The organism is Desemzia sp. C1 (genome assembly GCF_020882875.1).
Lineage (GTDB): Bacteria > Bacillota > Bacilli > Lactobacillales > Carnobacteriaceae > Desemzia > Desemzia incerta.
Window position 1 is genome coordinate 1 of the sequence record NZ_JAJIZP010000001.1, and the last position, 57,671, is coordinate 57,671.

The 57,671-nt window shown below is 35.8% G+C and carries 50 protein-coding genes and 4 pseudogenes (1 of these 54 running past the window's edge); 42 read left to right on the forward strand and 12 right to left on the reverse strand.

Annotation, left to right across the window (positions count from 1 at the left end; genetic code table 11):
* The 8 genes from LMF32_RS00005 to LMF32_RS00040 form a co-directional block, all read left to right on the forward strand.
* Positions 1 to 831, forward strand: an 831-nt coding sequence (locus LMF32_RS00005; RefSeq protein ID WP_230523387.1) for an ABC transporter ATP-binding protein, incomplete at its 5' end; no start/stop codon positions are given.
* 220 nt (positions 832 to 1,051) lie between these two features.
* Positions 1,052 to 2,068, forward strand: a complete 1,017-nt coding sequence (locus LMF32_RS00010; protein WP_230523388.1) for a DNA/RNA non-specific endonuclease — start codon at positions 1,052 to 1,054, stop codon at positions 2,066 to 2,068.
* 164 nt (positions 2,069 to 2,232) lie between these two features.
* Positions 2,233 to 4,074 (forward strand): N-6 DNA methylase, encoded by a 1,842-nt coding sequence (locus LMF32_RS00015; RefSeq protein ID WP_230523389.1) that lies wholly within the window; start codon positions 2,233 to 2,235, stop codon positions 4,072 to 4,074.
* Positions 4,075 to 4,093: 19 nt separating this feature from the next.
* Entirely contained in the window at positions 4,094 to 4,375 is a 282-nt protein-coding gene (locus LMF32_RS00020; RefSeq protein WP_230523390.1) for a hypothetical protein, read from the forward strand.
* Positions 4,376 to 4,393: 18 nt separating this feature from the next.
* The gene (locus tag LMF32_RS00025; protein WP_230523391.1) at positions 4,394 to 5,125 is read left to right on the forward strand and encodes a hypothetical protein; all 732 of its coding nucleotides are present in this window, start codon (positions 4,394 to 4,396) and stop codon (positions 5,123 to 5,125) included.
* A gap of 285 nt (positions 5,126 to 5,410) precedes the next feature.
* Complete coding sequence (locus tag LMF32_RS00030) at positions 5,411 to 6,958, forward strand: type I restriction-modification system subunit M (protein ID WP_230523392.1); 1,548 nt, start codon at positions 5,411 to 5,413, stop codon at positions 6,956 to 6,958.
* Positions 6,955 to 8,115 (forward strand): restriction endonuclease subunit S, encoded by a 1,161-nt coding sequence (locus LMF32_RS00035; protein WP_230523393.1) that lies wholly within the window; start codon positions 6,955 to 6,957, stop codon positions 8,113 to 8,115. Before LMF32_RS00030 ends, LMF32_RS00035 begins: the two co-directional genes overlap by 4 nt.
* A 2-nt stretch (positions 8,116 to 8,117) precedes the next feature.
* Positions 8,118 to 11,222 carry a type I restriction endonuclease subunit R gene (locus tag LMF32_RS00040; RefSeq protein WP_230523394.1) on the forward strand — a complete coding sequence of 1,035 codons (3,105 nt, stop codon included), beginning with the start codon at positions 8,118 to 8,120 and terminating at the stop codon, positions 11,220 to 11,222.
* 242 nt (positions 11,223 to 11,464) lie between these two features.
* On the opposite strand, the pseudogene LMF32_RS00045 reads toward LMF32_RS00040, so the two are convergent.
* The 5 genes and pseudogenes from LMF32_RS00045 to LMF32_RS00065 all read right to left on the reverse strand — a co-directional run.
* A pseudogene (locus LMF32_RS00045) lies at positions 11,465 to 11,938 on the reverse strand (recombinase family protein); the annotation flags it as partial.
* A 251-nt stretch (positions 11,939 to 12,189) separates the two neighbouring features.
* Positions 12,190 to 12,870, reverse strand: coding sequence for a hypothetical protein (locus LMF32_RS00050; protein WP_230523396.1), 681 nt, complete (start codon positions 12,868 to 12,870; stop codon positions 12,190 to 12,192).
* A gap of 54 nt (positions 12,871 to 12,924) precedes the next feature.
* Positions 12,925 to 13,641 carry a Fic family protein gene (locus LMF32_RS00055; protein WP_230523397.1) on the reverse strand — a complete coding sequence of 239 codons (717 nt, stop codon included), beginning with the start codon at positions 13,639 to 13,641 and terminating at the stop codon, positions 12,925 to 12,927.
* A gap of 129 nt (positions 13,642 to 13,770) precedes the next feature.
* Positions 13,771 to 14,154 carry a DUF5388 domain-containing protein gene (locus LMF32_RS00060; RefSeq protein ID WP_230523398.1) on the reverse strand — a complete coding sequence of 128 codons (384 nt, stop codon included), beginning with the start codon at positions 14,152 to 14,154 and terminating at the stop codon, positions 13,771 to 13,773.
* Position 14,155: 1 nt separating this feature from the next.
* Positions 14,156 to 14,971 carry an AAA family ATPase gene (locus LMF32_RS00065; RefSeq protein WP_230523399.1) on the reverse strand — a complete coding sequence of 272 codons (816 nt, stop codon included), beginning with the start codon at positions 14,969 to 14,971 and terminating at the stop codon, positions 14,156 to 14,158.
* Positions 14,972 to 16,276: 1,305 nt separating this feature from the next.
* On the opposite strand from LMF32_RS00065, the gene LMF32_RS00070 reads away from it, so the two are divergent.
* From LMF32_RS00070 to LMF32_RS00095, 6 genes are all read left to right on the forward strand, one after another.
* Positions 16,277 to 17,410 carry a replication initiator protein A gene (locus LMF32_RS00070; RefSeq protein WP_230523400.1) on the forward strand — a complete coding sequence of 378 codons (1,134 nt, stop codon included), beginning with the start codon at positions 16,277 to 16,279 and terminating at the stop codon, positions 17,408 to 17,410.
* Between the two features lie 111 nt (positions 17,411 to 17,521).
* Entirely contained in the window at positions 17,522 to 17,857 is a 336-nt protein-coding gene (locus LMF32_RS00075) for a DUF6075 family protein (RefSeq protein ID WP_230523401.1), read from the forward strand.
* 127 nt (positions 17,858 to 17,984) lie between these two features.
* On the forward strand, positions 17,985 to 18,191 hold the full coding sequence (locus LMF32_RS00080) for a hypothetical protein (protein WP_230523402.1): 207 nt from the start codon (positions 17,985 to 17,987) through the stop codon (positions 18,189 to 18,191).
* A gap of 22 nt (positions 18,192 to 18,213) precedes the next feature.
* Positions 18,214 to 18,489 carry a hypothetical protein gene (locus tag LMF32_RS00085; RefSeq protein ID WP_230523403.1) on the forward strand — a complete coding sequence of 92 codons (276 nt, stop codon included), beginning with the start codon at positions 18,214 to 18,216 and terminating at the stop codon, positions 18,487 to 18,489.
* Positions 18,470 to 19,984: a JAB domain-containing protein gene (locus LMF32_RS00090; protein WP_230523404.1), complete on the forward strand. Its 1,515-nt coding sequence runs from the start codon at positions 18,470 to 18,472 to the stop codon at positions 19,982 to 19,984. The genes LMF32_RS00085 and LMF32_RS00090 overlap by 20 nt, the downstream gene beginning before the upstream one ends.
* A 21-nt stretch (positions 19,985 to 20,005) precedes the next feature.
* Entirely contained in the window at positions 20,006 to 21,412 is a 1,407-nt protein-coding gene (locus LMF32_RS00095; protein ID WP_230523405.1) for an ArdC-like ssDNA-binding domain-containing protein, read from the forward strand.
* 35 nt (positions 21,413 to 21,447) lie between these two features.
* On the opposite strand, the gene LMF32_RS00100 is transcribed toward LMF32_RS00095, so the two are convergent.
* A complete protein-coding gene (locus tag LMF32_RS00100; protein WP_230523406.1) occupies positions 21,448 to 21,666 on the reverse strand; it encodes a hypothetical protein in 219 nt (72 codons plus the stop codon).
* Complete coding sequence (locus LMF32_RS00105) at positions 21,641 to 21,934, reverse strand: hypothetical protein (RefSeq protein WP_230523407.1); 294 nt, start codon at positions 21,932 to 21,934, stop codon at positions 21,641 to 21,643. The genes LMF32_RS00100 and LMF32_RS00105 overlap by 26 nt, the downstream gene beginning before the upstream one ends.
* 243 nt (positions 21,935 to 22,177) lie before the next feature.
* Between LMF32_RS00105 and mobQ the strand changes: the two genes are divergently transcribed.
* The 16 genes from mobQ (at position 22,178) to LMF32_RS00185 (ending at position 39,442) form a co-directional block, all read left to right on the forward strand.
* Complete coding sequence (gene mobQ / locus LMF32_RS00110; protein WP_230523408.1) at positions 22,178 to 24,178, forward strand: MobQ family relaxase; 2,001 nt, start codon at positions 22,178 to 22,180, stop codon at positions 24,176 to 24,178.
* Positions 24,179 to 24,198: 20 nt separating this feature from the next.
* Positions 24,199 to 24,831 carry a hypothetical protein gene (locus tag LMF32_RS00115; RefSeq protein WP_230523409.1) on the forward strand — a complete coding sequence of 211 codons (633 nt, stop codon included), beginning with the start codon at positions 24,199 to 24,201 and terminating at the stop codon, positions 24,829 to 24,831.
* 166 nt (positions 24,832 to 24,997) lie between these two features.
* A complete protein-coding gene (locus LMF32_RS00120) occupies positions 24,998 to 25,534 on the forward strand; it encodes a hypothetical protein (RefSeq protein WP_230523410.1) in 537 nt (178 codons plus the stop codon).
* 13 nt (positions 25,535 to 25,547) lie between these two features.
* On the forward strand, positions 25,548 to 25,838 hold the full coding sequence (locus tag LMF32_RS00125) for a CagC family type IV secretion system protein (RefSeq protein ID WP_230523411.1): 291 nt from the start codon (positions 25,548 to 25,550) through the stop codon (positions 25,836 to 25,838).
* 19 nt (positions 25,839 to 25,857) lie between these two features.
* Positions 25,858 to 26,214 (forward strand): PrgI family protein, encoded by a 357-nt coding sequence (locus LMF32_RS00130; protein ID WP_230523412.1) that lies wholly within the window; start codon positions 25,858 to 25,860, stop codon positions 26,212 to 26,214.
* A complete protein-coding gene (gene trsD, locus LMF32_RS00135) occupies positions 26,214 to 26,867 on the forward strand; it encodes a TrsD/TraD family conjugative transfer protein (RefSeq protein ID WP_230523413.1) in 654 nt (217 codons plus the stop codon). The genes LMF32_RS00130 and trsD overlap by 1 nt, the downstream gene beginning before the upstream one ends.
* 14 nt (positions 26,868 to 26,881) lie before the next feature.
* The gene (locus tag LMF32_RS13480; protein ID WP_230523414.1) at positions 26,882 to 28,861 is read left to right on the forward strand and encodes a DUF87 domain-containing protein; all 1,980 of its coding nucleotides are present in this window, start codon (positions 26,882 to 26,884) and stop codon (positions 28,859 to 28,861) included.
* Positions 28,862 to 28,879: 18 nt separating this feature from the next.
* On the forward strand, positions 28,880 to 30,265 hold the full coding sequence (locus tag LMF32_RS00145; RefSeq protein ID WP_230523415.1) for a hypothetical protein: 1,386 nt from the start codon (positions 28,880 to 28,882) through the stop codon (positions 30,263 to 30,265).
* An 18-nt stretch (positions 30,266 to 30,283) separates the two neighbouring features.
* On the forward strand, positions 30,284 to 31,333 hold the full coding sequence (locus tag LMF32_RS00150; RefSeq protein WP_230523416.1) for a lysozyme family protein: 1,050 nt from the start codon (positions 30,284 to 30,286) through the stop codon (positions 31,331 to 31,333).
* A gap of 57 nt (positions 31,334 to 31,390) precedes the next feature.
* Positions 31,391 to 31,921, forward strand: a complete 531-nt coding sequence (locus LMF32_RS00155; protein ID WP_230523417.1) for a hypothetical protein — start codon at positions 31,391 to 31,393, stop codon at positions 31,919 to 31,921.
* A 14-nt stretch (positions 31,922 to 31,935) separates the two neighbouring features.
* Positions 31,936 to 32,364: a hypothetical protein gene (locus tag LMF32_RS00160; RefSeq protein WP_230523418.1), complete on the forward strand. Its 429-nt coding sequence runs from the start codon at positions 31,936 to 31,938 to the stop codon at positions 32,362 to 32,364.
* A gap of 16 nt (positions 32,365 to 32,380) precedes the next feature.
* Positions 32,381 to 33,925, forward strand: a complete 1,545-nt coding sequence (locus tag LMF32_RS00165) for a VirD4-like conjugal transfer protein, CD1115 family (protein WP_230523419.1) — start codon at positions 32,381 to 32,383, stop codon at positions 33,923 to 33,925.
* A gap of 26 nt (positions 33,926 to 33,951) precedes the next feature.
* Positions 33,952 to 34,794, forward strand: coding sequence for a conjugal transfer protein TrbL family protein (locus tag LMF32_RS00170; protein ID WP_230523420.1), 843 nt, complete (start codon positions 33,952 to 33,954; stop codon positions 34,792 to 34,794).
* 22 nt (positions 34,795 to 34,816) lie between these two features.
* The gene (locus LMF32_RS00175; protein WP_230523421.1) at positions 34,817 to 35,188 is read left to right on the forward strand and encodes a hypothetical protein; all 372 of its coding nucleotides are present in this window, start codon (positions 34,817 to 34,819) and stop codon (positions 35,186 to 35,188) included.
* A 15-nt stretch (positions 35,189 to 35,203) separates the two neighbouring features.
* Positions 35,204 to 37,318, forward strand: coding sequence for a type IA DNA topoisomerase (locus tag LMF32_RS00180; protein WP_230523422.1), 2,115 nt, complete (start codon positions 35,204 to 35,206; stop codon positions 37,316 to 37,318).
* Positions 37,319 to 38,008: 690 nt separating this feature from the next.
* Positions 38,009 to 39,442, forward strand: coding sequence for a sensor domain-containing diguanylate cyclase (locus LMF32_RS00185; protein ID WP_230523423.1), 1,434 nt, complete (start codon positions 38,009 to 38,011; stop codon positions 39,440 to 39,442).
* Between the two features lie 206 nt (positions 39,443 to 39,648).
* Here LMF32_RS00185 and LMF32_RS00190 read toward each other — a convergent pair whose 3' ends face one another.
* Positions 39,649 to 40,923 carry a transposase gene (locus tag LMF32_RS00190; protein WP_230523424.1) on the reverse strand — a complete coding sequence of 425 codons (1,275 nt, stop codon included), beginning with the start codon at positions 40,921 to 40,923 and terminating at the stop codon, positions 39,649 to 39,651.
* A 901-nt stretch (positions 40,924 to 41,824) separates the two neighbouring features.
* Here LMF32_RS00190 and istA point away from each other — a divergent pair.
* The 5 genes and pseudogenes from istA to pta all read left to right on the forward strand — a co-directional run bounded on the left by istA (position 41,825) and on the right by pta (position 46,716).
* Positions 41,825 to 43,387: an IS21 family transposase gene (istA, locus tag LMF32_RS00195; RefSeq protein ID WP_230523425.1), complete on the forward strand. Its 1,563-nt coding sequence runs from the start codon at positions 41,825 to 41,827 to the stop codon at positions 43,385 to 43,387.
* Complete coding sequence (locus LMF32_RS00200; RefSeq protein WP_230523426.1) at positions 43,377 to 44,123, forward strand: ATP-binding protein; 747 nt, start codon at positions 43,377 to 43,379, stop codon at positions 44,121 to 44,123. The genes istA and LMF32_RS00200 overlap by 11 nt, the downstream gene beginning before the upstream one ends.
* A gap of 134 nt (positions 44,124 to 44,257) precedes the next feature.
* Positions 44,258 to 44,488: pseudogene (locus LMF32_RS00205) on the forward strand (topoisomerase C-terminal repeat-containing protein); the annotation flags it as partial.
* 651 nt (positions 44,489 to 45,139) lie between these two features.
* Positions 45,140 to 45,604 (forward strand): annotated as a pseudogene (locus tag LMF32_RS00210) (IS30 family transposase); the annotation flags it as partial.
* A 134-nt stretch (positions 45,605 to 45,738) separates the two neighbouring features.
* Positions 45,739 to 46,716, forward strand: coding sequence for a phosphate acetyltransferase (gene pta / locus LMF32_RS00215; RefSeq protein ID WP_230523428.1), 978 nt, complete (start codon positions 45,739 to 45,741; stop codon positions 46,714 to 46,716).
* Positions 46,717 to 46,953: 237 nt separating this feature from the next.
* On the opposite strand, the pseudogene LMF32_RS00220 reads toward pta, so the two are convergent.
* Positions 46,954 to 47,486 (reverse strand): annotated as a pseudogene (locus tag LMF32_RS00220) (recombinase family protein).
* Positions 47,487 to 47,883: 397 nt separating this feature from the next.
* Between LMF32_RS00220 and LMF32_RS00225 the strand changes: the two are divergent.
* Positions 47,884 to 48,306, forward strand: a complete 423-nt coding sequence (locus LMF32_RS00225; RefSeq protein WP_230523429.1) for a hypothetical protein — start codon at positions 47,884 to 47,886, stop codon at positions 48,304 to 48,306.
* Between the two features lie 301 nt (positions 48,307 to 48,607).
* Here LMF32_RS00225 and LMF32_RS00230 read toward each other — a convergent pair whose 3' ends face one another.
* Positions 48,608 to 49,786, reverse strand: coding sequence for an IS256 family transposase (locus tag LMF32_RS00230; protein WP_230523430.1), 1,179 nt, complete (start codon positions 49,784 to 49,786; stop codon positions 48,608 to 48,610).
* Between the two features lie 290 nt (positions 49,787 to 50,076).
* Here LMF32_RS00230 and LMF32_RS00235 point away from each other — a divergent pair, with 290 nt between their 5' ends.
* The 4 genes from LMF32_RS00235 to LMF32_RS00250 all read left to right on the forward strand — a co-directional run bounded on the left by LMF32_RS00235 (position 50,077) and on the right by LMF32_RS00250 (position 53,776).
* A complete protein-coding gene (locus LMF32_RS00235) occupies positions 50,077 to 50,625 on the forward strand; it encodes a hypothetical protein (protein WP_230523431.1) in 549 nt (182 codons plus the stop codon).
* Positions 50,626 to 51,108: 483 nt separating this feature from the next.
* Positions 51,109 to 52,503: an acetaldehyde dehydrogenase (acetylating) gene (locus LMF32_RS00240; RefSeq protein WP_230523432.1), complete on the forward strand. Its 1,395-nt coding sequence runs from the start codon at positions 51,109 to 51,111 to the stop codon at positions 52,501 to 52,503.
* A gap of 235 nt (positions 52,504 to 52,738) precedes the next feature.
* On the forward strand, positions 52,739 to 52,999 hold the full coding sequence (locus LMF32_RS00245; RefSeq protein WP_230523433.1) for a hypothetical protein: 261 nt from the start codon (positions 52,739 to 52,741) through the stop codon (positions 52,997 to 52,999).
* Between the two features lie 93 nt (positions 53,000 to 53,092).
* Positions 53,093 to 53,776: an IS6-like element IS1216 family transposase gene (locus tag LMF32_RS00250; RefSeq protein WP_230523434.1), complete on the forward strand. Its 684-nt coding sequence runs from the start codon at positions 53,093 to 53,095 to the stop codon at positions 53,774 to 53,776.
* Positions 53,777 to 53,982: 206 nt separating this feature from the next.
* On the opposite strand, the gene LMF32_RS00255 is transcribed toward LMF32_RS00250, so the two are convergent.
* Both LMF32_RS00255 and LMF32_RS00260 read right to left on the reverse strand, forming a co-directional pair.
* On the reverse strand, positions 53,983 to 55,365 hold the full coding sequence (locus LMF32_RS00255; RefSeq protein ID WP_230523435.1) for a sodium:alanine symporter family protein: 1,383 nt from the start codon (positions 55,363 to 55,365) through the stop codon (positions 53,983 to 53,985).
* Positions 55,366 to 55,871: 506 nt separating this feature from the next.
* Entirely contained in the window at positions 55,872 to 56,759 is an 888-nt protein-coding gene (locus tag LMF32_RS00260; RefSeq protein ID WP_230523436.1) for an IS3 family transposase, read from the reverse strand.
* A 355-nt stretch (positions 56,760 to 57,114) separates the two neighbouring features.
* On the opposite strand from LMF32_RS00260, the gene merR reads away from it, so the two are divergent.
* Together merR and merF are read left to right on the forward strand one after the other, a co-directional pair.
* Positions 57,115 to 57,516 carry an Hg(II)-responsive transcriptional regulator gene (gene merR, locus LMF32_RS00265; RefSeq protein ID WP_230523437.1) on the forward strand — a complete coding sequence of 134 codons (402 nt, stop codon included), beginning with the start codon at positions 57,115 to 57,117 and terminating at the stop codon, positions 57,514 to 57,516.
* 13 nt (positions 57,517 to 57,529) lie between these two features.
* On the forward strand, positions 57,530 to 57,671 hold the 5' portion of the coding sequence (gene merF, locus LMF32_RS00270; RefSeq protein ID WP_230523438.1) for a mercury resistance system transport protein MerF. It continues 80 nt past the right edge of the window; 142 of the gene's 222 nt are visible here — the first part of the coding sequence; its start codon is at positions 57,530 to 57,532; its stop codon lies beyond the right edge, outside the window.

Consider the following 57,671-nt stretch of genomic DNA (forward strand, 5'->3'; position numbering starts at 1 on the left):
GGGCGAATTTCGTTAGCGTCTTTTGTAGCTGTTCAATACTCCAGTAGTTGGATCATAAATAATTTTTTAGGATTATCGCAGTGTATAAACAAGTTAAACAGTATAGGAGAAATCAAGAAGACGATAATTAATACACTGGAATTCAAACAGCCAGATGATACCAATGTATTAAGGAACCAGAAGATTGATTCGGTTGTTTTTCAAAATGTTTCATTCAATTATGAGGACAAGAAAATTTTTGAGCATTTAGATTTAACATTAAATTCAAACGATAATGTACTTTTAGAAGGAGCTTCAGGTAGTGGTAAATCGACATTTTTAAAATTACTGACAAAAAAATTAACCCCAACTAATGGTGAAATTTTCATTAATGGCGAAGATATGAAAAGCATTAGCAAAAATGAATTATACAATTATGTGAGCTTAATTCCCCAAACGGTTGCTATATTTAATGACACACTGAGAAACAATATTACATTAGGAAAAGAAGTAAGCGAAGAAAAGTTAAGTGAAGCAATTAAAAAAGCAGGGTTAGAAGAATTAATACAGCAAGTAGGTTTAAATTATCTAATCGGAGAAGATGGAGAAAGATTATCAGGAGGACAATTGAAAAGAGTAGAAATTGCAAGAGCAATTCTGTTTGATAAACCAATACTCTTAATCGATGAAGGGAATGCCTCACTAGATAAACATAATGCTTTAGCCATAAACAAAACAGTGGCTAATTTAAATAAGTTAGTTATAGACGTCGAACATTATGTCCCGGAAGAGAGTATGAAAAATTACACTAGAAAATACTATTTAGAAAGTAGAAGAGTACAACCAAGTTGATATCAATTTGCAAAGAAGGGGACTACTAACTTTCTAAAAAATATATACAAAAAATGACAGTGTACATTTCAGTTCCTCCGTAAGGTATAATATTATATAGGCTATATTTTTTGTTTTATCCATCATACATAATGATAATCTGTATATCAGAAGCCAAGGAGTTAAAACAAAAAATTAGAAAACTTTAAAAATATTTTGAGATTTAAAAGGAGAGAACAAATTGATAAAAAGAGCATGGTTGTTACTAGTAGTAAGTAGTATCTTGCTAATTAGTGCCTGTACACCAACAGGAGAAGCAACAGAAGAGGTAATCGAATCAGAATCAGTCGAAATGATTGTTGAAACAGAATCAAAAGAAGAGGAATCGTCTAGTCCAGAATCAGAAGCCAGTGAAGAATCTGAATCAGAGTCGGCTGTTTCTTCAGAGAGTGCCGCAAGTACAGAATCTAAACCAGCTGAAGAAGACCAATCGACTATATCTCATGATGGTTACACGTTAATTGAAGTGGACGGTGGAGATTTATCTGGCTATCGTCAAGCGAACGTGGTCGTGGATATTGGGTTTGGTGATAGAGAATATTGGGCCTATACGAATGAATATGGTCAATTAGTTCGTGTAGTCGCAAATGAAATTGTTGTACAAGATGATTCGATTGAGCCAGTCAATTCAAATGGACGCTATTTTTCTGATGAAGCAAAAGTACCTGGTACAGAAGACTCAAACCTGGACGAAGGGCATATCATTGCTGATTCTTTAGGCGGTGTGGCCAATGCCTATAATATTACTCCGCAAGACAGTGTATTGAACCGTCATGGGGATCAAGCCTATATGGAACGCACGATTCAACAAGCAGGTGGCGCAACCAATTTCGAAGCGATTATTACTTATCCCAACACAACTACTCAAATTCCAAGTCGTTATAAATATACTTATACGGTTAACGGTAACCAAGTAGGGGACGAATTTGATAATATTAACCCAGATGAATACAATGAACAGCAAGGTTTAACGGGAGGAAGTAGTGAGTCTTCATCTTCTACTGAATCCTCCGCACCAGAATCTGCTGCACCGAGTACTTCTGCTGAGGGAGACGTATCAACAGTAGATGCCAACGGTAACGGTACTGTTACCATAGATGAGGCTAAATCAGCAGGGTATTCTATGCCGATTACAAGTGATCATTGGCTGTATCAATATATGAGAGATAATGATAACGATGGAATGGTTGGAGAATAGGTCTAAATAACGATAGAGAAAGACCAGATTAAAGTCTGGTCTTTTTTTACATTTAAATAAAATTCATGCGTTTACTATAAAATAGTATTGACAATACTATTTTATAGTGTTATTATTACTTTATTGAAAGAAAGAGACAAAAATACGAAATGAGGAAATTAATTATGGATAATCAATTATGGAATGCACTTGATAAATTACGTGGGAGTATTGATCAAGACAACTACATCATCTTAATTACTGCAACAACATTAGTGCAATATAATGATGAGACAAAAATACAGACACTATTACAGTCTTCGGATTTCAGTAGTAATAAATTTAAACAAGAGGTAAATATTACAACAAAAGATTTAGAGATTGAAATTCCTCGTATATTAGAAGAACTAAACATTATTCTAGAAAAAATAGAAATGAATGTACTGCAAGAGTTTTTATTTAGCGCTTTAGATTCATTTAAAACGATTACTCCAACAGAGTACTTTGAGGAATTTATTAAAATGTCTGAAATAAACTCAGGAAAAAGAGGGGGAGAAAATAGCACCCCTAACAATATAAATAAATTAGCTTTAAAGATATTGAATATTTCACGAGAAGAATCGTTTCTGGATCCTTCTTGTGGATATGGGAATGCTATTGTAACTCTTTTAGAAGATAACCCATCTCAAGAAATAGTTGGGCAAGAAATCATTCCATTAGTAAGTGAAATCATTAAAGTTAGAGCTATGTTATCTGGAGCTACAAATACAATTATTCAAACTGGAGACGTTCTGAAAGACCCAAAATATACTGATAACGGTTCTCTTAGAAGGTTTGACACTATTTATTCCGATGCACCTATGGGAATGAAAATAACTTCTTTTGAACCTTTTGAAGAAGATTCTTATAATCGTTTCATTTACGGTATTCCACCAAAATCAAGTGCTGATTGGGGATTTATTAGCAATGGAATTAGTTCATTAGCCGAGAAAGGAAGAGCTGCTTTTTTAACAAATACTGGTGCTTTGTTCAGAACTGGAACAGAGAAAAAAATCAGACAACGAGTTTTGGATTTTGACTTGGTAGAAGCTGTAATTTCATTAGCTCCTGGATTATTATCTTTTTCTACAATTCCAACAGTATTGTTGATTATCAATAAAAACAAACCAAAAATGCGAAAAAATAAAGTATTAATGATTAATGCGGAAGAAATAGTAACTGATGATAAGCAAAAATTTTTATCTGAGGATAATATTCAGTTTATTTATGACTTATACACTAATAATCAAGAAGTGGACCAAGTTAGTAGATTTGTTGATCTAAAAGATATTGAAGACAGTAACTTAATACCTTCAAAATATGTAATTAATAACGAGATAAATTTAGGTGATTTAGGGAGAGTACGTTTAAATTTTAAAAAAATCAATGAATTAAACACCGTAGAATTAGGTGAAATTAGTGAAATAAAAAGAGGGTTCAATCTTACAAGTAAAGATGAGTCAGAAGATGGAATGTATCGTGTTGTAAAAATATCTGATGTTCAAGAGGGAAAGATTGATTTTGAACATTTAGCTAGATGTAATGTAAAGAAAAATACGAAAGTCGAAAATTTCTTAATAAAAAAAGGCGATATTCTTATTTCCACACGTGGAATGACCACAAAGATAGCTGTTGTTTCTGAAGATGTAGAAAATGTAGTTTTATCACAGAACTTTAACTATATTCGACTTAATGATGCGTTTGATCCTATATGGATAAAAATGTTCTTAGAAAGTCCGGTAGGACAATTCCAGTTAGAATTAAACGCTGCAGGTTCTGTGGTCAAATTATTACAAACAGCTGATATTAAAGAGTTGAAAATTCCAGTGAAACCATTAGAGAAACAAAAAGAAATTATATCCTTTTATAAAAAAGAAGCGAAAAAAATTCAAAATGAAATAGAAAAGTTACAAATACAATTAAAAAACGAAAAGTTGAAGATGTTTAACTCTATGGGATTAGAAGAAACCTTTGAAATCCTAGAATAATAAAAAGGAGGACGAGATCATGTTAGAACAGAGTTATTGGAAAGTGGTGTTGCGTTATGGTCATGTAGGACAGAGAAAAGAGGTTTACGTGGCGAGATATTTAGCGTTCAATGAAGAGGTATCACTGCTAGACGTATGTGAATGTGCAAAAGAAATGCCGGGTGTAAAACATTCGAAACTAGTAAGCTTTGCTAAAAAGATTGATTACACAGAGTACCTAACTGGAAAAGAATCAGAGAAAGAAAATTTCTATTTGCAGAAATTAAAGACTTTCAATCAAATTTATGAAAATGTAGCATAATAAAAAAGGAGGTATTATATGTTAAATATGAGGAAAGTAAGTATTTTTCTACCTGATTCTTATAGAGAAGAATATATAGCTTTATATATAAAGTTAATTGAAAATTATAAAAAAATATCTACTCAGATTTTTTCTTCAGTAGATAAAACAACTGAAGAGTACAGCAAGATGCTAGAAAAAAAGGCTAATACTAACTATGACTTTGAGCTTGTAGATCCTGGAGATGTATTAGAAAGCATTTACCATGAAACAATTGAATTTTACGAAATGGAAAAGTTAATGGAGTATAATTTTAAATTAAGTTCTCTTGCCTCAGCATATCAAATGCTAGAGCAACAATTAAGAAAGTTTATGTATGAAGAAATTAATCATGATTTTAATAAAATTCAAAAAAATGATTTTCTTGATTTTGGAACTAATATGAGGGAAATTAAAAAACTTTATAAATTTGTTGGTTACGACTTGTCTTCGAACAAACATTGGAGTGATATTGAAGATTTGTATGATATCGTTAATACTTTCAAGCATGGTAGTGGACGCTCGTCGCAAAGACTTTATGAAAAGAATCCTGGTTTATTTTTGAAGTCAGAATTTAGTGGCAAAAGTTTAATTAACCTAGAACTAACATCAAATGCAACAATAGTTTTAGATATAAGTCATTTAGATGTTGAATACTATATAAACACAATAATTGATTTTTGGAAAGAATTTCCTGAGGAGACAAGTGCTGAACATCCAGTTGCGGGCTAAAAGGTTCTAGGTGGTAAGTTAGAAAAATGTTAAACTAACAGTAGTAATATCACTATTTGTACAAAAGAGAAAAAATGGAGGACTATATAATATAGCAAAATATATTACATGGTTCTATCGATACAAGTGATTACAAAATCTATATTTTTGGCTTATTATTTTTAAAATGAATTAACATTGTAATAGATTTTTCTTATGCAAAGCATCGTCTGAGTCGAATTAAATAGAAAAGAAAAAATTGCTCGGAGTTTCCGAGTGACTATTATCATAAATGGAGGTATTTAAATGTCAAGTGCAATACAACGAGCTAAATTACAATCACAAATATGGAAAATAGCTAATGATGTTCGAGGATCAGTAGATGGATGGGATTTTAAGCAATATGTTCTAGGGACGCTTTTTTATCGTTTTATTAGCGAAAACTTTTCTTCTTATATCGAGGGTGGTGACGATAGCGTCAATTATGCAGAACTTAATGATAACGTTATAACCAACGAAATCAAAGAAGATGCCATAAAAACAAAGGGTTATTTTATATATCCAAGTCAAATGTTTACTAAAATTGCTAAAACGGCTAATACAAATGAAAGTTTGAATACAGATTTAGCTGCAATATTTTCTGCTATTGAAAGCTCTGCTAATGGTTATCCCTCAGAGCTAGATATTAAGGGGTTATTCGCTGATTTTGACACGACAAGCAATCGATTAGGAAATACTGTAAAAGATAAAAATAGTCGTTTAGCTGCGGTTATTAAAGGGGTTGAAGGTCTCGATTTTGGTGAATTTGAAGAAAATCAGATAGATCTCTTTGGTGATGCTTATGAGTTTCTAATCTCTAATTATGCTGCCAATGCAGGTAAATCTGGTGGTGAGTTTTTTACACCACAGAGTGTTTCTAATCTGATTGCACAATTAGCGATCCACAAGCAGACAACGATTAATAAAATTTATGATCCTGCAGCAGGTTCAGGTTCCCTACTTTTACAAGCAAAAAAACAATTTGATGCTCATATTATAGAAGATGGTTTTTATGGACAGGAAATTAATCATACAACGTATAACCTTGCTCGTATGAATATGTTTTTACACAATATAAATTACGATAAGTTCCATATTGCTTTAGGTAATACACTCTTAGAACCTCATTTTGGTGATGAGAAACCTTTTGACGCCATTGTATCTAACCCACCATACTCCATAAAATGGATTGGAAATGACGATCCAACACTTATTAATGATGAACGTTTTGCTCCTGCAGGAGTATTAGCACCAAAATCTAAAGCAGATTTTGCCTTTGTTCTCCATGCTCTTAGTTATCTTTCAAGCAAAGGACGTGCAGCAATCGTTTGTTTCCCAGGAATTTTTTACCGTAATGGCGCAGAACAGAAAATCAGGAAATATCTAATCGATAATAATTTTGTTGAAACGATTATATCATTAGCTCCTAACTTATTTTATGGAACTACGATAGCTGTTAATATATTGGTACTCTCTAAACATAAAGGCGATAATAAAACACAGTTTATTGATGCAAGTGGGATAGATTTCTATAAAAAGGAAACAAATAATAATATACTTACAGATAAACATATTGCAAAAATTATAGAGATATTTGACAGAAAGGAAAATGTTGACTATGTTGCAAAATCTATTGATTATGATGCAATAGTTGAAAATGATTACAATCTTTCTGTAAGTTCATACGTAGAAGCTAATGACATAAGACAAATCATTGACATAAATGAACTAAATGCAGAAATAAAAAATACTGTGTTAAAGATAGATAAGCTCCGTGCTGAAATTGATGAGATTATTGAGGTGATTGGATCATGATGAAGCTTAACTTTATAGATGAACTTCTTGATGGCGTTGAAATTGTGTGGAAGAGATTGGGGGAGGTTACGACCATTAAAACTGGACAATCTGTAAGCAAACAGCTGATTTCAACCAATCCTGGTAAATATCCTGTAATTAACAGTGGGCGTGAACCTCTTGGTTTTATTAACAAGTGGAATACTGATAATGATCCAATTGGTATAACAACACGGGGAGCAGGAGTTGGGTCAATTACTTGGGCAGAAGGTAAGTATTTCCGTGGTAACCTGAATTACTCAGTTACGATTAATAGTAATCAAAAAATTAACGTCAGGTATCTATACCACTTATTGCTCGAAATGCAGGCAGACATAAAGGCGTTATGTACATTTGTAGGAATTCCGGCTTTAAATACAGGTAACTTAAAAGAACTTAAAATCCCAATACCCTGCCCAGAGAATCCAGAAAAATCTCTTGAAATCCAAGAAGAAATCGTCCGTAATTTGGACACTTTCGCAGAGCTTACCGCAGAGCTTACCGCAGAGCTTACCGCTCGTAAAAAGCAATATACTTATTATCGTGATCAGTTGTTGACGTTTGACGAGGATGAAGTTGAGTGGAAGGCATTGGGCGAAACGCTAGTTCGTACAAAAGGAACAAAAATTACAGCGGGACGAATGAAAGAAATAAATAAAATCAATGGACCGCTTAAAATTTTTGCGGGAGGAAAAACTATTGCATTTGTTGATTTTGAAGATATACCTGAAAAAGATATAAACCGTGAACCATCTATTGTAGTTAAGTCACGTGGTAATATAGAATTTGAATATTATGATAAAGCATTCTCGCACAAAAATGAAATGTGGTCTTATCATTCGAAAAACAGAAACATTAGTATTAAGTTTGTTTATTATTTTCTTAAAATTAATGAACTTTATTTTCAAAATATCGGAAATAGAATGCAGATGCCACAAATTGCAACACCTGATACTGATAAATTTAAAATTCCTATACCTCCACTCGAAGAACAAAAGCGCATTGTCTCAATCTTAGATAAATTTGAATCATTAACTTCTTCAATCACAGAGGGTTTACCTCGTGAAATAGAGTTGCGTCAAAAACAATACGAGTATTACCGTAATATGCTTCTTAGTTTTCCAAAAGAGGGGGTGTAAAAATGTCAGATTTCAAAACCATTGCAGAATCAAACAACTTTATCGTTCTAGATAAATATACCAAGATAGAACAACAAGTATCAAGCTACCAAACTGAAGCCGATTTAGAACGAGAACTGATTCAAGATTTGGTCAATCAAGGATATGATCATCTTACCGACTTAACCACTCCTGAAAAAATGCTTGCTAATGTTCGTGTGCAATTACAAAACCTTAATAATATTAAATTTTCAGAAGCGGAATGGGCTAGATTTTGTGTTCAATTTTTAGATAAACCAAGTGACAACAATATCGATAAGACCCGGAAAATTCATACAGACTATATTTATGATTTTGTCTTTGATGATGGTCATGTTCAAAATATTTATCTCGTGTATAAAGATGAAAAAAATATCGCAAAAAACAAAGTTCAAGTGATTTCACAGTTTGAACTAAAAGGGAATCAGGCTAACCGATATGATGTGACGATTTTAGTTAATGGGTTGCCTTTGGTACAAGTTGAATTAAAAAAACGTGGAATTGCTATTCGAGAAGCATTTAATCAAGTTCATCGATACAGTAAAGAGAGCTTTAATTCAGAGAACTCTTTATTTAAGTATTTACAGATTTTCGTGATATCTAATGGGACAGATAGCCGATATTTTGCTAATACGACTAAGCGAGATAAGAATAGTTTTGACTTTACTATGAACTGGGCTAAATCAGATAATACCTTGATTAAAGATTTAAAAGATTTCACAGCAACGTTTTTCCAGAAAAACACATTATTGAATGTATTATTCCACTATTCAGTTTTTGACTCCAGTGATACGTTACTTGTTATGCGACCTTATCAAATAGCAGCAACTGAAAGAATTTTATGGAAAATAAGAAGCTCATACCATGCTAAAAAATGGAAATCCGTCGAAAGTGGTGGATTCATTTGGCATACAACAGGTTCAGGCAAAACGCTAACAAGTTTTAAAGCAGCTCGTTTAGCTACCGAGCTGAATTTTATCGATAAAGTATTTTTTGTGGTCGATAGAAAAGACTTAGACTATCAAACGATGAAAGAGTATCAACGATTTTCTCCTGACAGTGTAAATGGGTCTGAAAATACTGCGGGATTGAAGCGCAACATAGACAAAGATGATAATAAAATTATTGTCACTACGATTCAAAAGCTAAATAATCTGATTAAAAGCGAAACAGATTTACCTATATACAATAAACAAGTAGTATTCATTTTTGACGAGGCTCACCGCTCACAGTTCGGTGAAGCGCAAAAGAATATTACAAAAAAGTTTAAACAATATTATCAATTTGGTTTTACTGGTACACCTATTTTTCCTGAAAATGCTTTAGGTTCTGATACAACTGCAACAGTATTTGGACGAGAACTACATTCTTATGTTATTACAGATGCCATTAGAGACGAAAAAGTCTTGAAATTTAAAGTAGATTATAATGATGTGCGTCCTAAATTTAAGTCGATTGAAATGGAACAAGATGAGAAAAAATTATCGGCAGCAGAAACAAAAGCAGCTTTATTACACCCTATAAGAATAAAAGAAGTATCACAATATATCCTGAATAATTTCAGATTTAAAACGCATCGGTCTCACGCTAATAGAAAAGGATTTAATGCAATGTTTGCTGTAAGCAGTGTTGATGCAGCAAAGCTATACTATGAAGCTTTGACTACTTTACAAAAAGACAGTGAAAGACCTTTGAAAATTGCGACAATATTTTCTTTTGCTGCTAATGAAGAGCAAAGTGCGATAGGTGAAATCCTTGATGAAACTTTTGAACCTTCTGCTATGGATAGCAGTGCAAAAGAATTTCTATCTCTAGCAATAAAGGATTACAACCATATATTTAAAACCAACCATGGGGTAGATAGTAAAGGGTTTCAGAATTATTATCGTGATCTTGCTAGTCGAGTAAGAAAACAAGAAATTGATCTTTTAATTGTAGTGGGGATGTTTTTAACTGGATTTGATGCACCAACACTGAATACTCTATTTGTCGATAAGAATCTTCGTTTCCACGGCTTAATGCAGGCTTTTTCAAGAACTAATCGGATTTATGATTCTACTAAAACATTTGGAAATATTGTTACTTTCAGAGATCTAGAACAAGCAACTATAGATGCAATCACTCTTTTTGGAGATAAGAATACTAAGAATGTGGTACTTGAAAAAAGCTACAAAGAGTATATGGAAGGGTTTACGGATATTGCCACTGGGGAAGCCTGTCGTGGGTATGTAGATGTAGTTAAGGAATTAGAATCTCGTTTCTCCAATATTGATGAGATTGTCACTGAAAAAGATAAAAAAGATTTCGCCAAACTATTTGGTGAATATTTACGAGTAGAAAACATCTTACAGAACTATGATGAGTTCTCTAATTTAAAAGGTCTACAAGAAGTAGATTTAAGTGATACAGAAGCAGTGGAGGAATTTAAATCGACTCATTATTTAAGTGACGAAGATATTTCTGATATGAAGGAAATTAACATACCTGAAGAAAGAATGATTCAAGATTATAGATCAACATATAACGATATTCGTGATTGGATTCGACGTGAAAAAGCAGGTAAAGAAAAAGAGGAATCACATATAGATTGGGATGATGTTGTTTTTGAAGTTGATCTTTTAAAGTCCCAAGAGATAAATTTGGACTATATTCTAGAACTAATCTTCGAGAAAAATAAAAAAGTAACAGATAAAGGATTACTGGTTGAAGAGGTTCGTCGTTTAATTCGTTCTAGTGTTGGGAACCGTTCGAAAGAAAGTTTAGTAGTCGACTTTATCAACGAAACAGATCTAGATAAGATTCAAGATAAAGTTAATATTATAGATTCCTTCTTCTCATTTGCTCAATCAGAACAAAAACGTGAAGCAGAGGAATTAATTGATGCTGAAGAACTTAACGAAGATGCTGCGAAGAGATATTTACTTTCATCTTTAAAAAGAGAATATGCTAGTGAAAATGGGACAGAGTTGAATGAAATTCTACCTAAAATGAGTCCTCTGAATCCTAAGTATTTAAAGAAGAAGCAAAGTGTTTTTCAGAAGATTGCTTCATTTGTAGAGAAGTATAAAGGGGTAGGAGGAAAGTTATAATAAAGGTTTTATTGAGATCTGGTTCCTTTTTGAAGCTACTGAATAAATAAAGGATTAATCGACTTGGTTAGAATCTATTTCTTTTGGTAGAGCGTCTTTTCTTAGCAAACCAGCAAAATCAAAAGCAGGAGAAACTTTAAAAAAATATCAAGATAAAAAGCATTAAGTCACTTACAATCATATTTGTTAATTAAAAATAAATATTTCAAGTTAAGAAACTGAAGGATAATACCTCAATAGCTCTAATCTTCAGTTTCTTTTAATTTGTACTTAATGTCAGATGAAAATTGTTTGGAATCTCTTTCTTTTATCTTCCTGTATAATGATCCTTGAGTAATACTAGTAATACGAATAATGTCTTTGATGGAATATTGACCTGAATCATATAAGCTTAAAGCATCTTTTACTTTTTGTTTATCTAATATAAGTCTGCCAAGTTTTACACCACGTGCTTTAGCAGAAGCTAATCCTTCATTTACACGCTGTACTGTCAAATATCGCTCTAATTGAGCAATCACTGCCATCATCTGATACATGGCCTGGTCAGTTGGAGTAGAAGTATCTATGTTTTCTTTCAACGATACAATTTCTACTTCTTGTTCTTTTAGCTCTTCAACAGTAGAGAGGATATCTAGCGTTTTCCTACCTAAGTGACTAATAGATTCAATAATAACAGTATCCCCAGGTCGGACACTATTAAACAAGTTATCTAATCCTGCGCATTTCTTTTGCGTACTGGTAAATTTTACTTAATTTCATGTACTAGTACTAATATAAGTAAACTTTAATTAAAGTAATAATAGGGAGATGATAGTAACTATAGTAAAATATTTTATATAGTATTTGTTAATGTTGTATAGCACTAATACATCAGAGGGTACTTCATTCTTTAATCGCATTAAAGAATGAAGTACCCTGCCGATTACTGATGAAAAATCGCCTCAAGAAATATTTTAGGGATTAGAGCTTACATAACTGGAATATTTGGACGTCCAATTTCACAAAAAAGGTTTCCAATATAAGACATTTCCAAGTAAGATTCTTGCCGAGTATATTCACTGCCAACAGTAACTGTGTAGGGCATCCTATTAATAAATCCCAGTCCTGCTAATCGTTCAATACGGTATAACTCCTGGGATGAGGTGTCTTTAATTTGACCGCTGTGAATTTTTAGAAGCATTTCCATATCAGACAAATAGGATCGGCTCAAAGTATCTGTTAACTCTTGGAATTCCGTATAACTTAATTGTTCATTAATATAAGCCACTACAAACTTTGCTAAGATGGTTGACTTTTCAAGATCTATCGTCGATTCTAAAATCAACATAATCCGGTCAACTTCTTTTTGAGATTTTTTATCACCATTTTTAATACGCTCAACAAACTTTTCTTTTTTTTCATTTATTATAGTTCCATTGTTTAATTCGTGCATGAACTGTAAAGTTTGACGAATAAGATTACGATTTTTAAGCATAATTCCAGTCTTACCTATCGCCATAATTGTACTAACAATTGGTATGTCTTTAATGATTTCAGATTCAAAAAGGGTATCAAATGAAGCTTCAAGCATGTCAACGCTCACATCTTTTGTACTATCATTTAAAATCGTTTCTGAAAAACTTTGTACTAACTTATTATCTGCCTCCATAAACTACCTCCATGAGCACTAAAACCTATGCGAAAGTATACTTTCGCATAGGTTTTAGTCGTACTTAATTTGTTCCTGATCCATATTCTGAAAGGCATGCATTCTTTTTTTCTCTCTGTCCAATCTTTTTTTTGCAAATTGAAAGCCTTCTACATCTTGGTTGGCCAGAAATTCAACATACTGTGCTTTGGTTTCTTTTTCAATGATGAGTGGTGGGAATCCTTCTTTTAACAATGAATACATTATTATCATCCGCCCAGTGCGTCCATTTCCGTCGGAGAACGGATGAATTCGTTCAAATTGGATATGTGTATCCAGAATGGCTAAAAGTTTATCCTCGTTCGTTTTAGCTGTTTCTAATCGGTATTGAAGATTATCGACTAGCTGTGTCACCAGTACAGGAGTCTCTTCTGGAGAAGCCGTTTGAAACTCCGCCCCAATTATCATGTTCTCACTCTTTTTAAACTGTCCTTTATCGTACTGCAAGCGATCCGTTAAATCAGCATAAATTTCTTTAATGATGCTGACAGATAGTGAATCTTCATTGATTAAAAGACTGGCCATTCTTCCAAATGCTTGCTTGTGGTTCTCAATTTCATAAAATTCTCTAACCGTCGCCCTTGAACTGGTCGGTAAAGTACCATTCACGATGATGGAGACTGTTGCAGGTAAAGAAATCGTATTGCCTTCTATTCCTGCTGAATGATGAGCTAAACGAACAAGAATATCATCGAGGTATTCCTGCGTGAATTTCTCTAAAAAGTGTTTCATGTGTTCTCCTTCTCCATTCCTTAATACTAATCTGTAGACCTATTTAAGATGCCTTTGCCCAAAGGCCCCCCCCTAAGTGTTAAAGTGGTATAATGGTAAAATGGTAAAATGTTATGTAACATCATAACATTATTTTTTGGCTTTCTTCTGGTGTCTTTTGACGTCTTTATCTTCATATATTTGAACTAAATCCATAAAACGTTTTGTGTCACTATCGTTTAAATTATCAACGTATAAATTGACAAAAGTCTCTACCATTTCTTTTTGACTATCTGAATGCCCCATTGTAATCAGGGCCGCTATTTTATTGCGGATATGATTATCGACGCGGATATTTACGGGTTCCGTTATAAAACTGGATACAATGGCTTTTTCTTTTGAGGAAGGTTCTTTATCATAATTAGTTTTATCAATATCAACACGACTCACTTGGTTATTTATCTCAATCTTTGGTCCACGGGTCAATGTTTTTTTGTTTTTATTTTTTATTTGATCATGATTTAATAGCGCCATTCTACACCCCTACTTTCTCTAAACGACTCAAAATTTCGGTAGATACGTTGGTAAATATCTCATGAACTCTCCGATCATGAATGTCTTTGGGACTATCCGTAACGCCTTCCATGTCCATTCGCTTAATTCGTTCCATAATGGATATTTTATTTTCAAAAACATTATCAGGTCCAAAGCTTTCCAAGGCGGCTTTAAGAATTTCTTTGTCCACACGTGCACCTTTTTTACTCAATACTGGTAAAATGCCTAGTATGTCTACGGAAGAGTGAAATTCATTAATCAAAGTCTCTTGTAAGTAAGTTATAAACACCTCTGCACCCGATAATGATCGCTCTTGTGTTTGTAAAACAACTATAATTTGGTCACAAGCATAGAAAGCCGTATCATTTAACAAACTTAGAGTAGGTGGCACATCTATAAAGATGAAGTCGTAATTTGATTTTAAAGGCTCAATTAGCTTTTTAAAAAATGATACGCGATCTAATTCATTGTTGAAATTTCTTTCCAGATATCTAGCATACATAGAAAAATCAACCGCATTTGGAATCAAAGTAAGGTTTTCTGTAATTTCTATCGTTACTTCATTTAAAGGAATCTGATCATTAATAGCTCCCATTAATGACTTATCAATGGTAATAATATCGCTATCTGCTGATTTTGTTTTTAAAAGTAAAGATGTCAGGTTTGCTTGAGCGTCAAAATCGATAATAAGTACTTTATGTCCCGATTTAGCTAGATTGTATCCTACGAGTGCTGTAGTGGAAGTTTTCCCTACTCCCCCTTTAAAGTTTGCAAAACTCATTACAGTTGCTGTCATATGTTAACTCCCCCTAAATGTTATTTACCACTATCATACCTGAACTCCTAAAAAAAGTATACTGAAACTCCCCCAAAGTGTGACAAAACATTAACTTTTCTTTATAAACGTACTAAAACTCCCCCGAAGTGTTGAAGTGTTAGAATGGTGAAATGTTCAAATGTTAAAGTGTTATAATGGTAAAATGGTGAAATGTTCAAATGGTAAGATGTTAAAGTGTTATTTTAATAACGTAAAAATATTGTTATATCAACAAACTATTAATACTCCCCCTAAGTGTTAAAGTGGTAAAGTGTTACAATGGTAAAGTGTTATAATGTCAGAATGTTCAAATGGTAAATACCATCTTAACATCCTAACACAACTTTTTTTTTTTGACGAAAATCGTTTACAAACCTTTGTTTAATCGATATCTTTAGTACATGAAAAAAATTGAATACAAAAAAAGCCCCGTAGACGCCAATCTACGAGACACACAAAACTTATCCGGTTATATGTGTCTATTATACCAGCCTCTTTTTGAGTTGGCAATAATGGGACTTTTTTAACACTGTAGGGGACAAGCTGCAGCCATGAAAAACTGGGACTAAGGGGACCGGTTTCTCTTTAGCCGCCTCAATAACTAAAGATAGGGGATCACAGGTATCACTGTATGCATGCCTGCCCTGAATGGCGACTACGGCCGATTGAACGGTGGGGGTGGTAATCCTGGGCCGAAAAAGCCCGGTAACCTAAAACAATGCTCTTAGGGAGGATTTTAAGAGGGTTTTAGGTGTGTTAACAGCACCAACGCATACAGATGTGATAGTGGCTCCAATCGTCTCGCCGACGTTAGCATTTTACAATACATATAGACAATACACACATGTTGTATCCTAGATCGTCATATATTTATTTTTATATGGCCAGTCTAGGGTACAACTATGCTCAACACCAAAACATCAGCACCTCTGTTAGCAAAACGACAATCAATAAGCAAGCATTTTATACTAATTACGTGTGCTTATTTTTGAATGACAATAAAAAAACAAAAAAAGTGAAATCTACTAATCTTTGTGTTAAAGTATCTATAATAAAGTTACAGAAACTTGTAAATACGAAAAATAAAAAAACCTGACTATTGGCGTAGTCAGGAAGAAGTAATAATAAACTGTTTGGATATATGGTTTTCTTTCTAGTTGGCGCTAAAAAGATTTTGTTAATCATATATTACTATTTTACAACCCTTTTTTGTAGTTGTAAAGTACTTAACTTCTTCCTGATTCTCTACGCTGATGTGTTAGGAATAGAGAAGGAGTTTTTATTATGTTTGAAAACAAAAAACACAACATTATGGAAAGAGCCAAATATACTTATTTTCAGCTTCCAAAGCTGCTTATGTATGGAGAAAAATATCAAAAAAAAATTAAGCCAGTTGATAAGCTAGCTTACGCTGTTTTGTTCGATCGGCTGAATGTTAGTGTTGAAAATGGTTGGGTTGACGATAATGGAGATATTTATTTTGTCTATCGAAACGAAAGTTTAATGGACGTATTAAATGTTTCAAAAGCAACTGTGGTCGCAATCAAAAAAAGACTAACAGAAGCAGGATTACTACTTGAAGAAACAACAGGACGAGCAAATCGTTTGTATTTACTTGAACCTGTTGCTGCAAGCAAAGAAGAAGCAAAATATGTCATTCAAAAAGATAAGGACGATATTGAAGATCAGTCTAAAATGACCGAAGAAGAAAAACGTAAAATTTCTGAGTCTATGAAAAAACGAAAAGGCAACAAAGAGGGAGAAGAACAAGACGAAGTTCAAAAATTAAACGCCGACTTCGAAACGCCGGTAAATCAAGGTTCTTCTGAATCCGAAAACAAGACGAAGTCTAAAAATTATACTTCTGAAGTCAAAAAATTAAACCCTAGTAATAATAATCTAGTAACTAGTAAAGATAATAAAGATAATAAAGAATCGTATGCTGAACAAAATGAAAGACTAGAAAATTCTGTTAGTGCATATAAAGGCCATTATGAGGTTGAAAAAGAACTAATCGACCATTTCATTGAAGAACATGATATTATCGGTAACTATGGCGAATGGATTGTTTCTAACTTCAAAAAATTTAGTCGTGGAGAGTTTGATACTTTCAGAGTGTTTTACGAGAAACTTTACTATGCACACCAAAGCGCAGAAAAAGAATCTGGTATTCACTTTGCTTTAGATTCTTACTTTACGAATAGATCTGATGCATTCAAGTTGGAATTAAGCAAAACATTTTGGCGAATTATTCAACTAGATCGGCAAGGTAAAATCAAAAAAGATGTGAATAACCTTTTATTTTCGAGTTTCAAAAATGATTTCCTTTCGTTTGCTGAAAATATAAAGTATGAACAAGAACACCGAGATGAACCAGCTGTTCCAATAATTGATTTTCTTGAAGAAAATGAAGGATAAATCACTTTTTAGGCACTTCTAAGTGAGTTTGAGCAAAACAGTGAATAAAAACCCTCACTTCTTTATTCAAACGTCTCAAATGAAAAAATAAGAAGAAAGAAGGAATGTCTGATGAAAGACCATGAACAGCGTTACCTTGAATTACTTGCAAAAGACGGAACAGATCCAACAGACACCTATCGAAAAGCTTTATTTTACTTGTTTTCGGGTAATTTAGAGATTTACAGCAAGATTGACTCTCTTTACGATTTTAAAAATCGGTCAATCGAGTTCGATTCTTTTGAAAAAACTGATTTTAGCAATAGTATGAAACATATGATTGAGTTGGGGTTTAACCTGTATAACGGGTATCCTTCCGCAGACCCAGCAACTTTATTTAGCGGTTTGGATGACCAGAACTCAAAACTTTGTTTGGAAGCTATTCAAGTCCGCTTTGATTTAGTTTAGCTTCTTTTCTCGAAAACAGCCTCTGTAATCAATCTTTAGTATTCTTCAGGGTCTTTACTTCTCAAAGGAAAAAAGTTGCTTAGGAAGGAAAATAGAGCCGTTTATGGCTGAAAGGAAGGGTGTAGGAATGGAGATTGCGTTGCTATTAGAAATAACTGATTTTCAGCAAGCGGTGGTATACAGTCCGCAAACCAAAAAAGACTATTCGGTTGAACTAACTGCCGATCAAGCAGAACTGTATCAAGCAATGCTAGAAAGTTTAGAAAATGACGAAGATGTGTATGTGCATTTTGATAAGGAAAACATGCAGCTAACCTACCTTGACAGTGAATAACCGCCAAAGAGAGGGGAGAACAATGAACTATTCTTATCCAGAAGAGACAAACATTGAGAAAAATCAACTTGATCGTAAACTCTCAAAAAAAGAGCTTATTTCCAAGGTGTTACAACTTGCTGAAGTAGAGAATGAAAAAAAAATACAAGAGCTCGTTGAGAGTGAAGTCAGCGTAGTGGAATTATTTATCAGACCGTCAACATTTGGTTTAACTCAGCGACAAAGTGAAACAATCAAAGAAATGAAGTTTTTGATTGATTGGGAAGGAGAACAAACGTATGAAGTCGATAGACAATAGACCTTTCCAATACGAACAAGATCAAGAGCGTTTTGTTGAGTTAATCAAGAAATACACCGGTATCCCAAAGAAGACTCTCACTGATTATTTGAAAGAACACAACATACAAGATATGTACGAACACCCCGATACGTTAAATGTCAGTGAAGAACGAAAGGGAAAACTGCAAGAAATCGCTGAAATAAGGCGTTTATATCAAAATTTAAGAGATAATAACAGAGAATATAAGCTGAACAACGATACCAAAGTGCGTGACTATTTCACTAATTACTACAGCGAAAAAAGAGACAGAGAATATGTCGCTGTAGCATTTTTGAATAACCAATTAAACGTTATCAAAACAGAAATCTTATCAGAAGGTACCGTTGACAGTGCCATGATTAGTCCCAGAGAAGTAGCAAAAAAAGCGTTAATCTATGACGCAAAAGCTGCCGTCATGTCACATAATCATCCTGGCGGATCGAGTGAGCCTTCTATTGCGGATATCGAAATGACTAAAAAAACACAAGAAGCATTAGAGCTGTTTGATATTCACTTGGTAGACCACATTATTGTGGCAGGAGAAGGCAAACATACTAGTATAAAAGGTTTGGGGTATGTATCCGAACCTGTTTCTTCGTACAGTCAGAACCTTCATGAGGTATCAACTAGCCTTGATTTTCAGGGACAAGACGACAAAACAAGTAGTTCATATGAGAACTACTTGAAAGATGTACTGAAAAAAATTGGGCATGAGACAACTATTTCTAATAAAAGTGAATTGCTACATGCGCACAATTTATTGGCAGAGTCTTATATAGACATGATGTATGACGAAGAACAAGGCTTCGACAAAATAGAGAGAATAGATTTAGAAAGAAAAAGTTTGTTGACTCAGCATGTAGAAAACGGAAGCGCTTCTTTGTTTTCGAATGGGATTAGTGAAGTCATTGTTTCGCCCAGTGCCAAAAAAGAGGGAATGTATCAACTGACCTATTTTGACAAATACGGCGCTTCTATGGACAGCTTGCGAAGTACAAAAGAGGAATGTGTACGAGAGCTTCAGTCAAATAATTTAGTGCCCTTAAGAAAAGATTTTGCTGAATTTGTGAGAGAGATCAATCAAAATGAATCCGTAGCGAAAACCCTAAATTTCCTGACTGATAAAAATGGAGTCAATCATTTCCATAAACTAGAAATTGAACCCTTGAGGTTAGTAAATATTGAAAATGTACGCCAGAAAAATCATTTTTCTGACTATAACATTCAGTTGGAAGATAAGAGCCAAAATCGTTATAACTACACTATTAGTTCCCCTAAGAAGCGACACGATTTACTAGAAGATTGGTCTAAAGAAATGAATGGATACGAATGGTTAAGCGAAGATATTAAATCAGAAGCAGTCAGAAGAAAACCTGATTTAACGATTCAAAACCCTATTCCGCAGCTGTCAGCAGAAGCGAAGCCACTTGCTGAATTTATGAAACAAGAAAAAACAGTCACGCAACGTTTGTAATAACGTAAAGGAGTGAATGGTTTGGCAAAATGGAAAAAAAGCAGAGCAGATAAAAAGAAACAAATAGACGAACTCACAAACAAAATGAACGAAGCAATCAAAGGCTATCAAAAAAGCCCAGAAGAAGAATTAAAGTTGCTGAACTATCTAAAGCAATTTAGGAAATATTCCGTCCGAAATGCAGCTTTAATTCAGACGCAGTATAATGGTGCAGTCGGTGTCGGTTCTTATAAACAATTTCAAGAAAAAGGGTATCAAGTCCAAAAAGGCGAGAAAGCGATTCGGATATTAGCTCCTCGTTTTCAAGATGTGTTTAGAGATAAAAACAATGTAGAAAAATTTGTTACTAAAGCGAATACGGAAGAAAAGAAGCAGATTGATAACGGAAAAATTAAAGTAAAAAATAAGTTAGTGGGCTATATAAATGTTTCGGTATTTGATATAACGCAAACAGATTGTCCGGAAGAAGATTATCCAAAACTTTACCCTAACCGTCCAGAGAATTTTAAGTTTGCAGGAAAAGAAGAAGAATTTAAGTCATTCAATCGTGCCGTCCATGACTATGCAAAAGAAAAAAATATTCCTGTTAAGCATGGGAAAACGCACAGTGCAGCTAAAGGGTATTATGTGCCTTCTGATCACTATATTTTATTAAGAGATGACTTATCAAAAACAGAAGAAACGAAAGTTTTGCTACATGAATTAGCTCATGCGCAAATGCACAATGAACAAAGAATGAAAGAAAAAAACATGAGCTTAGCTGATACGAGTATTTTAGAATACCAAGCAGAAATGACCGCTTATGTAGTGAGCTCAACTTTTGAATTAGATACAGAAGACTATAGTAAAAAATACCTAGCAAGCTGGACGAAAAAAGACGTAGAAAACGAAGAATATTTACAGTCATTAGAAGAGGTAAAAGACGTTTCTGGAAAAATGATTGAGAGTATCACAAGAAGATACAATTCATTGCAACAAGAACAGGAACAAAACCTTAAAGAGGATAATAAACTACTTACTGATAGAGAGATTGCTAACCGCTTGAAATTTTTCACTGATAAATATGGAAAAAACCATTATGATGAGTTGAAAGATACACAGTTAAAATGCACAAAAATTTCTTCCAAAAATCAATCAGATGGAAAATATCAGATTCACACCGTTAGACTAGAAACAGAAGATAATCAAATCTTTACTCAAAGAGTTCATACCCCAAAAATTGACACAACAGAAATCAAAAAATGGGAAAAAGGAATGACTGGTAAAGAATGGTTAGACCGTAACTTTTTGAGAGACGTTTTGATTAAACACCCAGACTTAAAAGAAAGAAACGTGAATGGGATTTACTTAAATAATGAGGAATACGAAGACAAGCTTCGAGATATCAGTGAAGGTACAAAACATAAAGAAAAAACTCAATCAATGTAAACAAAAAACGATCATAAGTAATCCAAATAGATTACTTATGATCGTTTTATTTTTTCTAAAAGTTCTTTTAGAAATATTTCAGTTTCTTCAACTGTTAATTCTTCAATATTAAAATACTTTTCAAGCAAAGCACCTTTACGAATGAGTCTTCTTGTTCGGTCTTTTCTTTGCTGTTCTTTTTCTCTTTTTATTTGCAAATCTAATTTGTTTTTTTCAGCAATTAACTTCTTAACATTGTGTTGTGTCATTGTCATTTTCTTGTCCTGAGACTACTGGTTCTGGATCTGAACTAATATCTGTTTCGTTTTTCTCTATATCATTAGAAAAAGGGTTGGAATTTAATTCACTGACAATTAACTCAACTACGGATTTAATTTCTTTTTTTGTGCTTAATAATTCATAATCAAGGTCAAGTCGTTTAACTAATTCTTCTCCTAATCCTTTATGTGCTTCTTCTTTTTCTTTCTCAATTTGTTCTTCTAGTTTCCTCAATTTATCCTGTAATTTATCTATTTTCGCCAAACTAAACACCCCTTTATTATTTAATCAACCGTACCATAACGGGAAAAAATTGTAAATAAAATAGACCTATGGTAAAATGTGAGTACAGTAAAGGGCGCACTTATACACGATTAAAAAATCGTGTTTGTGCGTAACCAAACGCCATTGAAATAGCATTTGGTTTATGTGAAATTTTGCGGTGCAAAATTAAGAACTCGCTTCGCTCGTGCAGAAAACATTACATAGAAAAGGAGGTTTCATTCCATGGCTATATATCATTTTAGTTGTACGACAATATCAAGAGGAAAAGGGCAATCAGCAATCGCTAGTGCTGCTTATAGAAGTGGTGAAAGATTATATAGCGAAAGATATGGAGAAACCAAATTCTATGCGCGAGAAACACAACCTGAAACTTTTATTTTAAAACCAGATCATGCACCCGAATGGTGCTTAAATCGTGAGTATTTATGGAATGGAGTAGAAGAAGTAGAGAAAGCAAATAATTCTCAATTAGCTAGAGAAATAAATATTGCTTTGCCTATTGAATTGTCAAAAGAAGAACAACTTGCATTAACAAAAGAATATGTTCAAAAAAACTTTGTTGATGAAGGTATGGTTGCAGACGTTTTTATTCATAGAGATAATGAAAACAACCCTCATTTTCATGTTATGCTAACTATGCGTCCTTTTGATAAAAATGGAAATTGGAGATCTAAAAGTAAAAGAATTATTCTTAAAGATGAAGAAGGCAATACATTATATTATCCTAGTGGAGATAAGAAAAGTAGAAAACAAAGAACGACTGATTGGGATAGCAAAGATAAACTAAACCTTTGGAGAAAAAACTGGGCTGATATAACAAATAAATACTTAGAGAGAAATGGTTTTTCAGAGCGTATTTCTGAAAAAAGTCATGCTGAGTTAGGTATTGAAAAAGAACCTACCATTCACGAAGGTTATGTTGCTAGACAAATGGAAAAAGAAGGAAAAATTTCTGACCGTTGCCAACAAAATAGAGAGAGAACAAAGCGTAACTATGATAAACAAAGTGAGCGGAAAGAGTATGTAGAGAAAGAAGCGAAAAAATCTATTTCTTCTGGTTTAGCACCGAAAGAAAAACAACAACTTAAATCTGTTGCAAAAAACCTAAAAATTTATGTGAGCTATGATAATTTAATGGACAAACAACGCATGGTTAATAACTGGGAACGAGCAGTCAACGTGAACTCTCAAATTCAGCCAGATCAGAATTTTAACGACACATTCAATAAGATAAAAGAAGCAAGAGAAAGTATCTCTATGGGTAAAGATATTTTAGAGAAACAATTTACCCGCATTTATGAAAAATACTATCCAGAATTGAACGAAAAATATACTTATTCTACTTATTACAAAATGGCGATAGCGGAAGAAACGTTGAAACAAGATAGGGTTCTATCTGCACAAGAAATTGGTCAAGTTCTAAGTGAAGCTCAAGAGAACGAATTGAATTATATGCTGACGACGATTATGAAAAACCCATATGTTCAGCCAGTTCATGAATACCAGAAAAAACTATTCCATGTGACAAATGAGCTAAATGGATTTTTAGACGAAAGAGGAATAACAAAAGAGCTAATTTCTCAATTAAGCGTAGATGACCAAAAGGTCTATCGCCAGCTTTATAATACCCAAAATATTCAAGTTCGTTCGTTAGAGATCCTTGAGAAGTATTTTGATAATACGATTTGTTCCTATTTCCCTAATGCGAATACAACAGAATTAAGTATCAAGCAAAAAGAAGCGTTGTCGCAGACAATTGATTATTATGGAAATAGAATGTCTTATGAAAAACTTGTTGATTTAGCGAACGAAAAAGCAGTCAATAAATACTCTACAACAGAGCAAAAAATCGGTTTATCTTTCATTTATAAACTAGAAACAAACTCTTTTACAGAAGAAGAGTGGAATAAAATAGAAAAGGATTATGAGTTAAAAGAGATTTATGACACTATTTCTGACCCGAAAATGAGAGGATACTTCTTGAATGAAGTAAAAGAAAATGGTTTAGACGTTCCGCAGGAGTATATGACTCAATCTAACGGTTTCTTGATGAGTTTCCTTGCAAACAATCTCAATGTATTCAATAATTTAATTAATGCGAATGAGCAAAATAAACGCAGAGAGTTAGAAGATTTGAGAAATAAACGGAAATTAAAAAAACAGAATAGCAGAAAGCAAAAGTCGAAAAAGAGCAAACAGAAAGAACAAACGACAAATATCTAAGCTAAAGGTAGTGATATAATGTGAAGATTCAAAAAACGTTGCAATTACGTATGACAAAGGAGAATTACAAGCGCTTAGAAAGACAAGCAAATTTTATAGGAACCACTCGCAATAACATTATTCTTTTAAAACTATACATTCACCGATATGTTCGTTTGAAAGAGGATGAAATTTCTATAGCTCTTCAGGAGATTAAAAAAAATGAAGAAACAGATACAGATATAATTATTTCTGATTTTCCAGAATTTCACCAAAGAATTTTCAAAGATAAATCTTTGTATTTATATTCTATTAACGAATATGCTTCAGCTTTATTCCATGTTGTTTTTCCAAAAGAACATAACTATTGGAAAGAATCTGATGAAAAATCCGATAAAATGAACCGTGTGTATAATATTGAAGAGGATATTCTAAATCGTTTTGTTGATTTTTCTAAAGAAACAAAAATATCTCAAAAAACCTTATTAAACTATGCGTTTATGAGAGATTTACATGAACAAACGACATACAATATTTCTGCTGATAAAGGTAGCCGAAAGCGTAAAGGTTTAGAATTTACGATTCCCAGCATTCAAAAATTGGATGAAATTGATTGTCGTGAACGGGAGCATAAAATAAACCAGTTGTTAGCTGTTATTCCTACCGAAATATAGTTTATAAAAGTGTGTATAACACGAAGTTAAAAGCTTGAGGTTTCTAGCTTTTTTCTTTATACTTAAATACAAGTAAATACCAATAACATTATTAAAACTTGTAATCACTAAATAAGTATTTTCTTGTTGTCTTATCTATAATGTAAAACAAGAAAGGGGTGGAAACATGATAGAAAGGTTTCAAAGAAATATTAAAGTAAAACTTTCGAAAGGAGATGACGTAGAAAAGAAAAACAAAAAACGGCATGAAGCAATCAACCAACACTATGATGATTTGAAAATTAAAAAAGATGATTTTCTTACTCATATTAAAAGTAATAATCTGCATAAAGGAAAAGACGAAGTTCTTAACCACATTAATCAAATAGATTTTTCGAATGCAAATCCACGGAATCACACGTTTATGAATGAGTTATCTTTTGCAGGAGAAAGTATCGCAGAAGGCTTTTTGGAAGTATTCAATATACAACAAAATAAAGCGATTAGACGCTACAAAAAGCAATTGCAAGTGATTGAAAGAGAAGACGAAAACGGAGAGAAAAAATATTTTATCGGTACATTTCAAAGCGATAAGTTGAAACGACTCACTCCATATAAAGATGATAAAGAGGAATTGGCTCAACAGCTTAAAAAACAGCAAGACCAACATAGAGAACAAAAGCAAGAACAAACAATAGCTTTACAAAGAGAAGAAGAAAAATAAAGGAGAATGAGCGATGAATTTTCTACAAAATAATTTCCAAACTTTATATTTAGGTGCAGCTGCAGGAGATATTCAAGGAAGAATTTCCGGAGCATTAACAACAGTTCAATCCGTATTGACAGGTATTGTCGTTTTAGTTGGGATCGTTGTTGGTTTATGGATTGTGATTAAACGTATGCCGAGTGCCGATGATCCACAGGAAAAGAATGAAGTATATAAAGCCATTGGACGAGTTTTAGGGCTGGTTGCCATTTCAGCCGCTCTTGTATGGGTAGTTCCATGGGTTTATAGCTTGTTCCAGTAAGTCGGAGAAGGGTGGTACTATGAACGACAAAAAAGAGAAGCAATTTATTTTTCCGGAAAATATATCAAGTGATTATGGTGTGTTTCTGGGGTTGTCCTTAAAAGAACTTGCCGTATATGTGCTTCCGGTTTTCGTTGTTTGTTTGATTTTTTTATTTCTTCCGCCTCATAGTCTTAAATGGGTATTCATTAAATTAGCCATTTCGATTTTTCTTTTGACGATTCTTTTAGCTGTTTTGACTTCTAAACCAGTGAAAAACAGAAATAATATCCGATTAACTGATTACCTAAAAATGAAATCAAGCTATAACAAGCGACAGCATAGATTTTTTATCGTTAAAAGAAAAGATATACATGGGAAAGGAGGTATGTTCTGATGTTTGGTTTTGGGAAAAAGAAGAAAGATACACAAAAAGAGAACAAATTAGAATTTACCTTTAAGCCTAGACCGATCAATAAAGGAAAAGAAACCATTGACGATATGTCCTTGATAAAGTCCATTTATCAAGGCTATATCGTCACCAAAACAGGGTATTTAGTCGCCATTATCGAAACCACAGGTATTAACTTAGAGTTGCTAAGTGAAGAAGAACAGACCTATACATTTGAAGCCTACAATACCTTTCTGATGAATACATTGGGCGACAGTTCCAAAGAAAAACAACAATACCTAGATATAACTATGCCAGTCAATTTTGATGATTACATTTTAGCGTATAAAAAACGGTATTTAGAGGAAAACAATCCTGCAAGAAAGCAGTTGATTGCTTCATACATTGATTACTTTAATAACAAAGTCTACCGCAATGAAATGAGTACGAAACGCCATTTATTGGTTATACGAGAGAAAATAACCGATAAATCGTTAACCTCTTTAGACAAAAAAGTGAGTGATTTAGACGAGAAAGTAAATCATTATATCAATCGTTTGGAAGACGCATTTGAGCAACATGATTTACAAGCTAAAAAACTATATGGAGATGAAATTATAGCTGTCTTAAAAAATCTCTTTAACTACAACGGAAAATAAAAGGATGTGATCGTGTGTTTGATTTCCTTACAAGAGAAAACGAAGAAACAAAAGAAGTCGTAGAAAATGGAATAGAAGAACTTGAACTCGAAGAAACGGAAGAAGTCCAAAACCTAGATGATTTTTTAGATGATACGAGCGTACATGCCATTTATCCATTCAGTTGGGAAGAATACCCAGACCACATAGAGAGTGGAAGCAACTATATCCGAGTATTAACGATCGTGGACTATCCAAAAGTAAAAAGTGGCAATTGGTTATCTGAATTGAAGCGGAAAAAAGGAAACATAACAATCATTCAAAACTTCGAGAGCAGCAATTCTCATGAAATGGTGAATTACTACAACCGAGCCATTAAGAACAAAGAAGCCGAAAAGATTGATACTTATGACCCACTGAAGAAAAAGCGGATTGAACAAGCGATTCAGACCGCTAACATGCAATTAAACAAGTATTTGAATAGTGAAGTGACCTATCTCTATCAATGCATGTATGTCTTCTTGCAGGCGGACAGTTTGGAAGAATTGGAAGCATTGACCGACAGTGTGACAAATACACTAACCAAACTCCAATTGAAGCCTATGAACCCTATCAAAGCTCAATATCATGCCTTTTGGAGTGCCATTCCAATCGGAGAAAATTTGTTGCGTGACTACACTTACCAACAATCGAATACCGAAGTCGCCAGTAGCACCTTCCCATTTGATGATGGAGAAGTCTTAGACTTATCGCCAAGAAGTGATATTGAAGGTATCAACAAAGATACCGATAGCTTGATTGCTATTGATTACAGCGATAAGCGAAACGTTCTGAACCAAAATATGGTTGTTATCGGAACAAGTGGGGTAGGGAAAACCACTTACATGAAACAAAAACTCTTGCGGTATATCGCTAAAGGCGTGAAAGTATTTATCATTGATCCAGAAGATGAATATTCCGATATTGTCGAACAATTTGGCGGAGAGGTAGTGCATTTAAGCAGTAACTCAAGTACAAGAATCAACCCATTAGAAATTTATTCGGAAGAACTCGATACCAACCAAGCTATCACAATGGAAATTCTAGTCAAAGATAAAATTCAACGTGTGAAAGGCTTCTTCCAAGTATTGAAGCCCGATTTAACCCAAGTTGAAAAAAGTATTTTAGACAGAGTACTGAGAGACTGTTACCGAAATAGCGGTATTTTGAAGTATGACAGCATAAAAAATATCAGCCATGACGAATGGCCGATACTAGGTGATGTATACCAACAAATTGAACGAATGAAAGAAAGTGAAGAAGATAACGAACGATTCCAGATTATTCGAGATTTTTACTACATTCTTGATAGTTATGTAAATGGTTCAAATACCTTGTTCAATGGTACAACCAATATTAACATTACAACTGATTTATTGTCATTTGATTTGAAATCCCTTCAAAATGAAGCCGATATTCAAGGAGCTGCTTATCTGAATACGTTCAGCTTTTTGTGGGATGAAATCACTAAAAATCGAACAGAAAACATTAAATTATTTGTAGATGAATTTCATTTCTTGACCCAAAACCCAGACGCTTCCACCTTTTTCTACCAAGCATATAAGCGTTTTAGAAAATACAATGCCGGAGCAATCGCAGGTACACAACAAATTCAAGATGTGTTGGACGGAACAATGGATAACGGAAGGAACGTAGGGGAAGCCATTATCGGAAACAGTTACACGAAACTTTTCTTCGGGCTAGACAATGCAGGGCTAAACGACATAGAAGAAAAATTGCATATGCCGTTTTCAGCGAAAGAACGACGGTTGCTTTCGCACAAAAAGCAAGGGGAAGCCTTGATTATCAACGGATCGAAACGAGCGTTTATGAACGTCACGTTAACGCCAGAAGAATTGCGTCTAATTGACCCAGAGCAGTACAAGCAGAAGTATTCGGACGAAGAACCAAATTACGAAGACTGCATTAAAATGACCCCCATTGAAGAAGAAGAAGCGTTGACTTTCCAATTTTAGCGAAGGAGTTGAAACGAATTGGAAAACAAAAAACAGTTCCGCGTCTATAATTTCGAGTTTGGAACCATTAAAGAAACCAATGACACGGTTAAATTTGAAATGGACAGCCACCAATTCACGCATGACAAAATCGCAGAAATAAGCGAATTCCAGCTAAGCGATCGTGAGGAATTTCTTCCTCTAGTCGATGTCAAAGAATCCGATACACAAGTGATGTTGCAGTTTGATAAAAGCGCCAAATTAACCAATTTAACGAAAATAAAAAATGAAGCCTATCCAGTTAAAATTTCTATCGCACAAGAAATTTTAGAAGAAGACATTTTAGGCAAATACAGTGACTATTATGTATCGCTAAACCCAGCAACAATGTATTACCACCCTATGCAGACCGTCCGCTATACCTATCTGGCGAACCGGTTCATGCCAAAAGACCAATACAGCAATTTAGAACGGTACAAAGCGTGTGTAGTGAGTGTATTGAGTGGCCTTAGTTATGAAAAATGCTTGCTTTCGCCAGAAGAAGTCAAGCAAGAAGGAAACGAGCTGATCAAAGAGATTTACGCACAATCTACTCGAACCGACTTGCTTCGCTTCATTAAGGACAGTGAAGACTATATCACGTATGACTATATCTCCAATACCAAAGAGCGAGAACAGAAAAACAGACATAAATATCTCGCCATTATTGCTACATTGGGCATTGTAGCCGTTGGGGGAATCGTCCTCACACAAGTCCATGCTTCCAGCAATCAACTGGCACTCGCTGAAAGTTACGAAGAGCAGCTAGCGGAAAAAGATACATTAATCGAAGCAAATGAAGCTTTTGCTAATGGAAATTACGAAGAAGCGATTGAGTTATACAAGCAAATTGATTACGACCTCACAGGCGTGGCCAATGAGTTAGCCGAACAAGGAGAATACCAGTTAGCCATTAATACCGAAGAAAGCTCACTGGAAACGGTGATTCAACAAGCGTATGAAAATGACAATGTACAAGCCATTTCGGAATTGAACGGAGACACCTTATCAGAAGGAGCACAAGGAAAATTAACGGATGAAAAAACCATTATTTCCGAGGATCAATCGGGAATGGAAAACGTATTGAACTTTTTGACTGACGAGAATACAGCCGAACGGTTGGCATTGAAGTATATTGCATTAGGCAATGTCGAAAAAGCCAAGCAAGTACAAGAAAAATACCCAGAAAATGAAGTAATTGCTAAAGCGGTTGCCAATGGAGAAGCAGATAAAAAACAGAAAGACCTTCAAAAAGAAATTGACGAATTAAACAAAGAAAAAGACGACCTGAACGAAGACGATGATAAAGACAGAATCGACGAAATTAATAATCAAATTGACGAATTGAACAAACAAAAAAATGAATTAAGCAACAACGGAGAGTAGAGAAAGGAGTTTGATTTCATGAAAAAACTCTCTTTCTTCTCACGTTTTGGAAAGTGGATAGCGATAGGAATTGTGCTTCTCTTACTCTTTTTCTTGATTATCGTCACACTACTGTTCCAACGTGAAGGACAACGTCAAAGCAATTTAGGTTCTTATGGTGCAGGAGAAGTTCCAGAAGCCGTATTGCAGTGGCAACCCTATATTGAACAAGAACTCGCCAAATATGGACGAACAGACGATATACATGTCTTATTAGCCATTACGACACAAGAAAGTGGCGGTACAGCTTCCTTTGATATCATGCAAGCAAGTGAAAGTTTAGGGTTGCCACCGAATACGATTCAAGACCCTCTCTTTAGTATTGAAGTAGGTGTGCGGTACTTTGATGAAGTTATGACACAAGCCGAAAATGCAAGGGTGGATGTCGATACCGCTATTCAAGCCTATAACATGGGGAATGGGTATATTAATTTTGTGGCACAAAATGGTGGAAAACACTCGGTTGACCTTGCACAACAGTTTTCCAACAAAATGAAAGCACAACTTGGTTGGGGAGTCTATGGAGACCCGAACTATGTCGCCCATGTAAAACGCTACTTAGGAGAATCAGTAGGAAATCTCGGAAAAGATACTGCTTTCGGTCAACTACAAAACCCTTATCTGGGGCAAGAAGATAAATATGTCGTTACTTCGGAACTCGGTTGGCGTTGGGGAAAATTACATGCGGGAATTGATTTAGCTCCACTTGGTGCAGCTAATTTGCCGATTGGTTCAGCAGGAGAAGGGACAGTTGAATATACAGGGTACAGCCAAACAGGAGGATTCATGGTAAGAATACGACATGATGAATACGTTTCTGCTAATGGCAATACTCTCTACACTCAATATTTGCACCTTGCACAACCGCCAAGCGTGAATATTGGCGACCTCGTAGATAAAGGGCAAATTATTGGGTTAACAGGAACAACTGGAAGTTCTACAACGGGAGTTCACTTGCATTTTGAAGTACTTGACGGCAAAGACAATCCAGTTAACCCTCGTAACTTTGTAGATTTTTCTCCACATTAATTGTTCAAGGTATAAGATCATACTGACCTTTTACCTTGAAAGAAAGGAAGTGACACTATGAGTAAGAACACTGGTTTAATTGGTTTGTCAATCCTGCTATTGTTAAGCGTTGTTTCGATAATTGGTTTGTATTCTGAAAATTCCGAATTAAAAGAAGAAATCACTGCACTAACTATCGAACAAGAAAGCGAATATCAAGAAGTTCAAGATGTATCAAACTTAGAAGATAAAGCCCAATTTATCCAAACAGCGTTTAATAATATTTTGAATTACACAACTGAAACTTACAATGAACGTTTAAGCAAAACAGAAAATTATTTTACAGTAGAAAGTCATGAATTGTTAAGTGGTGTAGGGAATAATTTAGAACCTAGTATTGGTATTCAAAGCTCTACTTCAAATGAACAAGTTTATCAGAGTTTACAAGGAGATAATCGGTTTATCTATGTAGCAGAAATAAGCTACCAAGTAGAAGATAACGAACCGGTTGTGATCGAGTATCTTTATCAATTCAATCTTCTTGAAAGAAACAATGAATACCGAATTGATAGCGTTGAAATTATACCGAAACAACCAACCATTTATTAAAAGGAGAATAGTGAATGAATGATACAGCTAAAAGCCTATTAAAAAAGTTCATATGGATAGTGATTACATTTCTCTTTTTGGAAGCTATCTTACTGATGGCACTGGAAGCACTGTTTATCTTATCCGAATATAAGTTAGACATTACAGGCGATATAGTTATCCAAGAAATTACCGCTATGTTCCAAAACTTGCCTAACGTCATTCAAACCTATTGGCAGGAGAAAAACCCCTTCTTTATTTTAGGTACAGGTGCGATTTTGATTTATTCTTTTGTTTTACATAAAGGTAAATCGAAAAAAGAAGGTTGGGACACAGAAGAAAAAAATGCGTATCATGGTTCAGCTCGTTGGGGTACAGCTACTGATATTTTTGATAAGAAAAATTTCCAGAAGCAATCTAAAAGAGATATTCAATCAGAATTTATGAAGTCTATCAAACAATAGAAAGGAGTTTATTTGTATGACAGGCACGATTTTAGGACGAATTGGAAAAGAGTATATCATTCAACCAACAGATAGTAAGCCAAACCGAAATATCATGGTAGTAGGTGGACCTGGTAGTTACAAAACCCAAGGCTTTGTGATTACAAACGTATTGAATGAAACAGAAAATAGCATAGTCGTCACTGATCCAAAAGGAGAAGTTTACGAACACACAGCTGATTTCAAGAAACGCCAAGGCTATGACGTTCATGTTATCAATTTTGCGAAAATGAAACATTCAGACCGCTACAACCCGATTGATTATGTCACTTCTGATGTAGAAGCGACCAATGTAGCAACAAAAATTGTCGATAGCTCGAATAAAGACGGCAAAAAAGATGTGTGGTATTACTCTCAACGCTCTTTGCTCTCTGCTTTGATACTATACGCCAAACTTGAACTACACCCGACCAAACGCAATATGAGCGGTATTGTGGAGTTTCTACAAACTCATGGAGAAGCAGATAATGATGACGAAGAAAGTGAACTAGACAAAGCCTTTTTAAGCCTAGATATTCAACACCCTGCAAGAAAATTGTATGAGTTAGGTTATAAAAAATCTCGTGGTGATATGAAAGGTTCCATTATTGTTTCTCTCTTAACGACAATTTCTGATTATATCAATGAAACAGTTGGAAATTTTACAGGGTTTAGCGATTTTCATTTACAAGATGTGGGAAGAAAAAAGACCATGCTATATGTCGTTATTCCAGTCATGGATACTAGTTGGGAAGGGTTAACCAATATCTTCTTTTCTCAATTGTTCGACCAGCTGTATGAATTGGCTTCTAACCACCATTCAAAACTACCTGTACCAGTCAGTTTTATATTAGATGAATTTGTAAACTTAGGAAAATTCACGAATTATGAAGAATTTTTAGCCACTTGTCGAGGGTATGGAATTGGAGTATCGACAATCATTCAAACACTCACACAGTTGCAAGACCGATATAACAAAGAAAAAGCTGAATCGATTTTAGGTAACTGCTCCATTCAAATTTGTATGAATGCTGCTAACAATACCACTGCAAAATATTTTTCTGATTTACTTGGAAAAGCCACTGTAAAAGTGGAAACAAGCAACCGTTCAAACAGTAGAAATGCCAAGCAAGAGGGAAGCAGTACAAGCACTTCTGATAATGAAAGTTATTCAGGGCGTGACCTTATGACCGCAGGAGAAGTTAAAAGTATGCCAGATTATACGGAATTGATTATCTTTGCGAATAAGCCACCTATTAAAGCAAAAAAAGCTTATCAATTCGAATTGTTCCCAGATCCCTTTGAAATGTTGAGTCAAAACAAATATGTCAACCGTCCAAACCCTCAGCAAATCGAACGTTTAGAAGAAGAAATCAAAGAATTTGAAGAAAATGAAGAACAAAGACAACAGGAAATGGAAAAAAGACAAAACGAATTAGAGGAAATGAAAAACAAAGCTAAAGAAGAAGCACATGATGACGCAGTAAGTGCCTTTTTAGAAGATTTTCAAGATGATGGGTTAACCGAAGCGGTAGATGAATAGCGATTTCTTAGAAAGGAAATGAGGATATGCCAAGTTTTGACAATCTAGGAACTAAAATATTGGAAATGATAAGAGATTGGTTGATTGAACTTGTCGAGATTTTCATTAGCTTTTTGCAAAACATTTTATTTAATTATGAAGGTCTCGGTGGCATAGCTCTACAAGCCTATGATTTATTTGTATGGTTTGGTGGATTGTTGCTTGTCAGCGTAGCATTAGGAAAGGTTATCAACCAGCTAGTCGGAGAAGCAGAAGGCAGTCAAGAAGCTAACATTTGGCATACAGTAGTTGGTTCATTCAAAGCAGGTATATTGCTTGTTCTCATGCCTTTTACTGTATCAGTTGTTATGAATGGCATAATCGAACCTTTTACAGACTATTTTGTAGGTTTGATGGGAGATGAAATGATAGTTAGCATTGAATCATTAGTAGAGTCAGAAAATTTTGTAGATGTATTTGGTGGAGTCATGGGGCAGTTACTTATTTGGCTTTTTGTTATGATTGTTGTGGCTTTCTTTATCTTCAAAATATTTATTGAACAAGCTCAGTTATTAATGGACGAAATACTCTCCCCGTTAGTTGCTATTTCGGTAGTATCAGAAAGCTTCAGTTTTATTGATAACTGGTGGAGAGATATTATCAGTCATACTGTTACAATTATAGTGCTAACCTTATCTATGGCGTTGTTTGTTGAAGCACTTACTATGGAAGCTGATACTATTTGGACGAAATTGCCTGCATTGATCGGTACAGGGGCATTAGTCATTACTGGACCAAGTTTAGTAAGAAGTATTTGGTTCTCAAGTGGAGTTGGACGAACAGGGCAAAGCGTGGCACGTTCTGCTATGCATTTAGTGGCACGTAGATAAAAACAAAAAGGAGTAATTTATTATGAAGAAAATAATCGTTCTTTTCTTTACTATATTTAGTTTCTTTATCCTATCGGGTTGCAGTAGTTTTGGAAATTCTGTTCATGAAGAGTTACAATCAACTAATTGGAATGTGGTATCTACAAAAGGAGACGCTTATAGTGCTGATTTTGGAGAAAGCACAGTCACTTTTGACCTTGCAGGCTTTCCTTTTGGATATTCGTACTCATTGAACGAGGAAGAATCTAAGATTGTGTTTCAGTCTTCCGAAGAGGACGTAAATATTGAATACAATATTGAAAAAGAAAATGATGAATTTGTTTTAACAGCAACAACAGAGGAATCAAGAGAAGAAAACGGAAATTTAACCCTAACTCCTATTGAACAACAATAGAAAGATGTGATGAATATGAACAAAACAGTCATTTTAGCTGAAAAACCAAGTCAGGCTTCTGCATATGCAGAAGCCTTTGACAAATCGGCACGAAAAGATGGGTACTATACAGTGCAGGGGAACGGCTACCAAAATGCCGTAATCACTTATGGTTTCGGTCACTTGGTAGAGTTGTATGAACCAAATGAATACAAGGACGAATGGAAAAAGTGGCAAATAGATATATTGCCGATTTTACCGGAAAAATATCAATTCAAAGTATCAAAAGATAAAGTCAAACAATACAAAATTGTCAAAAAACATTTAGATGAAGCTGATACAATCGTTATTGGGACAGATAGTGATCGAGAAGGCGAAGCAATCGCTCGTTTGGTTATTAACCTTTCGGGAAACAGCCGTAAAAATATTAAACGACTCTGGATCAATTCCCTTGAAATCAGTGAAATCAAAAAAGGATTTCAAAACCTGAAAGACGGGCAGGAGTTTTATTCCACTTACAAAGAAGCAGAAACCAGACAAATTGCTGATTGGCTGGTAGGAATCAATCTAACCCGTCTTTACACTCTTTATATGCAGAAAAACGGCATGAGAGGTGTGTTTAGCGTTGGACGAGTCCAAACTCCGACTTTATTCTTGATTTACCAACGCAACGAAGAAATTAAACATTTCGTCAGCAAGCCGTTTTATGAATTGTATGCCAATTTCAAACACCCAAACGGCACGTACAGGGGGAAATACAAAGAACGGTTTGATACACTAGAAAATCTTGAAGGCTTCAAACAAACCAACCAATTAGAGCAGGCAGAAAAAGCCAAAATAACGAATGTCAAAGTAGAAGAAAAAAGGCAGTATGCCCCAAAACTCTTTAGCTTATCTGATTTACAATCTTTAGCGAACAAACGCTTTAAGTATAGTGCAGACAAAACTCTTTCTATCGCTCAAAAACTATATGAAAGAAAGGTGCTTTCTTACCCAAGGAGTGACACTAATTATATCGGTACACCAGAGCTTGACTATCTAAAAAGCAATCTCAATCGGTATCTCGAACTAGCAGAAGCAACGATTGACGAACCGCAGCTAAGTGAAAATAAACGGTATGTAGATGGAAGCAAAGTACAAGAACACTATGCGATTATTCCAACCAAGACGTTACCGAAGCTCAATGATCTAACGAAAGACGAAAAAAGTATTTACCTTCTTGTGTTATATCGAACCCTAGCAATCTTTGGAAAGCCCTATATCTATGACGAAACCACGATTAATACAGCTATCAACCAAGTGCTTTTTCAATCAAAAGGAAAAACAGAAAAAGAGCGTGGATGGAAACGACTGTACAAGCAAGAAGAGAAAGACAAGGACGACCAGTTTTTACCAGAAGTAACCGTTAATGAATTAGTGGCTTTCGCCCTTGAAACAAAGGAAGGGAAAACTCAACCACCGAACTACTATACAGAAGGTACATTGCTAACCGCTATGAAACATGTTGGACGGACAATGGACGATATGGATAGCAAAGACATTCTCAAAGAAACTGAAGGAATCGGAACCGAAGCCACCAGAGCCAGTATTATTGAAACCTTGAAGAAGCAGGACTATATTACTATCAGTAAAAGTAAGATTTATGTGACTGAAAAAGGCGAATTATTGTGTCGCATGATTGCAGATGATGAAATTGCCAATGCAGGCATGACCGCCCAATGGGAACGCTACTTGAAAAAGATACGAAGCAAACAAGGTACACAAGAAGCCTTTTTAGGCAGTATCGAGCGGTTTCTGCAACACCTCATTGAAAAAATACCGCAAAACTTCCAAGATAAAAAAGAGAATATTGCAGATGTAGCCAGTCATATTGAACATGAAAAAGTGATTGGCACTTGTCCGAAATGCAAAAAAAGTGTGATAGACAAAGGGAAATTTTATGGTTGTTCGGGGTACACAGAAGGTTGCAAATTTACGTTACCTAAAAGATGGAGTCAAAAAGCACTTACAAAGAAAAACGTACGAGATTTATTAAGTAAAAAAGAAACCAGTTTGATTAAAGGATTCAAAAGCAAAAAAGGAAGCAATTTCTCAGCAAAATTAAAGCTAACTAACGAAATGAAATTAACTTTTGAGTTTCCAGATAAATAAAAACACAAAATTCAAACCTTGCCCCTTTTGGAAAAAAGGGGCAAACCCCCAAAATCGCCTCAGTCACCCAGTTGTAAGAGTCTAAAACTTGAGTTAAGTGCTTAAAGCGTAAAGAATGAGTATTATGAATAATTCAGGTATAATACTTTTAAACAGGATGAATATTCATAATTATTTAATCAAATATCCAGACATTTTCCCAGTCCCTTGCTGATTCAGTTGCCATAATAAACTGATCATGTGCTTTATTACTTAAGGAGAACTACCATGCCTATTCAGAAAAAGAATGTTTACGTATTAATTTTTATTTTTGCATTTACGCTGTTCTACTATCTATGGCTTTTCCTTTTTCAAGACGATTCTTACCTACTTACCTGGGGTGGGAATACCCTGTCTCTGATTGGATCAGCTGTCCCATCCATCTGGCTTTATCAGGCCTATAAAACTGCCGAGAAGCCAGACAAGCCATTCTGGTTCCTGATCACTTTAGGAACATTCAGTTATTTCCTGGCTGAATGTTCCTGGATACTTTACGAGAGTGTCCTTAGAATCGAAGTCCCTTACCCAGGAATCCCTGATCTCTTTTATATACTTAATGTCTTGTTCTACCTTAGTGCCTTCGGATTCAAACTATACAAGTAAAAGACAAAACTTGTTCTGACCCGCTACATTTTCGATATTCTTTTCATTATGATTGTTTACGCCACCCTCAGCTGGTATTTTTTATTAAACCCGATCGTTTTAGCAGGAGATGTTTCTCTTCTAGCCGTAGTTGTATCGCTTGCCTATCCAATCGGTGATCTGGCGCTGGCTTTCTGCCTGCTTATGGTGATTTTCTCAAGTAAACAACTCTTTTCGAATGACTCGCTTCTATTTTTCGGTGCCGGTCTATTTACTTATATTGTCGCAGATACTGCTTTCGTCTATCTAGTCAGCACTGAAACTTACGACTCCGGATCCTGGACTGATCCACTCTTTATCTTAGGCGTCCTGCTTGTCGGCTTTACCGGACTGCTTCAGAAAAATCAGTCATCGATCCAGCTGAGGAAGAAAGCTGTCATTCGAACGAAACCTATGCTGTTCGCTATCCTCTTTCCTTTCTTCGGACTGACTTCGCTGTATCTGTTTATGATATATACAAGCATCGGGGCTAATGTCTTTACTATCGGTGTAGGGGTGTCCATTCTGCTTGTCATAGTCAGGGAGTTTCTCCTCCTTTCAGAGAATAGACGCACACTTCAAAAATATTTAAAGAACGCTGATGAGCTTCAATCCAGTCAGGAACGTTACCGGTCATTGTTCGAGCATCATCCTGACGCAGCCTTTTCATTCACACTTGACGGTACAGTCCTGAGTGTCAATGAAAAAGGTGCTGAAATTCTCGGCAAAACAAAGGAAGAACTGATCGGACACTCACTGATTGACACTATACATGCCGATTATCAGGAAACGGTCAAAGGACATTTTAATAACGCTAAAAAAGGCATCTTCAAGCATTATGAGCTTCCTTTCAGCAATCTAGGCAATGAGTTTTATTACCTGGGTGTGACTCATGTGCCGATCAAGGTAGATGGAGAAGTTATTGGCGTCTACGCCATTGCGCGAGACATTACGGAGAACAAGATCAATCAGGAGCAGATCCAGTATATGGCCTTCCATGATCATCTGACTCACCTGGCCAATCGCATCCGTTTCGAAGAAGTTCTTCAGAAATCTATAGAGGATGCTAAGATGCACGATAAGAAGTTTGCGCTTCTCTTTATGGATCTGAATAATTTCAAAGACGTCAATGATGACTATGGTCATGCATTTGGAGATAAGCTGCTGGCTCAGGTAGCCAGACGCATTGCTTCGATGGTCAAGAAGGATGACTGTGCTGCACGACTAGGCGGGGATGAGTTCACTATACTGATTGATGATCTCGATAGCTATGATGACGCCATGAGATGGGCCAGTCAGCTCCTGAACAAGCTGAACAAACCTTACCTCATTGATGGAGAAGAAATCGTCTGCACGCCGAGTGTCGGCTTTGCCTACTACCCTAAAGATGGTGACTCTGTAGAGAACCTTCTAAATAAGGCCGACGCAGCCATGTACAAGAATAAACGCCATTCCAAAGTGTAAAGAACAGTTATAAAAGAATCAATTACGCTGTTCGCTTTTTTTGTAGAATTGAAAGAGAAAAAACAAAGCCGATGGCTTTTTCAGTCGCAAATATGCAGAATATGGGCCTCTTAATACCGATCAGTATGTGTGGGCATAAGCAGGATTCTGTTTTTTTCATACGAAGGCATGACAAAGAAACGTACGGATATTCTATTTTTTAGAGGTTACGCTACCCAAGCATTCAAATGACCCAACTCATTTTTTTGGATATTCCGTTTAGCGAATGCCAACATGACCAGAAAAGCCATGGTTACGAAAAGGTTCATTTTCTTTTCACCCCGTATAGTATGTTGCTCAAACAAGAAATCACGATCAAGACGCCCATTCACCCGTTCAATCGCAGTCCGCTTCTTGTACAGCCGCTTGAATTTGTGGCTATTACGCGCTACTTTATTGAAAACACGCCGATTATCCTCCCGTTTGATTCTGAAAATACGGGAATCCTGGTGTTGCGGTTTGAATCCGTAACGAAGGGAATCAGTCGCACTATCATAGCCTTTGTAAACCAACGCCACTTCCTGTCCTCTTTCATCGACATAGAAAACTTTCCCGTTATAAGTATAGGTCAAATCGGTATCACAGTATTGTTTAGTAGGTCCCTCTTTTTTCCACTGGTTCTTAATATCGATAATCGGAATAATGTCTCTCGATTCAATTTCATCCAGCAGGGGGCCTCCGTCATACCCTCTGTCTGCAAGAAGATAGTTGCAGCTTTTCAATTGAGCATCCGGCAATGCCTTTATTAGTCTTTTCGCGACCGTAGGCTCGCCTTCCGAAGCCTTTGTAAGTTCATAGCCAATCGGCAGTTCATAAGTGGCATCGATGATCAAATGCAATCGATAGCCGAACCACTTCTTCTTGTTCGTCACTTTCTCTCCTGAAGGTGTAGTAGTGGTGTATTGTTTGATGGTAAAGTTCGCCTCAGTGTCCCTTCTGCCGTCTTCTTGTTTATTCTGATTGGGCCCTTTCGCGTAGGAGGGAATGATTTTCCCATCTAGAGCGAGGATTTCGCCAAACCCATCTAGGGAGACGTACATCTCGTCCACTAGCTCGTGGAACATAACATCCAGCAAACCTTGGTGCTGCAACAGTTTCTTTACGAAACGGGAGAAAGCGGCTTCCGTGGGAGCCAACTGATAACGATAAGACCCTTTTTTCGTACGGATGATCCGAGTTTGGAATCCGCATACCTCCCGGAGTTGGCTGTTGCGCTTCAGTTCCCGGATCAAAGCTGCAACTGTGGGGTGTTGGAACACGAAACTGGCAAGGAAAGCCCGCCACATGGTGAACACAGGATAATCATTCCGCCCCTTCCCACGTTCTTCTTCCAAAAGGGCGATGAGTTTCTCGTCCGGCAATGCATTCAGCACGTCATTTAATTTCTCTAAATCCCCGAGCTGGTTATTTTCAAAAATGGATAATTGTGTTATTCTGTTCATAGAAAAAGCGACCTCCTTAATATTTTGTAGTGACTATATTTTACTGCTATTTCAGCAGTATGGGGCGCTTTTTCTTTTTTTTTTTTACATTAGTCGCAAAATCCATAAAACAATAGATCGCCAAGGTGAAAGTGCTGTAACAGCAGGCTTTCACCTTGGCGATTTTTATTTTGCTACATCCGCTATCCTTAGAGCCCCAAGGGCTCCAGAACAGCGTAATTGATTCTAAAATAAAATAAAGGTCCTCAATCGGGTAGCCTACGGCTACCGCAATTTCCTTAACTATAAAAACCGAATCATTCTCCACTTTAACCTAAAGCCAGCAAAAGCTAGCACAAATCAAAAGAAAAAAGTGAATACCAAGGCAGCATAAGCCCAGTGGTATTCACTCTCATATTTATTGATTATTATTCTTAACCAACGTTAGTTGACGTAGAACCAGTTAACCAAGGCCGGTTTTATAACCCCTTTCATTAAAATGAAAAACCAGGTAAGTTAGAAATTGTATCTAACTTACCTGGTTTTTTTGTATATCAAGATTCATCTTTTTAGCTTAAAGTTAAGACCTAGTCATTTACGCTCTGGTCTTCAATAGTGCTACGTTCAATTGGCGCCCACGAATGTAGTTTTGCATGATAAGTGAATACCAAATATAATCGTACCCACAATAAGTAAGGTCTGTCCGAAATGTAGTCATAGTATTGTGATTATTTCGCACTTTGGAGTCCGTGAATATCCATTTCGAGTCCAGTCTTTCGCAAATCGAATCCTCCATGTTTTTGAATCAAATTCACGATTCAAGACCACCAATTCGCAGCTCAAGTCCACTTATTAGTCCCTTTTGTGTATAGTAACTTTAGAAGTCAATGACTTCTAAAATACATGAAGGAGGCTATTTTTAATGGCTAGAAAAATCCCAGTAAAATTAGTGATTCAATATCGAGAACAAGGTTTTTCTCGAAATATGATTGCTAAGACACAAAAAGTAGGTCGTAGCTCAGTCAGTGACGTCTTCAAACGGGCAGATGAACTCAATCTCTCATATGAAGATATCAAAGCATTATCTGATAATGAAGCGTATCGTCTGTTCTTTCCCGAACGCTATCAGTCAGAAGTGCTCTATACACTGCCTGAATACGATAAAGTGCATAAAGAGCTTCAGGGTGTGGGTGTGACCCTTAAGCTTTTATGGCAAGAATATGTGGACGAGTGTAAGGATACCGGCGGTATCGCCGTTGGATACACAAAATTTTGTGAAGATTATCAAAAGTACATCGATCAGTACCGCTTAACGAATCATTTAACCCACAAGCCTGCTGTGTCTATTCAAGTCGATTGGAGCGGGTCAACCATGCAACTGTTAGATCCGTCTACCGGAGAATTAAGGACTGTTTATCTATTTGTAGGGACGCTTCCCTATAGTCAATACACTTACGTTGAACCCACTTTAGATATGAAAAGTAATACCTGGCTTCACTGTCACATGAATATGTTCACCTTTTTTGGTGGGACAACCGTCAGGTTGATTTGTGATAACTTAAAGACCGGTGTCATTAGTCACCCAAAAGAAGGAGACATTGTATTAAACGAGCAATATGAAGCTTTAGCGAACCATTATGTAATGGCTATCATGCCTGCTCAAGTACGAAAACCGAAACAAAAAGCAGCTGTTGAGGGGGCAGTGGGTAAAATTGCAACTGCCGTTATTGCTTCATTGAGGAACGAACTCTTTACTTCTATGGGTGAATTAAAGCTGGCTGTCCGTGAAAAATTGATGGTCTTTAATGAGACCCCTTTTCAAAAACGCGAAGGAAGCAGACAGCTTATTTTTGCTGAAACCGAACAGGATAAATTGCGTCCTTTGCCGGCTGTCCCATATGAAATTGCAGAATGGATTTATGGGAGAAAAGTAAAATTAGATTGCCATATTTCTTACCAAAAGAATCATTACTCTTGCCCTTATCAATACGTTAAAAAGAAAGTAGATTTAAAAGTAACCAATAACTTCCTTGAGATTTATTACCAAAATGAACGCATTGCGACTCATAAACGATTTCCTCAATACAAAGAATATGCTTTCTCTACTTCCCCAGAACATCTTCCAGAACAGTTTAACCAACTTGAATGGAATGACCAACGTCTATTAAATTGGGCGCTTCAGATTGGCCCGTTCACGCATAAAGTTATTCAACGGATCTTTGAAAATTTACTACTAAAAGAACAAGGGTATCAATCTTCCTTATCCATACTTAATTTGTCAAAGAAACATTCGACTGCTGCTTTAGAGAAGGCTTGTCAGATTGCTTTGGAAAAGATACATTCTCCAAGATATCGTCAACTAAACGCCATATTAACTAACCCTACTAATAATGAAACCTTGGAAAAAGCTGAAAATGCTTATACAGAATCCATAGGATTCGTTAGAGGGGCAGACTACTACGGAGGAAATCAGAATGATAAATAACGAATCAATCCGAAAATTAAGACAAATGGACTTAAGTGAACTAGTAGATCATTTAGAAATGCAAGAAATAGATAATGACACACGGTACCTATCATTTGATGAACGACTTCAGCTTAGTATCGATCATCTTTATCAAGAAAAGTACAATACCCGAGTGAAGGGATTGATTAAACGGTCGAAATTCCGTATTCAAGATGCTCATTTTTCTTCTGTCTATTATGAAAAGCGAGATATTGATCGTCCTACACTTCAAGAACTGGCAACCTGTAGTTTTATTAATCACCGTAGAAATGTTATTTTTCAAGGCTTTACTGGCTCAGGAAAAACCTTTTTAGCTTGTGCTTTAGGTCGGGAAGCCTGTAAGAAAGAGATCCGGACACGTTACATTCGGTTACCTGATTTACTAATAGAGCGAGATGAAGCAACGCTTAAATCGAAAGGTGTAACGAATCTCATCACAAAATTCTCCAATTATGGTCTGCTCATTATTGATGAATGGTTACTTGACGACGTATCGGAAGAAGATTTAAAATTCCTTTTTGAAATTATCGAGCGTCGCTACGACTCCGGTTCCACTATCTATTGCACGCAATTTCGTAAAGCAGATTGGCATAAAAGTTTAGGTGGAGGCGTCCATGCGGACGCCATCATGGACAGAATTGTGCATAATGCTGTCTGGTTCGATACCGGCCAACTGAACATGAGAGAACAACTCGCTAAAACGAATATGACCTGAACAATATTAAATCAGCCACGCTTTTAAATGAGCGTGGCTATTTTCCGGACTCCTTACACGAAAAGGCGGACTCGAATTGGATATCTAAAGACTCGACCATCCGTAAATGGGGACTTGAAAGCACGGAATAATCAATTGTAGATAAAGGCAAATTTTACGGTTGTTCGGGCTATAAAGAAGGTTGTAAGTTTACCCTTCCAAAAAAGTGGAGTTCAAAAACAATACCAAAATCTAACATCAAACAATTAATTGAAAAAGGCGAAACCACAGAAACCAAAGGTTTTAAGAGTAAAAAAGGCAATAAATTTAATGCTAAATTAAAATTAGATAATGATAAACTGCAATTTGTATTTAATAGTAAATAAGTAATATATGTAAAAGGCAGTAATTCATAAAGCAGAACTGTAAGCCTTTTACATATATTACTACGGAACAAACGCTGTTGTAACAAGCATTTAGAGCCGATTTCAAGCAAAGACACAAGGCATTGTACGTTTCCTTTACTGTAAACGCTCATGAGAAAAGGCACTTTCACTTCCCCGCTTTTGAAGTAACTCAATCTTCCTTTGGTTTCTCACGTTTTCTGTATCGGTGTGTCTGTCGCAGTACGATTATAGCATATTCCGTCTTAATGTCAGTCAAGGGTAAATGGCACGAGCGAAGATCACACTCGCCCTTGACAGACCGACTACATATGTAAGGGCATAACCACGACAAACACACCAAACTATACAGAAAAAGTTCGATAACAACCAAATAACTGGAAGATCCTAGTCATTCAAAAGAAGTGAAAAGCTTCAAGATTAAAGAAGCCGACACCACTTCCCAAAACTTCCAGAAAAAGTTGTTAAAGAAAAAATAAAAAAAGAAAGAAAAGAAAGGTTAAGCCTCGACAGAAAGTGCCTTTCGGGAAAGATATTACACATCGTCCTAAAGAAGCCGAAGAACGACTAGAGACAGGTCATTGGGAGATGGACACTGTAGAGTCATGAAAGAAGTTAGGCACTGCCTGCCTCCTTACCCTAGTTGAACGAAAACATAGATTAACACTTATCTTTAAATTGAGAGCTCAGACTCAAAAAGAAGTGCACAGAGTATTGGATAATTTAGAGAAACAGCTAGGAACCGAAGATTTTTCAAATACATTTAAAACAATTACTGTGGACAATGGGACAGAATTTCTAGATTCAGAAACATTAGAAAAATCCATTAAAGAGAGTTCTAAGCCGCGAACAAATATTTACTATTGTCATCCATATGCTTCTTATGAAAGAGGAAGTAACGAACAGATGCACACATTGATTCGTCGATTCATTCCGAAAGGAAGTGCCATCAGTGAATATTCGAAGGAACGTGTATACGAAATTCAAAACTGGATAAATAACTATCCTAGAAGAATACTAAAAGCAAATACTTCGATGCAGTTGTTAACTAGAGAATATATTCCAAGTGTTCAACAGATTTTTCAAGAATCTGCCTAAAAATGTTGTACAGGAAAAAGACTCTCACTTTAAGTTGCATTTAACAGGGTAAATTCAAAAGTTAAAAAACGTTTCAATCTCGCGGTATTATTGGTATTATAAGAGTATAAATATAAAATTATGGAGGGTTTTTAATGAGTTTAGCAGAAAGATTAATCAATAATATAAAAGGGGAAAATATCCGTATTGTTTTCCCAGAGGCAACGGATCCACGAGTTTTAGGAGCAGTTGTTCGCCTAAAACGTGAAGAGTTATTAGAACCAGTACTAGTTGGTAACCCTGATGAAATTTATAAAGTAGCTGAAGATCAAGGTTTTAACTTAACGGATATTGAGATTTTTGACCCAGAAAACTACGACAAGTTTGATGAAATGGTTGCATCTTTTGTTGACCGTCGTAACGGTAAAGCAACTGAAGAACAAGCTCGTGAAGTTCTAAAAGGTGGTAACTACTTTGGAACCATGCTAGTTTACATGGATATTGCCGATGGCTTAATTAGTGGTGCGGTTCACTCAACCAGTGATACAGTTCGTCCAGCACTGCAAATCGTTAAGACTCGTCCTGGTACGTCATTAACATCCGGTGCGTTCTTAATGTTACGAAAAAATGACCAGTTTATTTTCTCTGACTGTGCGATTAATCCAAATCCAAATGCAGAACAACTAGCTGAAATTGCAATTGAAAGTGCTCGTACAGCTAAAATGTTCGGTATCGATCCAAAGGTTGCTTTACTAAGCTTCTCTACAAAAGGATCTGCTTCAGGAGATATGGTTTCTAAAGTTGTAGATGCAACGAAGATTGCGAAAGAACAAGCACCAGACTTAGCACTAGATGGTGAATTACAATTTGACGCGGCATTCACTCCGGATGTAGCGATGAAGAAAGCACCAGAATCTGATGTTGCTGGAAATGCAAACGTATTTGTATTCCCAGAATTACAGTCTGGAAACATTGGATACAAAATTGCTCAACGTCTAGGTGGATTCGAAGCTATTGGACCAATCTTACAAGGTTTAGCGAAGCCAATTGCTGACTTATCCCGTGGTTGTACAGAAGAAGATGTTTACAAACTATCGATTATCACGGCCAACCAATTTCTATTACAAGAATAATAAACGATAATAATAACAGCCCATCTTTCGGGCTGTTTTTTATTTTTCGATTATTGTAAAGTCGTCGAACCTTTCTGTTAAAGTCTCTATAATAGGAACTGATATTACAGGAAAAGAGCGTGTATAGATGAAACAACAAGAAACCTATAGAATGGGCGGGATTAATGGGGCCGCCCTCAAATGGTTAGCCATCATCACGATGACGATTGATCATGTAGGTGTCGGACTTATTGGCCCTTATAATCGACTGAGTGGGGTTAAAGTCCGCAGGACTGGAGCTTTCGCTCCGCAGTATTCAGCTGTGATTTCCGTATAGGTATGGTCTCTTTTCAAGGCTAATGCGTGGTCTAATTGTGCCTTTTTATATTTGGGTGGTCTACCGTCTTTTAACGTACCATTTTGACGAGCTAAGGCTTTGCCTTCTTGTGTACGTTCCACAATTAGATCACGCTCAAAATCAGCAAAGGCACTAAATACCGTATAGATTAATTTTCCTGTCAGTGTATTTTCAATGCGTCCAAGATTTAAGATATGTACAGTGACTTCTCTATCAAATAAGTCTTTAATAATCTTTAAGGCTTCCTGCGTACTTCTAGCTAATCTATCCAGTTTGGTAACGACAAGTATATCCTCTGCTTTCAACTTGCTTAATAATTTTAAAAATTGAGGACGTTGGTTATCACAACCTGATAATTTTCTGCTTCTAAGGCATTAATTTGTGATTGTAAATCCTGCTTGGCGGTACTTACTCGAGCATAGCCATATTTCATTTGTTACCCTCTTTTCTTCTCAAAATCAGCCCCTATTATGACACTTACTTATGATACCGTCAAAAGCCAGTATTTTCAACTATTCCAAAATAGTATCAAATGTTTTGAGTTATGACCATAATTATTAAAATAAATTTGAGGATTAACAAAAGATAAGACACATACTTGTACTTTTAACGGTACAATATAATTAATAGTAAAGTATCAGCGTCAAGTAGAATTGAACAGTTAATACCAAGTAACTTTTAGAGGGAGCTATTATGAAAAAGTACTTATTTTTAATATCTTGCATGATTCTTTTAACGGCTTGTTCAACAGGTGTAGCAACTGATATATTGAAGGCGCATCTTCAATATCTGAAAATGTTCCCACAAAAAGTAACTCCGTTTTAAAAGGTATGATGGGAACTTACGAAATAACAAATACTGAATTCGTATCTGGGGATGGGTACAACCTTACTAGACTTACTTTAAATTATACTAATACAACTGAAAGACCAGTAATCCCAAATGAGGCAATTCAATTAGATTTCATATTAGAAAAAGAAACTGATGTAACTATTGAAACTTTAGGTTATTTTGGTAATGAAGTCCTGCTAGAGGATGAAGCTTATGACACAAGTCCCTTATATGAAGCGCGCATTATGTCGTATAAAAATATTAAGCCAGGTGCGACTGTTGAAATTAATTTCAAATTCAGTACAGGCTCGTCTTCTCCAAGTGCGATTAAATCACCTGGTAACATTTATTTACGCAACAACACTGGATCAGGAATAAATGGGAATATGTTTGAAAAACTTATTGTGTCTATTCCGGAATAAAAAAGTGGTTCTAAGATACCGAAAAAGCAAAAACAATGCTTTCCTGAAACGATTAAAATATTTCAATAGAAAAATATACGGTTCAGCAGTAACGGGTACATTTAGACAATCCATTACTCCAGAACATAGACCACTAATAAAGTAATGTGATTAGAAACAATCAATTTGGACAGGAATCGCATCATAGCTCCACTCTACACTAATAAGTGACTTATCAACGTAATAAATTACTTTCACACGTATTGTTTCGAGAGCGTCAATAATTTTGTGTAAATAAATCGCCCTTCTGCAAAATAATCTGTTACTTAGTAAACATTGAAGCTAATGTATCGGTTACTTGTTGGAAACCTTTATGGCTTCTGTTTAGAAATTTTTGATTGTATGTATCAAAGATGGATACTAAGAAACGTTCTAATGATTCTTCATTTTGAAACTGTTCTTTTCTGCGGCTGTATTTCTTGATTTGCTTATTGAAAGACTCGATCAGATTGGTTGAGTAAATGGTTCTGCGAATACTAGGCGGAAACTCATAGAAAGTCAATAAATCTTGGTTTTCTATGAGTGACTGCGTCACTTTAGGATAAGTTTTCTGCCACTTCTCAACCATACAGGACAAGAAGGTATTCGCTTCTTCCTTTGAATTGGCTTGATAAACAGTCTTAAAGTCATCACAGATTTCTTTTCGGTCTTTGACACGTACTTTATGAGCAATATTACGAGACACATGGATACAACAATGTTGGTATTTTGCTTTTGGATAAATTTTATGAATGGTGTCTTTCATACCTTTTAAGCCATCTGTAATAAAGAGCAAGACATCTTGAACCCCTCTGGAGTTAATATCTTGTAGTAGCTCATTCCAAACGTGTGTTGACTCAGTCGGAGCAATTGCATAACTTAGTACTTCTTTAGTGCCATCTTCTCGTATTCCAATGGCAATGTAAATGGCTTCTTTGGACACGGTTTGACGTTTTAATGGAATATAAGTAGCGTCCATAAAAATAGAGACATACTTATCATTTAAGGCTCTTGCTTTAAATGCATTTACTTCTTCAGTCAGCACTTTAGTCATGTTTGACATGGTTTGTGGAGTATAGTGATGTCCATACATTTTTTCGATTAAATCAGCGATTTCAGACATCGTAACGCCTTTTTTGAACAAATGGATAATGGTAGTTTCCAATGTGTCATTTGTTCTTTTGTATGCTGGTAAAGTTTGTTGTTTAAACTCGCCATTTCGATCTCTAGGTATCTCCAATGTTAATTCACCATATTCGGTTTTGATTGATCGGAAATAAGATCCGTTCCTCGAATTACCTGAATTAAAACCAGTGCGGTCATATTTTTCATAATCCAAGAAAGCTGTTAATTCTGTCCGTAGGAGGGTGTTTATCGCTCTTTCTAAGTGGGAACGGAATAATTCATTTAAATCGCCTTTAGTGACTAGTGTTTGTACAATTTCTGTAGTAAAATCATTCATAGGGAAGTCCTCTTTTCTGTGAATTGGTTGTCGTTAACTTTATTCTACAGAAGGGACTTCCTTTTTTGTATGGTTTTTATTCATTTACACAAAATATTTTATACTCTCCTTATAGACTATTCAAGATATTTATGTTATGTTTTAGATAGTGTTAAACATTACCAAATACTTTTACAACAAAATAAAAATTACTAGGGGTGCTTTTGTGTTAAAAGCCGAGAAAAGGCTAAAAGTCTTTAACTCTTTGAACCTGATCTGGTTGAAAAAGTAAAAAACAAATAATAAATGAAATGGCATTGCCAGACTTTGAACAAATATATCTTGATGAAGCTATAGAATATATAACTAAACAGAAAGACTTTACAGGTAATGAGGGTAAAGAACGTTATGGTGTTGTCATTAATTTTGGGGGAAGATATGCTACCACAGTACCCATATTACAAATAAGTACACATAACGGAAAAACAGAAAAAGAAGGTTATATGTTACGTGATGATGAAATTCGTGTTCCGCAAGGATTAACATACAGAAAAAGAAAGGGAAATAAACAATTAATCGGTGTAATAAAAAATTGGCGCTCCCATACCGATCAGTTTAAACCGTTCACTCAATCTTTATATGTAGATTTGACGGAGGACCCAAATCATCCGCCAATCCCTATTCATTTAGGGTTCCAAGTCGGACGCAATATACTCATTGAATTCCTGGAAGGTCTTAAAAATATTGGTGTCAATCACGTGATTATCAACTTAAAATATGGCCATCGTCCTGTTGAAGAAGTGATTGAAGAATTAGGAGAAGAATTTGTTCTACACTTTCCAGCATTAACTGAGGAGTAATTCAGGAAAATGAAATATTAAGAACCCGTGCGATTCCGTTCTAATCCACCTTGAGATCGGAATCGCCGGTTCCTAGATGTTTTATGCAGATGGCTATACTTGTTAGCCTGCTAGTCTTAGTTTGAGAGAAATGAAGTCTCTTTATATGGCAACTCAAAAATACCACGGGGATGATGGAAAACATTAAGGATGACAGTTCGATTATGAAGAAATTGAGATTGTACAGGACAAAAGTGATGTAAAATATCAACTATCTAAGCAACGTAAAAACCTGTCCATCGAAATATTGAATTTTTATGTAAGCGCTTTATTGTCTCATTCTTGCCATGAAAGGCGAGTACTGAACGCCAAGTGGTTGCCACTGAGAGGAGGTGATGGCAGGACGCAAAAGATAACGTTACTGCTCACATGATAAATATTGACATGAAAAATTATTCGGTTTTAGGAATAAAAAATAAAATCATAAAAGGAGAGGGATTAAAAGTGTTACGTGATATTGATTTGCAATCCATCCAAGAAGTAAGAAATTACCTTAAAGAAGCTAAAGAAGCGCAAAAAATTCTTGCAAAAATGACACAAGAAGAGATTGATAAAATTGTTGAAAGCATGGCAAATGCAGCTAGAGAGGAAGCTAGCCGCTTGGCAGCTATGGCGGTAGAAGAAACTGGTTTTGGTAATGTTGCAGATAAAACGACGAAAAACCTTTTTGCGGCGAATGACGTTTACAACTCTATCAAAGATGAGAAAACTGTGGGTATTATTCGTCGAGATGAAGAAAATCGCGTATGGGAAGTTGCTCAACCTGTAGGAATCGTTGCAGGAATCGTCCCATCCACAAACCCAACTTCAACAGTTATTTTTAAATCATTGATCGCAGTTAAAGCAGGAAATACTATTATTTTCAGTCCACACCCAGCAGCTGCAAAATGTACAGTAGAGGCTGCAAGAATCATGCAAGAAGCGGCAGAGCGGGCTGGAGCTCCAAAAGGCTTGATTTCTTGCATCACACAACCAACAATGGCTGCAACAAACGAGTTAATGCAGCATAAATTAACTGATGTCATTTTAGCAACTGGCGGTCCTGGCTTGGTGAAAGCAGCTTACAGCTCTGGAAAGCCTGCGTTTGGCGTAGGACCTGGTAACATACCAGTCTATATCCATGAAAGTGCAAATATCGCAAAAGCTGTTGAACTAATCATCCAAAGTAAAACTTTTGACAATGGAACCATTTGCGCTTCCGAACAAGCTCTTTTAGTTGATGAATCTATTAAAGAAAAAGTTATTGCTGAGTTAAAACAACAAGGCGCTTACTTCTTAAATGAAGATGAAAAACGTAAAGTTGAATCCGTTATTATGGTGAACGGTGCATTAAACGCTAAAATTGTTGGTAAGACTCCACAAGTAATTGCGGAAATGGCAGGTATTGAAGTTCCTGTTGACGTAAAAGTGCTTGTTGCGGAAGAAACAGGAGTGGGTAAAGAATATCCATTCTCAATCGAAAAGTTGTCTCCAACTCTAGCATTCTATACTGTAAAAGGTACGGAAGAAGCAAGCGAGCTTGCACTAAAACTGCTTGAATTGGGTGGACTCGGTCACACAGTTGGAATTCACGCTGAAGACGAAAAAGTGATTGAAGCGTTCGTAATCAATAAACCAGCAGGACGTATTATTGTAAATTCTGGTACAACATTTGGTGGAATTGGTGCTACAGTGAATTTAATGCCATCCTTGACACTTGGATGCGGTGCAATCGGCAACAACGTTACATCTGACAACGTTACAGTAACTCATTTGTTCAACATTAAACGTGTTGCTTTTGGCGTTCGCGAGATGCCAAAAAAAGATGAGGCACAAAAAGAAGCTGCATTAACGAAATAATAAAGCAGGAAAGTAATATATAACAAGCCCAGTGATAAACTGGGCTTGTTATATTTTTTTGGCCAATTGTTACTTCTATAGAGCAGATTTTTAAAAAAAATTAAAATTGGCGGGCAGCTAATCAGGGGGATATGAGATGAATGTTGAATCGGAATGATTTAGTGTTTCACATTGCAAAATAAAAATTGGGATATTTATTGTAGTATCATGTGTGTTGATTATCCAGCAGTAACTGTTGAAACGAACTGGAAGGAAGAAAAATGGCGAAAGAAAAAACAACGTAATGTGCGCTCTTGATAAAAAAATGATTCCTTACAATATCATTACTTATGACAGCCGGGATGGAAGAATTGACGGCATATTTGTTGTCCAAAAAATTGGGAAAGACCCGCAATTGGTATATAAAAAATTAGTCACTCAGGGAAATAGTGGAAACATTTATGTGTCTGTCATCCCTGTAGAGTCGGAACTGGATTTGAAAAAACTGCAAAAATAACGGGAGAGATGAATATCGCGGTTCTGTTGCAAGGTTTTAAATCTACTATCAAATAAGATAGAATAATAGAAAAAGATAGCAGGAGGAATGACGATGAATCATTTTAAAGGAAAGCAATTTCAGCAGGATGTGATTATTGTAGCCGTGGGCTACTATCTTCGTTATAACCTTAGCTATCGTGAAGTTCAAGGAATCTTATATGATCGTGGCATTAACGTTTCTCATACAACGATTTATCGTTGGGTGCAAGAATATGGCAAACTACTCTATCAAATTTGGAAAAAGAAAAATAAAAAATCCTTTTATTCATGGAAAATGGATGAAACGTACATCAAAATTAAAGGAAAATGGCATTATTTGTATCGAGCCATCGATGCAGATGGTTTAACCTTGGATATTTGGTTACGTAAAAAACGGGACACACAAGCAGCCTATGCTTTTCTTAAGCGGTTAGTGAAGCAGTTTGATGAACCGAAGGTTGTAGTCACAGATAAAGCCCCCTCTATTACAAGTGCCTTTAAGAAACTAAAAGAATACGGTGGCTTTTATCAAGGGACAGAACATCGTACCATTAAATACCTGAATAATTTGATTGAACAAGACCATCGTCCAGTAAAGAGACGCAATAAATTCTATCGAAGTTTACGCACTGCCTCTACCACGATTAAAGGTATGGAAGCCATTCGAGGATTATATAAGAAAACCCGAAAAGAAGGCACTCTCTTCGGGTTTTCGGTCTGTACTGAAATCAAGGTATTATTGGGAATCCCAGCTTAAATCATAGATACCGTAAGGGATTTTATTCTTTATTTAAAACTTTGCAACAGAACCATCTAAATATACACAATCACTCGAGGTTTGTATATGTTTTTTTGAAGGAGCTGCGGGATGAGTCATTATTGCTTCGATTGATTTTTATACGCACGATTCGACTAAAAAAGAAGCTGGAACTACTGTCCCAGCCTCTTCATCATTCTACTCAGTTAATCATTTCCTTGTTTTTCATTTCTATAAATGCCGTCTTTCCCGAAATAATTCTTGGTCAGTCTGACGACGACTGGACTCAGCAGGAGAAGGCCTATCAGGTTAGGGATGGCCATCAGTCCGTTTAGCGTGTCCGCAAGTGCCCATACGGCTCTCAAGCCTCCAATAGCTCCGACAACAATCAGTGGAATGAAGATCAGTCGGTAAATCACTATCGATTTAGACCCGAACAGGTACTCCATGCACCGCTCGCCGTAATAAGACCAGCCTAATAATGTAGAGAAGGCGAAGAATACCAGGCCGAAGGTAACGATATACCCACCAAACGGCATTCCTTCTTCAAACGCTACTGTTGTGAGTGCTGCGCCATCTTCACCGCTTCCCCAGGCGCCTGTCATGACAATAACCAGAGCGGTGATTGTACACAGGACCAGTGTATCAGCGAAAACTTCAAAGATTCCCCATAGTCCCTGTCTAACCGGGTGATCAGTCGTTGCTGCTGCATGGGCAATCGGTGCACTTCCCAGACCAGCTTCGTTAGTGAAAACTCCTCGAGCAATACCGAAACGGATAGCCATAGTCAGCGTTGACCCTACAAATCCACCCAGTGCTGCTGAGCCAGTAAATGCGTCCCGGAAAATAACCCCGAAGGCAGCTGGAACCAGTTCAATATTTAAAAAGATAATAAGCAGTCCACCCAGAATATAAACGGCGGCCATAAATGGTACTAAAACAGATGTGACGCGACCAATCTGCTTGATTCCACCGATCGTTACCAGTGCTACAGCGACAGCAAGGACCAGCCCGGTAATCAGCGGATCGATGTTAAAAGTCGTGTTCAGCGAATCAGCGACAGAGTTGGACTGCACCATATTTCCAATTCCAAACGTTGCAGTTGTTCCAAAAATCGCAAACAGAACGGCCAGCCATTTCTTCTTGGCTCCAGTCTCGAGATAGTACATCGGTCCTCCGACGTAGCGGCCATCTTCAGTTTTTTCTCTGTATTCTATGGATAAAACCACTTCGGCGTATTTAGTTGCCATCCCGACGACAGCTGCCAGCCACATCCAGAACACGGCTCCCGGTCCCCCTATAGCAATGGCAGTACCGACACCTGCAATATTCCCTGTTCCGACAGAGGCGGCCAGTGCTGTGGAAACAGCCTGGAACGCGGTTACTTCTCCTTCACCGACTTGTTCCTTTGCAAACATCTTGAAAAACGTCTGCTTCATGGCGTAGCCAAACTTGGTGATTGGTACAAAACCTGTTCTCACCATGACAAATGCACCTGTTCCCAGAATCAGAAACAAGAGTGGCCATCCCCATACCAAATCGTTGACCACATCGTTGATTCCCATGAACTGCTCAATAAAACTCTCCATACTTTCTCCCCTTAACGTGTATTTTTTCTCATCTTTCTCTAATATATAGTATACAGAAATATCAGACAGATGCAAAACGACCTTGAGAATATTGGTTTTTTCGAAATATTTTAGTAGCTTTATATTAAATTTTTGTTAGTGAAAATGAAAAACGGACTTAGTCATGAGAGTATCTGTCTTCTCATGACCAAGTCCATTCGTTGTTATTTATCCTATAACAGCTCATCCGCCAATAATTTGTATACGTTAAGTCTCTGCTTTTGAGTATGCTGAATGGGGTATCCCTAACAAAGATTTAAAAGGAATGTATAATCAAAAAGATAATACAGAAAATATTATCTTTACTGAAAAAACTAAAATGGCGATTGATAATTCTAAGTTATCAAGTCATGAGTTCCATAGAAATAAAAACGCGATTGTCATTGGTGTGAACTGCCCCCTGTCAAGTAGACAGGTAAATAAATAAAATGTTTAAGCCATGCATCAATTTTAATATGCATGGTTTTTTATGCTGGAATACGCAATCCCATGCTAAGTGGAACTCGCTCCATATTATAAAATTCAATATAAGATTGAAGTGCATCATTTAACTCTTCAAACGTATCGTATGCTTCTAATTGTGGCATTTCTGATTTCAGAATACCCCAGAAGCTTTCCATCGGACCGTTATCTATACATTTACCCACTCTGGACATGCTATGTATTACATCGTTTCTAGAAATATATTCTCTAAAAAAATGAGAAGTATATTGAAATCCACGATCACTGTGGATCAATGTTTTATTCGGGATAAGTTGATTTTCAATTTGTGAAAACGTATCTCGAACTAAGGCATTGTTATTGTGGTGTGAGAGTTTGAATGCTATTATTTTTTGGACACCATAATCTAAAATAGCGCTTAGATATGCTTTTGAATTATTACCGTAAGGTAATTCTGTTACATCTGTAAGTAGCACTTCCATTGGCTTGTATTCTTCTTGGAATGCTCTATTTAAGATGTTTTCTGCCACATGATTAGGTGTATGCGGTTTGTAATTATATCTTTTTTGACGAATAACAGCTTTTAATTTCAATAATTTCATTTCGTTTAAATCACGAATCTTTTTTTCCATTTCTTTAATTTTCCCTGATGCAAATCCGAGCATTTCTTGTGAATGAAATTCCTTGTCCCCTTTAGATGCTGCTAAGAGATCTTTAATTTCTTCCAACATAAACCCTAGATCCTGAGCCCGTTTGATTAATTCAATGTCCTGAATCACTTCTTGAGGATACATTCTGTATCCAACATTATTTCGAGGAGGATCTGAAATCAAACCACGCCTTTCATAGTATCGAATGGTTTCGATATTCATATTCGTTGCTTTTGCTACTTGACCTCTAGTCAAACCTTTCATTTCATTCCCTCCTCATTTATATTATGCACCCTGTATCATGGTACAGGGCAATAGTTATTATAAAAAATTTCCCTCTTCATTGAAAGGAACCGGCCTCGTTAGCTGTAATCCTGTCAGGAAAATGCAGATTTACAAAGCTTATTTTCCCGACGGGTTCATTTATGTCACTATTTAAAGGAATAACAAATACAATCAAATGGTCATTTGACTATAATGTTTGAGTAGATCACAATAATAACCAAGTGGAGTTGATAGGCTCCCTTAAAGTACAAGCAAGACACTTGAAGAAGAAAAATGCATTATACTTGACCGCGTACTATGGTACGTGGTTTACTATTATTTAGGGGTGAACTATGTGAGTTATCGTATTACTGCATTTGCAGAAAAATGTGGGGTAAATAAAGAGACGATTAGATATTACGAACAAAAAAATTTATTACAAGAACCTTCCCGAACGAAAGCTGGTTATCGGATATATTCAGATGATGACGTTAAGCGTGTTGGGTTTATTAAACGAATACAGGAACTTGGATTTTCTTTAAACGAGATTTATAAATTATTTGGTGTTGTAGATAAAGATGAAGTTCGTTGTCAAGATATGTTCGAATTTGTTTCTAAAAAACAAAAGAAAGTTCAAAAACAAATAGAGGATTTAAAACGAATTGAAACTATGTTAGACGACTTAAAACAACGATGTCCAGATGAAAAAAGTTTATATGCTTGTCCGATAATTGAAACCCTAATTGAGGAAGAATGAAAGGAATTTTGAAATGAAACATAAAGAGACCTTTATTGCAGGGCTTATAGGTACATTTTTGGTTTTATTATGTTGGGCTACACCTACTTTAGTTATTTTATTAGGTACGCTTGGATTAGGTGCAATAACAGGCTATTTAGATTTTGTTCTGATTC

Coding starts and splice junctions, on each gene's coding strand:
- LMF32_RS00015 (WP_230523389.1), top strand. CDS start 2,233: ATGGATAATCAATTATGGAATGCACTTGATAAATTACGTGGGAGTATT.
- LMF32_RS00020 (WP_230523390.1), top strand. CDS start 4,094: ATGTTAGAACAGAGTTATTGGAAAGTGGTGTTGCGTTATGGTCATGTA.
- LMF32_RS00025 (WP_230523391.1), top strand. CDS start 4,394: ATGTTAAATATGAGGAAAGTAAGTATTTTTCTACCTGATTCTTATAGA.
- LMF32_RS00030 (WP_230523392.1), top strand. CDS start 5,411: ATGTCAAGTGCAATACAACGAGCTAAATTACAATCACAAATATGGAAA.
- LMF32_RS00035 (WP_230523393.1), top strand. CDS start 6,955: ATGATGAAGCTTAACTTTATAGATGAACTTCTTGATGGCGTTGAAATT.
- LMF32_RS00040 (WP_230523394.1), top strand. CDS start 8,118: ATGTCAGATTTCAAAACCATTGCAGAATCAAACAACTTTATCGTTCTA.
- LMF32_RS00050 (WP_230523396.1), bottom strand. CDS start 12,870: ATGGAGGCAGATAATAAGTTAGTACAAAGTTTTTCAGAAACGATTTTA.
- LMF32_RS00055 (WP_230523397.1), bottom strand. CDS start 13,641: ATGAAACACTTTTTAGAGAAATTCACGCAGGAATACCTCGATGATATT.
- LMF32_RS00060 (WP_230523398.1), bottom strand. CDS start 14,154: ATGGCGCTATTAAATCATGATCAAATAAAAAATAAAAACAAAAAAACA.
- LMF32_RS00065 (WP_230523399.1), bottom strand. CDS start 14,971: ATGACAGCAACTGTAATGAGTTTTGCAAACTTTAAAGGGGGAGTAGGG.
- LMF32_RS00070 (WP_230523400.1), top strand. CDS start 16,277: ATGTTTGAAAACAAAAAACACAACATTATGGAAAGAGCCAAATATACT.
- LMF32_RS00075 (WP_230523401.1), top strand. CDS start 17,522: ATGAAAGACCATGAACAGCGTTACCTTGAATTACTTGCAAAAGACGGA.
- LMF32_RS00080 (WP_230523402.1), top strand. CDS start 17,985: ATGGAGATTGCGTTGCTATTAGAAATAACTGATTTTCAGCAAGCGGTG.
- LMF32_RS00085 (WP_230523403.1), top strand. CDS start 18,214: ATGAACTATTCTTATCCAGAAGAGACAAACATTGAGAAAAATCAACTT.
- LMF32_RS00090 (WP_230523404.1), top strand. CDS start 18,470: ATGAAGTCGATAGACAATAGACCTTTCCAATACGAACAAGATCAAGAG.
- LMF32_RS00100 (WP_230523406.1), bottom strand. CDS start 21,666: ATGACAATGACACAACACAATGTTAAGAAGTTAATTGCTGAAAAAAAC.
- mobQ (WP_230523408.1), top strand. CDS start 22,178: ATGGCTATATATCATTTTAGTTGTACGACAATATCAAGAGGAAAAGGG.
- LMF32_RS00120 (WP_230523410.1), top strand. CDS start 24,998: ATGATAGAAAGGTTTCAAAGAAATATTAAAGTAAAACTTTCGAAAGGA.
- LMF32_RS00125 (WP_230523411.1), top strand. CDS start 25,548: ATGAATTTTCTACAAAATAATTTCCAAACTTTATATTTAGGTGCAGCT.
- LMF32_RS00130 (WP_230523412.1), top strand. CDS start 25,858: ATGAACGACAAAAAAGAGAAGCAATTTATTTTTCCGGAAAATATATCA.
- trsD (WP_230523413.1), top strand. CDS start 26,214: ATGTTTGGTTTTGGGAAAAAGAAGAAAGATACACAAAAAGAGAACAAA.
- LMF32_RS00150 (WP_230523416.1), top strand. CDS start 30,284: ATGAAAAAACTCTCTTTCTTCTCACGTTTTGGAAAGTGGATAGCGATA.
- LMF32_RS00155 (WP_230523417.1), top strand. CDS start 31,391: ATGAGTAAGAACACTGGTTTAATTGGTTTGTCAATCCTGCTATTGTTA.
- LMF32_RS00160 (WP_230523418.1), top strand. CDS start 31,936: ATGAATGATACAGCTAAAAGCCTATTAAAAAAGTTCATATGGATAGTG.
- LMF32_RS00165 (WP_230523419.1), top strand. CDS start 32,381: ATGACAGGCACGATTTTAGGACGAATTGGAAAAGAGTATATCATTCAA.
- LMF32_RS00170 (WP_230523420.1), top strand. CDS start 33,952: ATGCCAAGTTTTGACAATCTAGGAACTAAAATATTGGAAATGATAAGA.
- LMF32_RS00175 (WP_230523421.1), top strand. CDS start 34,817: ATGAAGAAAATAATCGTTCTTTTCTTTACTATATTTAGTTTCTTTATC.
- LMF32_RS00180 (WP_230523422.1), top strand. CDS start 35,204: ATGAACAAAACAGTCATTTTAGCTGAAAAACCAAGTCAGGCTTCTGCA.
- LMF32_RS00185 (WP_230523423.1), top strand. CDS start 38,009: ATGATTGTTTACGCCACCCTCAGCTGGTATTTTTTATTAAACCCGATC.
- LMF32_RS00190 (WP_230523424.1), bottom strand. CDS start 40,923: ATGAACAGAATAACACAATTATCCATTTTTGAAAATAACCAGCTCGGG.
- istA (WP_230523425.1), top strand. CDS start 41,825: ATGGCTAGAAAAATCCCAGTAAAATTAGTGATTCAATATCGAGAACAA.
- LMF32_RS00200 (WP_230523426.1), top strand. CDS start 43,377: ATGATAAATAACGAATCAATCCGAAAATTAAGACAAATGGACTTAAGT.
- pta (WP_230523428.1), top strand. CDS start 45,739: ATGAGTTTAGCAGAAAGATTAATCAATAATATAAAAGGGGAAAATATC.
- LMF32_RS00225 (WP_230523429.1), top strand. CDS start 47,884: ATGATGGGAACTTACGAAATAACAAATACTGAATTCGTATCTGGGGAT.
- LMF32_RS00230 (WP_230523430.1), bottom strand. CDS start 49,786: ATGAATGATTTTACTACAGAAATTGTACAAACACTAGTCACTAAAGGC.
- LMF32_RS00235 (WP_230523431.1), top strand. CDS start 50,077: ATGGCATTGCCAGACTTTGAACAAATATATCTTGATGAAGCTATAGAA.
- LMF32_RS00250 (WP_230523434.1), top strand. CDS start 53,093: ATGAATCATTTTAAAGGAAAGCAATTTCAGCAGGATGTGATTATTGTA.
- LMF32_RS00255 (WP_230523435.1), bottom strand. CDS start 55,365: ATGGAGAGTTTTATTGAGCAGTTCATGGGAATCAACGATGTGGTCAAC.
- LMF32_RS00260 (WP_230523436.1), bottom strand. CDS start 56,759: ATGAAAGGTTTGACTAGAGGTCAAGTAGCAAAAGCAACGAATATGAAT.